Annotated in this window: 47 protein-coding genes (2 of these 47 only partly in view); 15 read left to right on the forward strand and 32 right to left on the reverse strand. The window is 66.9% G+C overall.

Features of this window, described 5'->3' with window-relative positions:
• The 10 genes from ABWO17_RS06190 to ABWO17_RS06235 all read left to right on the forward strand — a co-directional run.
• Nucleotides 1–337: the 3' portion of a succinate dehydrogenase/fumarate reductase transmembrane subunit gene (locus ABWO17_RS06190; protein ID WP_353116700.1), read on the forward strand. 317 nt of this gene lie to the left of the window's left edge; the window shows 337 of its 654 coding nt (coding positions 318–654); its start codon lies beyond the left edge, outside the window; its stop codon occupies nt 335–337.
• Between the two features lie 13 nt (nt 338–350).
• Nucleotides 351–2,174, forward strand: a complete 1,824-nt coding sequence (locus ABWO17_RS06195) for a fumarate reductase flavoprotein subunit (RefSeq protein ID WP_353116702.1) — start codon at nt 351–353, stop codon at nt 2,172–2,174.
• Nucleotides 2,175–2,188: 14 nt separating this feature from the next.
• The gene (locus tag ABWO17_RS06200; RefSeq protein ID WP_353116704.1) at nt 2,189–2,932 is read left to right on the forward strand and encodes a fumarate reductase iron-sulfur subunit; all 744 of its coding nucleotides are present in this window, start codon (nt 2,189–2,191) and stop codon (nt 2,930–2,932) included.
• Nucleotides 2,933–3,707: 775 nt separating this feature from the next.
• Nucleotides 3,708–4,547: a fumarate hydratase gene (locus ABWO17_RS06205; RefSeq protein ID WP_353116706.1), complete on the forward strand. Its 840-nt coding sequence runs from the start codon at nt 3,708–3,710 to the stop codon at nt 4,545–4,547.
• Between the two features lie 297 nt (nt 4,548–4,844).
• Entirely contained in the window at nt 4,845–5,372 is a 528-nt protein-coding gene (locus ABWO17_RS06210) for a Fe-S-containing hydro-lyase (protein WP_353116707.1), read from the forward strand.
• A 7-nt stretch (nt 5,373–5,379) separates the two neighbouring features.
• Nucleotides 5,380–6,705, forward strand: a complete 1,326-nt coding sequence (locus tag ABWO17_RS06215) for an AAA family ATPase (RefSeq protein ID WP_353116709.1) — start codon at nt 5,380–5,382, stop codon at nt 6,703–6,705.
• Between the two features lie 2 nt (nt 6,706–6,707).
• Nucleotides 6,708–7,607: a DUF4435 domain-containing protein gene (locus ABWO17_RS06220; protein ID WP_353116711.1), complete on the forward strand. Its 900-nt coding sequence runs from the start codon at nt 6,708–6,710 to the stop codon at nt 7,605–7,607.
• A gap of 17 nt (nt 7,608–7,624) precedes the next feature.
• The gene (locus ABWO17_RS06225; protein ID WP_353116713.1) at nt 7,625–8,860 is read left to right on the forward strand and encodes an ornithine cyclodeaminase family domain; all 1,236 of its coding nucleotides are present in this window, start codon (nt 7,625–7,627) and stop codon (nt 8,858–8,860) included.
• 325 nt (nt 8,861–9,185) lie between these two features.
• Nucleotides 9,186–9,728, forward strand: a complete 543-nt coding sequence (locus tag ABWO17_RS06230) for a FlxA-like family protein (RefSeq protein ID WP_353116715.1) — start codon at nt 9,186–9,188, stop codon at nt 9,726–9,728.
• Nucleotides 9,729–10,125: 397 nt separating this feature from the next.
• Nucleotides 10,126–10,611, forward strand: coding sequence for a FlxA-like family protein (locus ABWO17_RS06235; RefSeq protein WP_353116717.1), 486 nt, complete (start codon nt 10,126–10,128; stop codon nt 10,609–10,611).
• 202 nt (nt 10,612–10,813) lie between these two features.
• Here ABWO17_RS06235 and ABWO17_RS06240 read toward each other — a convergent pair whose 3' ends face one another.
• A complete protein-coding gene (locus tag ABWO17_RS06240) occupies nt 10,814–12,133 on the reverse strand; it encodes a LysR family transcriptional regulator (protein ID WP_353116719.1) in 1,320 nt (439 codons plus the stop codon).
• Between the two features lie 238 nt (nt 12,134–12,371).
• Here ABWO17_RS06240 and ABWO17_RS06245 point away from each other — a divergent pair, with 238 nt between their 5' ends.
• Nucleotides 12,372–13,817, forward strand: a complete 1,446-nt coding sequence (locus ABWO17_RS06245; RefSeq protein ID WP_353116721.1) for an APC family permease — start codon at nt 12,372–12,374, stop codon at nt 13,815–13,817.
• A 175-nt stretch (nt 13,818–13,992) separates the two neighbouring features.
• On the opposite strand, the gene cydB is transcribed toward ABWO17_RS06245, so the two are convergent.
• The 4 genes from cydB to tsaA form a co-directional block, all read right to left on the reverse strand.
• On the reverse strand, nt 13,993–15,018 hold the full coding sequence (gene cydB, locus ABWO17_RS06250; RefSeq protein ID WP_353116723.1) for a cytochrome d ubiquinol oxidase subunit II: 1,026 nt from the start codon (nt 15,016–15,018) through the stop codon (nt 13,993–13,995).
• Nucleotides 15,019–15,072: 54 nt separating this feature from the next.
• Entirely contained in the window at nt 15,073–16,374 is a 1,302-nt protein-coding gene (locus ABWO17_RS06255) for a cytochrome ubiquinol oxidase subunit I (RefSeq protein WP_353116725.1), read from the reverse strand.
• Between the two features lie 541 nt (nt 16,375–16,915).
• Complete coding sequence (gene modA / locus ABWO17_RS06260; RefSeq protein ID WP_353116727.1) at nt 16,916–17,713, reverse strand: molybdate ABC transporter substrate-binding protein; 798 nt, start codon at nt 17,711–17,713, stop codon at nt 16,916–16,918.
• Nucleotides 17,710–18,630, reverse strand: a complete 921-nt coding sequence (tsaA, locus tag ABWO17_RS06265) for a tRNA (N6-threonylcarbamoyladenosine(37)-N6)-methyltransferase TrmO (RefSeq protein WP_353116729.1) — start codon at nt 18,628–18,630, stop codon at nt 17,710–17,712. The genes modA and tsaA overlap by 4 nt, the downstream gene beginning before the upstream one ends.
• Nucleotides 18,631–18,948: 318 nt before the next feature.
• Here tsaA and ABWO17_RS06270 point away from each other — a divergent pair, with 318 nt between their 5' ends.
• On the forward strand, nt 18,949–20,334 hold the full coding sequence (locus tag ABWO17_RS06270) for a TOBE domain-containing protein (RefSeq protein ID WP_353116731.1): 1,386 nt from the start codon (nt 18,949–18,951) through the stop codon (nt 20,332–20,334).
• 282 nt (nt 20,335–20,616) lie between these two features.
• Here ABWO17_RS06270 and ABWO17_RS06275 read toward each other — a convergent pair whose 3' ends face one another.
• The 18 genes from ABWO17_RS06275 to ABWO17_RS06360 form a co-directional block, all read right to left on the reverse strand.
• A complete protein-coding gene (locus tag ABWO17_RS06275) occupies nt 20,617–21,390 on the reverse strand; it encodes a sulfate/molybdate ABC transporter ATP-binding protein (RefSeq protein WP_353116733.1) in 774 nt (257 codons plus the stop codon).
• On the reverse strand, nt 21,390–22,097 hold the full coding sequence (gene modB / locus ABWO17_RS06280; protein WP_353116735.1) for a molybdate ABC transporter permease subunit: 708 nt from the start codon (nt 22,095–22,097) through the stop codon (nt 21,390–21,392). Before modB ends, ABWO17_RS06275 begins: the two co-directional genes overlap by 1 nt.
• Nucleotides 22,098–22,340: 243 nt before the next feature.
• Nucleotides 22,341–23,549: an FprA family A-type flavoprotein gene (locus tag ABWO17_RS06285; protein ID WP_353116737.1), complete on the reverse strand. Its 1,209-nt coding sequence runs from the start codon at nt 23,547–23,549 to the stop codon at nt 22,341–22,343.
• A gap of 346 nt (nt 23,550–23,895) precedes the next feature.
• Entirely contained in the window at nt 23,896–24,054 is a 159-nt protein-coding gene (rd, locus tag ABWO17_RS06290; RefSeq protein WP_007526280.1) for a rubredoxin, read from the reverse strand.
• Between the two features lie 117 nt (nt 24,055–24,171).
• A complete protein-coding gene (locus tag ABWO17_RS06295; protein WP_353116740.1) occupies nt 24,172–24,546 on the reverse strand; it encodes a desulfoferrodoxin in 375 nt (124 codons plus the stop codon).
• Nucleotides 24,547–24,910: 364 nt separating this feature from the next.
• Nucleotides 24,911–26,932: a methyl-accepting chemotaxis protein gene (locus ABWO17_RS06300; RefSeq protein ID WP_353116742.1), complete on the reverse strand. Its 2,022-nt coding sequence runs from the start codon at nt 26,930–26,932 to the stop codon at nt 24,911–24,913.
• A gap of 361 nt (nt 26,933–27,293) precedes the next feature.
• Nucleotides 27,294–30,563, reverse strand: a complete 3,270-nt coding sequence (locus ABWO17_RS06305; RefSeq protein WP_353116744.1) for a response regulator — start codon at nt 30,561–30,563, stop codon at nt 27,294–27,296.
• A gap of 278 nt (nt 30,564–30,841) precedes the next feature.
• The gene (locus tag ABWO17_RS06310) at nt 30,842–33,856 is read right to left on the reverse strand and encodes an AIR synthase-related protein (protein ID WP_353116746.1); all 3,015 of its coding nucleotides are present in this window, start codon (nt 33,854–33,856) and stop codon (nt 30,842–30,844) included.
• Nucleotides 33,857–34,381: 525 nt separating this feature from the next.
• Nucleotides 34,382–35,248: a phosphate ABC transporter ATP-binding protein gene (locus ABWO17_RS06315; RefSeq protein WP_353116748.1), complete on the reverse strand. Its 867-nt coding sequence runs from the start codon at nt 35,246–35,248 to the stop codon at nt 34,382–34,384.
• Nucleotides 35,239–36,201, reverse strand: a complete 963-nt coding sequence (locus ABWO17_RS06320) for a PstA family ABC transporter permease (RefSeq protein WP_353116750.1) — start codon at nt 36,199–36,201, stop codon at nt 35,239–35,241. Before ABWO17_RS06320 ends, ABWO17_RS06315 begins: the two co-directional genes overlap by 10 nt.
• Nucleotides 36,198–37,067 (reverse strand): PstC family ABC transporter permease, encoded by an 870-nt coding sequence (locus ABWO17_RS06325; protein ID WP_353116752.1) that lies wholly within the window; start codon nt 37,065–37,067, stop codon nt 36,198–36,200. The genes ABWO17_RS06320 and ABWO17_RS06325 overlap by 4 nt, the downstream gene beginning before the upstream one ends.
• Before the next feature lie 9 nt (nt 37,068–37,076).
• Nucleotides 37,077–37,919 carry a phosphate ABC transporter substrate-binding protein gene (locus ABWO17_RS06330; protein ID WP_353116754.1) on the reverse strand — a complete coding sequence of 281 codons (843 nt, stop codon included), beginning with the start codon at nt 37,917–37,919 and terminating at the stop codon, nt 37,077–37,079.
• A gap of 160 nt (nt 37,920–38,079) precedes the next feature.
• Nucleotides 38,080–40,590: a sensor domain-containing diguanylate cyclase gene (locus ABWO17_RS06335; RefSeq protein WP_353116756.1), complete on the reverse strand. Its 2,511-nt coding sequence runs from the start codon at nt 40,588–40,590 to the stop codon at nt 38,080–38,082.
• A gap of 155 nt (nt 40,591–40,745) precedes the next feature.
• Nucleotides 40,746–41,750, reverse strand: a complete 1,005-nt coding sequence (locus tag ABWO17_RS06340) for a polyprenyl synthetase family protein (RefSeq protein ID WP_353116758.1) — start codon at nt 41,748–41,750, stop codon at nt 40,746–40,748.
• Nucleotides 41,751–41,869: 119 nt separating this feature from the next.
• Complete coding sequence (mqnB, locus tag ABWO17_RS06345; RefSeq protein ID WP_353116760.1) at nt 41,870–42,589, reverse strand: futalosine hydrolase; 720 nt, start codon at nt 42,587–42,589, stop codon at nt 41,870–41,872.
• 91 nt (nt 42,590–42,680) lie between these two features.
• Entirely contained in the window at nt 42,681–42,830 is a 150-nt protein-coding gene (locus ABWO17_RS06350) for a hypothetical protein (RefSeq protein WP_353116762.1), read from the reverse strand.
• A 36-nt stretch (nt 42,831–42,866) separates the two neighbouring features.
• Nucleotides 42,867–43,100 (reverse strand): hypothetical protein, encoded by a 234-nt coding sequence (locus tag ABWO17_RS06355; RefSeq protein ID WP_353116764.1) that lies wholly within the window; start codon nt 43,098–43,100, stop codon nt 42,867–42,869.
• A gap of 39 nt (nt 43,101–43,139) precedes the next feature.
• Entirely contained in the window at nt 43,140–44,456 is a 1,317-nt protein-coding gene (locus tag ABWO17_RS06360) for a nucleotide sugar dehydrogenase (RefSeq protein WP_353116766.1), read from the reverse strand.
• Between the two features lie 220 nt (nt 44,457–44,676).
• On the opposite strand from ABWO17_RS06360, the gene ABWO17_RS06365 reads away from it, so the two are divergent.
• Nucleotides 44,677–44,883: a DUF2065 domain-containing protein gene (locus ABWO17_RS06365; protein ID WP_353116768.1), complete on the forward strand. Its 207-nt coding sequence runs from the start codon at nt 44,677–44,679 to the stop codon at nt 44,881–44,883.
• A 79-nt stretch (nt 44,884–44,962) separates the two neighbouring features.
• Here the strand turns inward: ABWO17_RS06365 and ABWO17_RS06370 are convergent, their stop codons facing one another.
• The 8 genes from ABWO17_RS06370 to ahbB form a co-directional block, all read right to left on the reverse strand.
• Complete coding sequence (locus ABWO17_RS06370) at nt 44,963–46,021, reverse strand: ubiquinone/menaquinone biosynthesis methyltransferase (RefSeq protein WP_502914880.1); 1,059 nt, start codon at nt 46,019–46,021, stop codon at nt 44,963–44,965.
• A gap of 6 nt (nt 46,022–46,027) precedes the next feature.
• The gene (locus ABWO17_RS06375; RefSeq protein WP_353116770.1) at nt 46,028–46,231 is read right to left on the reverse strand and encodes a hypothetical protein; all 204 of its coding nucleotides are present in this window, start codon (nt 46,229–46,231) and stop codon (nt 46,028–46,030) included.
• A 505-nt stretch (nt 46,232–46,736) separates the two neighbouring features.
• Nucleotides 46,737–48,320, reverse strand: coding sequence for a hypothetical protein (locus ABWO17_RS06380; protein WP_353116772.1), 1,584 nt, complete (start codon nt 48,318–48,320; stop codon nt 46,737–46,739).
• 266 nt (nt 48,321–48,586) lie between these two features.
• Nucleotides 48,587–48,979 carry a cytochrome c3 family protein gene (locus tag ABWO17_RS06385; RefSeq protein ID WP_353116774.1) on the reverse strand — a complete coding sequence of 131 codons (393 nt, stop codon included), beginning with the start codon at nt 48,977–48,979 and terminating at the stop codon, nt 48,587–48,589.
• Nucleotides 48,980–49,278: 299 nt separating this feature from the next.
• Nucleotides 49,279–50,070, reverse strand: coding sequence for a precorrin-3B C(17)-methyltransferase (cobJ, locus tag ABWO17_RS06390; protein ID WP_353116776.1), 792 nt, complete (start codon nt 50,068–50,070; stop codon nt 49,279–49,281).
• A complete protein-coding gene (locus ABWO17_RS06395) occupies nt 50,067–51,401 on the reverse strand; it encodes a cobalt-precorrin 5A hydrolase (RefSeq protein WP_353116778.1) in 1,335 nt (444 codons plus the stop codon). Before ABWO17_RS06395 ends, cobJ begins: the two co-directional genes overlap by 4 nt.
• A gap of 237 nt (nt 51,402–51,638) precedes the next feature.
• Complete coding sequence (gene hemL, locus ABWO17_RS06400; RefSeq protein ID WP_353116780.1) at nt 51,639–52,916, reverse strand: glutamate-1-semialdehyde 2,1-aminomutase; 1,278 nt, start codon at nt 52,914–52,916, stop codon at nt 51,639–51,641.
• A gap of 424 nt (nt 52,917–53,340) precedes the next feature.
• Entirely contained in the window at nt 53,341–53,841 is a 501-nt protein-coding gene (ahbB, locus tag ABWO17_RS06405) for a siroheme decarboxylase subunit beta (RefSeq protein WP_353116782.1), read from the reverse strand.
• 429 nt (nt 53,842–54,270) lie between these two features.
• On the opposite strand from ahbB, the gene ABWO17_RS06410 reads away from it, so the two are divergent.
• On the forward strand, nt 54,271–55,263 hold the full coding sequence (locus tag ABWO17_RS06410; RefSeq protein WP_353117479.1) for an NAD(P)H-dependent glycerol-3-phosphate dehydrogenase: 993 nt from the start codon (nt 54,271–54,273) through the stop codon (nt 55,261–55,263).
• Nucleotides 55,264–55,290: 27 nt separating this feature from the next.
• Here ABWO17_RS06410 and ABWO17_RS06415 read toward each other — a convergent pair whose 3' ends face one another.
• Nucleotides 55,291–55,686 (reverse strand): secondary thiamine-phosphate synthase enzyme YjbQ, encoded by a 396-nt coding sequence (locus tag ABWO17_RS06415; RefSeq protein ID WP_353116784.1) that lies wholly within the window; start codon nt 55,684–55,686, stop codon nt 55,291–55,293.
• Between the two features lie 356 nt (nt 55,687–56,042).
• Between ABWO17_RS06415 and selB the strand changes: the two genes are divergently transcribed.
• A protein-coding gene (gene selB, locus ABWO17_RS06420) for a selenocysteine-specific translation elongation factor (RefSeq protein WP_353116785.1) crosses the window boundary here: on the forward strand, nt 56,043–57,475 show its 5' portion. It continues 529 nt past the right edge of the window; the window shows 1,433 of its 1,962 coding nt (coding positions 1–1,433); its start codon is at nt 56,043–56,045; its stop codon lies beyond the right edge, outside the window.

Consider the following 57,475-nt stretch of genomic DNA (forward strand, 5'->3'; position numbering starts at 1 on the left):
GGAAACCTGGGCCTGGGTCGCGCAGGTGGCCACCGCGTTCATCCTTGCGGTGTTCATCACCATCCACATCTGGACGGGGCTTACCGATCTGCCGGTGCAGGCGCTGAAAAGCGCCGTGCGCGTGCAGCATGGCGGCTGGTTTTGGGTGTTTCTGCTGGTGCTGCCCGCGCTGGCGCTGCATCTGGTCATCGGGGCGTGGCGCGCCGGGGTGAAGTGGGGCGTCATCACCCGCGAGAACCGCGCTGCCATCACCCGCAAGGGCCTGTACCTGATTGCCGGGTTCCTGTGCCTGTCGCTGCTCCCCCTGCTGCGTTTCCGGCTGCTGCCGCTGGAATAGGAGGCACGTACCCATGCAGATCATCCATACCGACCTTCTGACCATCGGCGCGGGCCTTGCCGGAGAGCGCTGCGCCATCGAAGTGGCGGGCGCGGGCTTTTCCGTGGTCTGTCTCTCCCTGGTGCCCGCGCGGCGTTCGCATTCCGTGGCGGCGCAGGGCGGCATGCAGGCGGCCCTTGGCAATGCCATCATGGGCGACGGCGACAGCCCCGACGTGCACTTTCTGGATACCGTGAAAGGCTCCGACTGGGGCGCGGACCAGGAAGTGGCCCGCATGTTCGTGGAAGCGGCCCCCATCGAAATGCGCCGCCTGGCCCACTGGGGGGTGCCGTGGAACCGCGTCGTCGCGGGCACGCACACCTACTGGAAGGGCGGCAAGCCCTTCGACGCCACCGAAAAGGCCGAAAACCACGGGCTGATCCACTCGCGCGCCTTCGGCGGCACGGCCAAGTGGCGCACCTGCTACGCATCGGACGGGGCAGGCCACGCGGTGCTGTACACCATGGACAACCGCGCCGCGCAGCTTGGCGTGACCGTGCATGACCGGTCGGAAGCCGTTTCCCTGATCCACGACGGCGAAACCTGCCACGGGGCCATCGTGCGCTGCCTGCGCACCGGCGAACTGCGCGCCTACCTCGCGCGGGCCACGCTGGTGGCATCCGGCGGGTACGGGCGCATCTACCGCGCCTCCACCAACGCCATCATCTGCGAAGGCACGGGCCTGTCGCTGGCGCTGGATACCGGCGTGGCCAAGCTGGGCAACATGGAGGCCGTGCAGTTTCACCCCACCGGCACCGTGCCCACCGACATCCTGGTCACCGAAGGCTGCCGGGGCGACGGCGGCACCCTGCTGGACCGCGACGACTACCGCTTCATGCCCGACTACGAGCCGGACAAGGCGGAACTGGCCTCTCGCGACGTGGTTTCGCGCCGCATGATCGAGCACATGCGCACCGGCAAGGGCGTGCAAAGCCCTTACGGCGAACACCTGTGGCTGGACATCCGGCATCTGGGCGAGCAGCACATCCGCACCAAGCTGCGCGAGGTGGACGAAATCTGCCAGAACTTCCTGGGCATCGATCCGCTGCACCAGCTCATCCCCGTGCGGCCCACCCAGCACTATTCCATGGGCGGCGTGCGCACCGACAAGACCGGCGCGGCCTATGGCCTGAAGGGCCTGTTCAGCGCGGGCGAATCCGCCTGCTGGGACCTGCACGGCTTCAACCGTCTGGGCGGCAACTCGCTGGCGGAAACCGTGGTGGCGGGCGGCATTGTGGGCCGCAACATTGCGGAATTCCTGCAAGGGTACGACACGGCCTTCTCCACCGCGCATGTGCGCGAGGCGGCGGCGCGGGATGATGCGCGCATCAAGCGCATCGTTTCCGGCGCAGATGGCAAGGAAAGCGTCTACGCCGTGCGCGAGGCCATGTACGACATCCTGGAACGGGCGGCCTACGTGTTCCGCAACGGCAAGGACCTGACCTGGGGCGTGCAGGCGTTGCAAGAGGTGCACGAACGGGCGCAGCACATCGGCCTTGCCTCCGACGGGGTGGGGGCCAACGCGGAACTGGCGCTGGCCATCCGCATGCCGGGCATGGTGCGGCTGGCGCTGTGCGTGTGCCATGGCGCGCTGATGCGCACCGAAAGCCGCGGCTCGCATACCCGCGAGGACTTCCCGGAACGCAACGACCGCGACTGGTTGAACCGCACGCTGGCTTCGTGGCGACCGGGGGCGGATTTGCCGCACCTGGAGTACGAACCGGCCACCAGTTATGTCGAGTTGCCTCCCGGTGATCGCGGGTATGGCGGCGGCAAGATCATTCCGGCAGCTTCCTGAGGGGGACCACGCACATGCAACGCTCGCTGACCTTCAACATCTTCCGCCACAACCCGCAGGACCCGGCGTCCGTGCCGCACATGGACACCTACAAGCTGGACGAGACGGACAGCATGACGCTGTTCATCGCCCTGCACCGCCTGCGCGAAGAACAGGACCCCTCGCTGAAGTTCGACTTCTGCTGCCGCGCCGGGGTGTGCGGCTCGTGCGCCATGGTCATCAACGGGCGGCCCGGTCTTGCCTGCCACACCAAGACGCGCGACCTGCCGGACACCATCACCCTGTTGCCCCTGCCGGTGTTCAAGCTGGTGGGCGACCTGGCGGTGGATACGGGCACGTGGTTCCGCGCCATGTACCAGCGCACCGAATCGTGGATTCACACCCGCGCGGAATTCGAGCCCGCCGCGCAGGAAGCGCGCATGGAAAACGAGGTGGCCAACGCCATCTATGAACTGGACCGGTGCATCGAATGCGGCTGCTGCGTGGCCGCCTGCGGCACCGCCAACCTGCGGCCCGACTTCCTGGCCCCGGCAGGGTTCATCCGCGTGGCGCGCTTTGCCGCCGACCCGCGCGACCAGCGCACCGACGCGGACTTCTACGAGATCATCGGTTCCGACGAGGGCATCTTTGGCTGCATGGGCCTGCTGGCCTGCGAGGATGTCTGTCCCAAGCATCTGCCGTTGCAGAACCAGTTGGGCTATCTGCGGCGCAAGATGGGCCTGACCGTGCTGAAAAAGCTGCTGCCGTTCGGGGGGTAGTGGGGCAGGGAAGGATAGGGAAAGGGCCGACGCATGGCCTGAAGCCCTTGGTAACTACGGAGCGTGCGGCTCGGCATAGTTGGGCCGCCTCCGGCGTGGGGTAGGGGGGCACGCGCTGCGGTCGCCATCCGTAAGGCGCGCAAGCGCGCCAACGGCTGCCGCTTAGCGAGGCCCCCCTACCAACCCCCGCGCTTCGGGGGCTGCGCCCGCGTTGCGATCTTCATCCGTAATGTCCGCGCGTTGCGCGTTCATAACGGCTGAAGTCCGATCCCCCGGCCTCATGCGCGCATTCCCTGTGCCGGGCAGCTTCCCTGCGGCGCAGGGCGCCTTCGGGTGATCTGCCCGGCGGGAATGCCATGCGCGCGGTGCTCCCGCCGCCTTGGCCCCACGCGTGCGCGTGCCCTGTCCGTAGCGTTGTTCCCGGTGCGCCCGCCACGCCGGAGCTTCCGCCGCATGCGCGGCGGCGATCTCCGGCGGCGGGCGCAATCCGTTCGGCGGTTGGCGCTGCCGGGTGAAGCGGGAAAGATCGTATGCCCTCATGGCTTGCGCTGTTGTGCGGTTGCGGTGTTGCGTTGCGGTTGCCCCGGCCCGTTCCGTGCGCGGGCATCCGGGCGATGCCCTGCCGTGTTGCGGTGGGCACTCAAGGCTTGCTAGGGTGGCGTTGCGGCAGCAGATCGGGCCGCACGGACGCTGCGTCCGCAACCGAATCGAAAGTATGGAGGAGCGGGGCCATCCCCCGGTTCTCCCCCGTTCATACCGGACAAAGGAGCCAGACATGCGCCGCATACCGGCGACACGAGTTGTGGAGGAAGTGGCGCGGCTGTGCGTGGAGTGCAACCGCTACCTGCCCAAGGATGTGCGGTGGGCCTTCTGCAAGGCGCAGGCGGCGGAGGACAGCGACGTCGCCAAAGAGGTGTTCCGGCAACTGCTGGAAAACGCCGACCTTGCGGCCACCACCGGCCTGCCGCTGTGTCAGGACACGGGGCTGGCCGTCTTTTTCGTGGAACTGGGCGAGGACTGTCGCGTGGACGGCATGACCCTGCGCGAGGCCATCACCGAGGGTGTGCGCATCGGCTATGCCGAGGGCTTTCTGCGCAAGTCCGCCTGCGACCCCCTGACCCGCAAGAACACCGGCGACAACACCCCGGCGGTCATCCACATGGACCTTGTGCCCGGCGATCGGCTGCGCATTGCCTTCATGGCCAAGGGCGGCGGCAGCGAGAACATGTCGCGCGTGACCATGCTGGCCCCCGCGCAGGGGTGGCAGGGCATCAAGGACTTTGTGGTGCAGCGCGTGCGCGAGGCGGGGCCGAACCCCTGCCCACCCACCATCATCGGCGTGGGCGTGGGCGGCACCTTCGACTATGCGCCCATCCTGGCAAAAAAGGCGCTGCTGCGCCCGCTGACGGACATCCACCCCGACCCGGACATGGCCGCCAAGGAAGCGGAACTGCTGGCCGCCATCAACGAACTGGGCATCGGCCCCATGGGCCTTGGCGGCAAGGCCACCTGTCTTGGCGTGAAGATGGCTTTTGCCCCGTGCCATCTGGCCAGCCTGCCGCTGGCCGTGAACGTGCAGTGTCATTCGGCCCGGCACGGCGAGATAGAACTGTAGGTAGGGCTGCGGGCCGGGCCGTGCGCCGGGCGGCGGGGAGGACCGTGCGGTGAGCGGACTAGCCGCAACCCTGCGGACGCTTTCCTGCAAGTGGTCGGCAAGCTGCGCAACCGTTGCGGGCCTGTTGTTGCTGCATGATGCTGGATTGCGAATCGCCCCGACGCGGGTGCCGCGCACGGTGCAGATGTCTGCGCATCGCTGACCGACGCGGGGTGCGGCAACGCAATCGCCCGCCATCCTCAATAGCCCCATTGCGGTCCCGCCTCGGGACATGTACGGAAATACAAGGAACCAGATATGGCTACCCACCACCTTACCACCCCCCTGACCGACGAGGCCGTGGCGCAACTGCGCAGCGGCGACGTGGTCTTTCTGTCCGGCACCATCTACACCGCGCGCGATGCGGCCCACCGCCGTCTGGCCGAATCGCTGGATCGGGGCGAAGACCTGCCCTTCGACCTGCGCGGCGCGGTGATCTACTACGTTGGCCCCAGCCCGGCCCCGCCCGGACGGCCCATCGGCTCTGCCGGTCCCACCACCAGCTACCGCATGGACAGCTACGCCCCGCGCCTGCACGCGCTGGGGCTGAAGGCAACCATAGGCAAAGGACGCCGCAACACCGAAGTGCGCGACGCCCTGAAAGAACATACTGCCGTCTACCTGGGGGCGACAGGCGGCGCGGGCGCGCTGCTTTCGCAGTGCATCACTGCCGCCACCGTCATCGCCTACGACGACCTTGGTCCGGAAGCCATCCGTGAATTGACCGTGAAGGATTTCCCCCTGCTGGTCATTAATGACTGTGTGGGTGGGGAGTTGTATGTGTGAGGGTAGTATGATGAATTCGAAATTTAAAATTCCAGTTCAGCATAGAATTGAGTCTGTTGATATAAATGGTCTATTTGGGAGAAGGAGTTACCGAATTATATTTGATGGAGGAATTAGAATTATTGTTGGTGAAAATGGATCTGGAAAAACAACAATACTAAATATTGTTCATGCAGCAATAACTGGAAATGTAAATAAGCTGCTACGATATGATTTTAAGAGTGTAAAAGTAAATTATGTAGATGGGGGAAAATACGATTTTGTACCAAAGGCTTATAAACGTAGCGGTAAGGATGTGTCGAATGTGAGTAAGATTTTTGAAAGTTTTAGGCACTTGCTGTCAACAGATGATTATTATGTGCTGTCAAGATTTATAGATCATGGGTTTGTTTCAGATATACACAAGAAAAGAATATATCACATGATGGATAAATACCCTCATATTGCTGGTGTTGTAATGGAGCATTTTGAATTGTTCTCTGGTGGTAAGGGGCAGAGTGTTCAAGGGAGAGGGGTGAAGTGTATTGACAAAAATAGTGTGTTGTATTTCCCGACGTATCGAAGGATCGAAGATGATTTGAGTAAAATAGGCGTCGAGGGAGGGGTGAAGGGTAAGTTTGCTTCGATCGAGTTTGGTATGGGTGACGTGGTTTCGATGATAGATGAGATGACTTCTAATATAAAGACCTCTTCCGTGGCTCAGTTTCATGACGTTTCGGGTGATATGCTTAATAACTTAGCTAGTGGCGAAGCGGAAATTGATAAAATTTCGTTTATGGCTGATGTAAAGAATATTGATGTTGTCATGGCACGGCTGGGGAAGAGAATTAATCATGACGCAATAAGTTTGATTAAAGAATCAATAAGCACAGGGGAAATATTTTCAGATAAATACTTCACGATAGCTTTTTTGCTCGGGAAATTGCTTTCTGCATATTCAAAGCAAAAGGATAAAGACGATTCAATTAACGGGTTTTGCAATTCGTGCAACAAGTTTTTGGTAAATAAGTATTTTGATTACAACTTGCATGACGTGGAAGTTGATATCAGAAGGACGGATAATGCTTCTAAAATATCCCTGGAGGATTTATCTTCTGGTGAGAAACAGGTGGTTTCTATGATGTCTAAAGTTTTTTTAGGTTCAGGTGCCCCATATGTGTTTATGATTGATGAGCCAGAGCTTTCATTGTCGATGAAATGGCAGAAGATGTTGCTAGAGGAGATTGTTAAATCTGGAAAGTGCTCTGATTTGTTTGTAATAACGCACTCGCCTTTTATTTTTGACAATGAGCTTGATTTCTACGCAAAAGATATTGAAGAGTTCGTGGTGTAGCTATGGGCTATGTCGAAGAACTTCGCGAAGGTCGTAGGCGCGGTGTTGCGGCTTTTCTGGAGTTTTCAACATCTTTCGATAGGGAAAGCATGCTGTTGCATTGTTTTTTTGAGGGGGACGATGAGCTATATTATGGCGTTAGAATTGATAGCGTGCGTAGAGAGCGTTATAGGGCTTATAGTTGCGCGGGTAAGGCGCAGGTGTTGCTGGTTAGGAAGTTAATACGTGAAAATGAAACTTTCAGCACAGCGAGAGTGTTTTTTTTTGTTGATAGAGACTATGATGAATTGAATATTGACGATGAATGTGTGTATTGTTTGCCATGCCACTCTATTGAAAATCTTTACGCTGATTATTTTTCTGTTGAAAAGATACTCTTAAGAGATTTTAATCTAAAAATAAAATCTAGCAGCTTTTTTAGTTGTTCTTCTTTGTTTATTGAATTGTTTGAGGAGTTTGTTGTCGCGATGGTTGAATTCACGTGTTGGTTGTCGATCCATTCGAAAAAAGAAAAATTGGCAGGCGTTAGAGCGTTAAATCTTAATAATTATGGTGCGCATAGATTTGTAGATATCTCTTTGGATGGTGTTAAGAAAAAGTACAATGTCGAAATAATAAAAGAATTGTTTAGCAACGCGCATGAAATATCACCTGATGAAATTAATGCTGAAAAGGCAACCAATAAGCGTAACCCATCTTGTTTTGTTAGGGGCAAATTTGTTGCAGAATTTTTAATGAAATTTTTCAATCTCTTAATCGAAGAGTCTTCATCTGATAGGTACAAAATATTTACGGATGGAAAAGTTCGGAAAAGGCCCTTGGTTCAAAATGTAATTTCAGAATTTTCACAGTATGCTAAGACACCACCATGCTTGGTTAAATTTTTGACACAACATATCTGATGAGTTGGAGAGCAGTTTTGCATGGAACGTTTACGAATGCCCCCGCCGACGGCGTAGCCCCCGACAACTACCACGCCACGTCCATCTATCCGGAGTTCGTGCAGGTGGAACCGGGGCGCTGGGTGTTGCTTACGGAATCGCGCATGGATTGCGTCATCCGCAAGAATCCGGATGGTTCGCTGGAGGTGGTGGAGTTCCGGCGGTTGAAAAAGGGCGATCTGGTGGCGGTGAGCCGGGGTGAAAACGGCGAGGACGGCATCTACGTGCATGCCGGACCGCTGGACCAGTTGCCGGACTTTCTGGCCGGGTGGACTCCGGCCAACGTGTCTGCCAGCACGGTTGGCCCCACGTCTGCCGCTTCGCAACCATCAACGTCCCATGCTGACAACCCACAGGCGGAAAGCCCCGCCGCCCCGTCCGACTCGTCCGTCCCGTCCGCCCATTCCGCCCCATCCGCATCATCCGCCCCGCTTTCCTCCGCCGCCCCTGCCGACAAGTTCGCCTTCCGTACCGGCGTCAGCCGCGAAACTTCCTTCTCGCTCGATTACGACACCCTGTATGACGTGCTGCGCCACGACAGGGACAACGGCCACATCGTGTGGGTGGCCGGTCCTGCCGTGGTGTTCGATGCCGACGCCCGCCGCGCCTTTGCCGGGCTGATCGACGCGGGTTACGTGCACGCCCTGCTGGCGGGCAACGCCCTTGCCACGCACGACCTGGAGGCCGCCCTGTACGGCACCGCGCTGGGGCAGGGCCTGTACGACAAGCGGCAGGCCCCGCGCGGGCACTACCACCATCTGGACGCCATCAACACCATCCGGGGCTGCGGGTCCATCCGCGCCGCTGTGCAGTCGGGCCGCGTGCGTGACGGGGTGATGCACGCGCTGGAAACGCGCTCCGTGCCCTACGTGCTGGCCGGGTCCATCCGCGACGACGGCCCCCTGCCGGAAGTCATTGCCGATGTGTACGCCGCACAGGACGCCATGCGCGCCCACGTGCGCCGCGCCACCACCGTGGTGGCACTGGCCACCGCGCTGCACACCATCGCCACCGGCAACATGACCCCTTCGTATCAGGCCGGGCCGGGGGGCAGCCTGCGCCCGGTGCATTTCTTCATTGCGGACATCTCGGAATTCGCAGCGGGCAAGCTGGCCGACCGCGGATCGCTGACCTCGCGCTCCATCCTCACCAACGTGCAGGACTTCGTGGTCAACGTGCACCGGGCGCTTACCGGTGCGTGCCGCACGGAATAGCCGGTCCACCCGCCCCGGCGCGTTGCTTCTCGCCCGTCTCGCCCGTTCGGCCCGTCCCGTCCCTCCTGCCGTCTGGTCTGATCTCCGACCTGACTTGCCTGCTCGTCCGGCACCAGCCCCCCTGCGCCACGCATTCACGCTCCCGCGTGTTTCCGGCGTGTTTCCGGTGCGTCAAGCCGCTTGCAAAGGTGGGGCACCGCTTTGCGTGCGGCTACGCTTCTTGATGTACATTCCACTATCATTACACGTAGTTATTTAAGCATATCCCGCGCCGCGCCGATAGGAAGGGTGCAACGCAACGCATTCCGCGTTGGAAGGAGGCACCATGATGGATGGCATCGGCACCGCGCAGGGACTGTTGGGCCTTGGCGGCTTCACGCAGGCAACGGGAACGGCGGGGACGGCGGCCACCGGCTCCACTTCTACTGGTTCCGCCATGTCCGGAACGGAAACAACCACCACCAGCAGCGGCGACACCGTGACCATCTCGGACGAGGCGCGCCGCAAGGCAGCCCTGCTTGGCGAGTCCGGCGGGTCGGGCAAGTCCGGCAGTTCGGATGCCGCCCAGGCCCTGCAGAGCGAGGTTTCGCAGTCGGACATCTCGTCGGCGGAATCCGAGGTATCGGACCTGCGCCAGAGCCTCAGCGAAGCGGAGGACGAACTGGCCGAATTGCAGGACGACACCGACATGGACGAGGAAACCAAGCAGGAACAGGTCCAGTTGATGCAGGCCAAGATTACCATGCTGGAAAGCCAGATTTCGCAGGCCCTGACCGAAAAGTCCGAGTTGGAGGAGCAGCAGCAGGAAGCCGAGCAGGGCGGCGACGACGCAACCGCCACGGCGGAGGCGGAAACCGGAGAAGAATAGCGGTTCTTGCGGCACCTGTCGGCGGTCCGCAGGCCCGGCGCGGGACGCATGGACCAGCGTGGGACGTTTGGCGCAGAACGGGACACATGTTTTCCGTGGCGGGGGCCACGGATGCACTGCGGCAACAGGGATCAGGCTCACGCACCCGCATGCACGCACAGCGCATGCGAAAGGACGCGGCCTTCGCTTCGGCGGGGCCGCGTCTGCGTTTACAGGGGCGGGCACGGCTGGCGGGGGGAATGGGGCAGCGGTCAGCCGCGCGAACTGCCGGAACACCATTCAGGAATCACAAGGTATGTTGTGTTATGCAATGAAATGTGAGCGGGTGCCGTAAACTCTTCATGTGCTGCGCCGATAGGTTGACTGAACGTCGCGCATTTGCGCGAAAGGAGGTCCCATGGTCGAAGCACTGGACGGAACCCAGGTCGGCACCGCCTACAGCACCTTGCAGGTGCAGGCGGGCACGGAACGCACGGGCACGTTGCGCACCGCGTCCACGGAGGACACGGAAAGCGGCGGCGACACCGTGAGCATTTCGGATGAAGGGCGCCAGAAGGCGGCAGGGATGGCCGGCAGCGGCGCGGGTGGTGCGCAGTCCACTGAAGAGTCGGACTCCAGCGACGAACTGGCATCGCTGAAGGAGCAAATCCAGAACCTGCGCGAACAGATCCAGGAAAAGCAGCAGGAATTGCAGGAAGTCCAGCAGGATGCCAGCCTGGACGACGAGCAGAAGCAGCAGCAGGTGGCCATGAAGATGTCGGAAATCACCATGCTTCAGAGCCAGCTGACGGAACTGCAATCGCAGAAGAGCAAACTGGAGACGACCAGCTCCAACGATTCCGGATCGTCCGGTGGGGCGGCGGGCGTCAGCATCAACGTGTAGCCGATGCTGGGCATGAAGGGGCGCGAGCACGGCGCGCCCCCGGATGTCCGGGCAGCATTGTGTTGTGCGCGGCTGTGGCCGCACGGAATGAACGCGGTTTCCGCCTTGGCGGGGGCCGCGTCCGTCGTTGCGGGGCGGGCGGGGTGCGCAGGCCGGAGAGTAGGGGCCGAAAAGCGTACGGCGGCGGATAACCGGCGGGCGGCTATCGCCACACGGCGCGGGCGGCCTCCACCAGGGCGCGCAGGGCCGGGTCGTCGCTGCGGTCGGTGCGGTGGGCGATGCACAGCGGCACCGCCAGCGGTTCGGGCCACACGTATACCCCGTGGTCGCGCACCATCTGGGCGGTTTCGTCCGCGCGCAGCACGGCCACACCCTTTCCGGTGGCCACCAGCTGCTTGACGATGGGTTCGTCGATGGCAACCGCCGCAGTGCGCGGGCGCAGGCCGTAGGGGGCCATGCGCGCGGCCACGGTGCGATGGAAGGGGCAGTCGCAGGTCGGCCAGATCCACGGCAGTTGCGATAGGGCATGCCAGGCGTTGGCGTCGTGCACGGGCAGGCGGGGCAGGTCGGAAGGGGCATAGTCCGGCCTGGGCGCGGGCATGCCGCCGTGGCGGGTCAGCAGGGCGGCCAGCAGCCCGGGGGCGGGGGCATCGGCGGCAGAGGTGCCGGAGCCACCATCCGGTGCCACGTCCTGTCCCGGCATGTGCGGGGCCGTGGCGTCGGCGGGCCGTGGCGCGTCTTCAGCGAACTGCTGCGCGTATTGGCCGAACTGCGGGGCGCTGTGGCGGCGCACGGCGTCGGACCATTCCGGGCGTTCCGGCGGCGGATGCGATTGCGCGCGGGCACGGCCCTTGCGGGGGGCGTTGGCGGGCGCGGCGGCAGCGGCCCCCGGCGAGACGGCGGTGGGGGATGCGGCGGGCAGCGCGGGCACCATGCTGGCGGGAATCACGATGCGTATTTCCACATCGCGCAGGGGGTGCTCCACGATGTCGGGCGAAAATTCCTGCCCGTAGCGGTAGCCTGCGTCAATGACCGATTCGCGCAGCAATTCCGGCGTGGTCATGGTCTGGGTCATGGTGAATTCCAGCGCCACGTCGGGGCAGGCCGCGCCCAGCGCCTCGTGCAGGGCCACCATGCGCAGGAACGAAGGGTCGGTGTTCAGGCCAAGGGTGATCCGCCCGGTGGGCTGGGCGCGCAGCCGTTCGGCCTTGCGGCGCAGGGCCGTGGCGGCATCCAGCGCCTTGCGTGCCAGGGGCAGCAGGTCGGCGCCAGCGTCGGTCAGGTCCATGCCGCGCGCGCGGCGGCGGAACAGGGTCACGCCCAGGGCGTCTTCCAGCGCGCGAATCTGCCCGCTGAGGGCCGACTGGCTGAGGTGCAGCTCTGCGGCGGCGCGGGTGAGCGTGCCGGATTCGGCCACGGTGGCGAAAGCGCGGAGCAGGTGCAGTTCCATACGGTGCGCGGGGTTGTGGAAGCAGGGGGAAAGGCCGGTGACGCCGAAAGCCGTGGGGGCGGAAGACGCCATGCGCGCCGCCGGGGTAACCCGTCAGGTTCTACCGGATACGCCGGACCCTGTCATATCCGGTCATGTCCGGCCAAGCTGGGCCATGTCCGGCCAGACTGGGCAGGCTGGGCCATATCCGCCAGACTGGGCAGGCTGGGCGGGCATTCGGCTGCACCGAACGCTGCCTTCGGGAAATACCGTTGGATTTCCGGGCGCTATGGGGCCAAGGATGGCACGGAAACAACAGGAGGGCAACCCCATGCGCAGCGCGCAACTTGGACCGTGGCTTCTGGCGGGGCTCATCGTGGGGCCGGTATTGGGTTCGGGCATCATCATCCTGCCGCCCGTGGTGCTGGGCGTGGCCGGGCCGTGGGCGCTGCCCGCGTGGCTGGTCATGATTGCAGTCGGGGTGGTGTTCGGGTTGGTGTTCGGAGAGCTTTCCGTGCTGTTCCCCGGCGATGGGGGTGTTTCCGTGGCGGTGGGGCACGCTTTTGGCCCCGAGGGGCGGCGGTTGGCCTCGCTGTATCTGGTGGTGGCGGTGCTGTTCGGCCCCGTGGCCGTGCTGCTGACGGGGGTGCGTTACCTGCCGCTGGGCGGGATGCCGCCGGTGGGCGTGGCCTACGGCCTGCTGCTGGTGTGCGCCGGGCTGATGCTGCGGCAGGTGGCCTCGCTGGGGCGGGTGGCCCTGGTGCTGTCGTCGGTATCGGCAGGGCTGCTGTTTGCCGGGGGCGTGGCCACGCTGGGCGATGCGGCGGGTACGCTGTGGAAGGGTACGGGGGGGGGAATGGTGGGCGGAATGGCTGCCTTCGCCCTGCCCGCGCCGGACTGGTCCATGCTGGGGCACGCGCTGTTGCTGCTGTTCTGGATCGTGGTGGGCTGGGAAGTGGTGGGCAACTACAGCGCGGAGGTGCGCAACCCGCGCCGCACCATCCGCAAGGCGGTCATCCGCGCGCTGGCCGCCGTCACGGCGGTGGATGTGGCCGTGGCCGGGGGCATGCAGTGGCTGGCGGTGCGCAACGCGGCACCGGCCCTGGGGAGCGCGCCGGGTGTGATCGGCGCGCCGGGTGCGGTAGACGCCGCTGGCGGCTTCACCGTGCCGCAGGACGGGGTGGCCGCGCTGCTGACGCCGCTGTTCGGCGCGTGGGGCGGCCCGGTACTGGGGGCGCTTGCGCTGGCCCTGTGCGCCACCACCTACCTGATGTTCGTGGGCGGGGTGGCGCGTCTGGCCGCATCGCTGGCGGCGGACGGCATCCTGCCCCGCGTGGTGGGGCTGCGGGCCGCTACCGGCGCGCCCGCCGGGGGCATCGGGATGCTGTGCGGCGCGCACATGGTGGTGCTGGCCGCCGTGGGCCGGGATGTCATCGACGTGACCGGGCTGGTGGCGCTGGCCGACGGCTTTCTGCTGGCCAACGCCCTGTGCGGCGTGCTGACCGCCGTACGTCTGCTGCGCGGCCCGCTGCGCTGGGGGGCCGCAGGGCTGGCGCTGGTGCTGGGCGCGGTGCTGGCCCATGCCGCGTGGTGGGTGCTGGGCGTGGTGGCGGGGCTGGCCGTGTGGATGTACCGCGCCCGCGTCCCGCGCATCGGGGGGTGCCTGCGCGCGCTGTGCACGGTGCGGGGGCTGCGCTGCGTGTGCGAATGGCTGCTGCCCGACCCGCGCCGCACGCCGCTGCATGACGCCCGTTCGGTGGAGCGCTCGCTGAAGTAGGCGGGGGACGAGGCGGGCGATGTTGCCCGATGTCCGGCGGTTTGCCACGCGAGAGCGAGGGAAACGAAAAAGGGGAGGCCCATGGGCCTCCCCTTTCGTTTGCAGTGCCTTGCGTCCTTTGCCCTGCCATTGGCTATCTGCCGCAGGCCAACGGACAAAAAGACCATGTAGAGCCTTAGTAGGCGTGCTCGTCTTCCAGATCCTCGTCGGTGATCTTGTGGGTGAACACGGAGTACACCCACGCCTGGTACGCCAGCACGATGGGCACGAAGATCACTACCACGGTGAGCATGATCTTGAGCGTCAGCGGGCTGGACGCGCCGTTGGCGATGGTGACGCTGAAGGCCGGGTCCATGCTCGACGGCAAGAGCGCCGGGTACATGCCGAACACCCCGAAGAAGGTCACGCACACGATGAACACCGCGTTGCACACCCAGGCCATGCCCACCGAGTTGGAGGCGATGAAGAACCGGGTGGTCAGCAGCGAGGCCACGGCCAGAATGGGGAACACCAGCAGCGGCGGCAGCTTCATGTAGTTGACGTACAGGTTGGTGTACACGGCGGTGGCCGCCAGAAAGGCCAGCGCGGCGCACAGCAGCAGCGGCCAGATGCCGCGCGCCAGGGCCACGGCCCGGTCGTGCAGCTCGCCGGTGGACTTGATGCCCATCCACAGCGCGCCGTGCAGGGCGAACATCAGCACGAAGAACACGCCGCCCAGCAGGCCATACGGGTTCAGCAGCTTCAGCAGGTTGCCGTGGTACACGCCGTTGCCGTCGATGGGGATGCCCATGAACAGGTTGGCGAAGGCCACGCCGAACAGCAGCGCGGGCACGAAGTTGCCCAGAAACTGGAACACGTCCCACACCTTGCGCCAGCGGGGGTTGTCGATCTTGTTGCGGAACTCGAAGGACACCGCGCGGAAGATCAGCGCGAAAAGCAGGATGAGCAGCGGCGCGTACAGCGCGCTGAACATCACCGCGTAGGCCTTGGGAAACGCGGCGAAGGTGACGCCACCGGCGGTGATCAGCCACACCTCGTTGCCGTCCCAGAACGGCCCCGCAGCGTTATAGATGGTACGGCGTTCGGTCTCGTTGCGTGCGGCGAAGGGCAGCAGGGTGCCCATGCCGAAGTCGAAACCGTCAAGGACGAAGTATACGGCCCACAACAGGCCCCACAGGACGAACCAGATTGTCTCCAACATGTTTCCGATCCTCTCGGTTAGCTGTTCATGCGGCTATGCGGCACGTCGTGCGGGCTAGGCAGCGGGGCCTTTGCGCGCGTACTTGCGAAGCAGGTAGATGTCGAGCACGCCGAGCAGGGTGTATACCGCCCCGAACGCCAGCAGCGATACGGCAACGGACGAGGCGGGCACCGGCGATACCGCGTCGGTGGTGCGCATCATGCCGTACACGATCCACGGCTGGCGGCCTATTTCGGCCACGGCCCACCCGGCCATGATGGCCACGTAGGGCAGCGGGATGGCCCAGGGCAGCGCCTTCAGCAGCCACTGCTTGTCCTGCAGGCGGTTGCGGAACAGGAAGGCGGCACCCGCCAGCAGCGGGAACAGCGTGCCAAGGCCCACCATCAGGCGGAAGTTCAGGAAGGTCAGCAGCACGGGCGGGCGGTCTTCCTTGGGGAAGTCCTTCAGGCCCTTCACTTCGGCCGAGGGATCGTTGAAGGCCAGCAGGCTGAGCACGCCGGGAATGCCGAAGGCCTGGATGGAATTGCCCTCCGCGCTTTCATTGGGCACGGCCAGCAGGTACATGGGCGCGGACTTCTGGGTTTCCCAGTGCGATTCCATGGCCGCCAGCTTGGCGGGTTGCAGCTCGGCCACGGTGTTGCCGTGGTTGTGCCCCTGCACCGCCACCAGAAGGGCCAGCACCAGGGTGAACCCGGCGGCCAGCCTGAACGAGCGATTGAAGAAATCCTCTTCGTTGCGGCGCAAGAGGTGCCAGGCAGAGATGCCCAGCACGAAGAAGCCCGCCAGCATCCACGAGGCGAACATGTTGTGGAAGAACTGGCCCCATGCGTAGGGGTTGCTGAGCACGGTGAAGAAGTTGTCCAGTTCCGCACGGTTGTTGCGGATCACGTAGCCCACGGGGTTCTGCATCCAGCCGTTGGCCAGGATGATCCACAGGCCGGACAGGTTGGAGGCAAACGCCACGGCCCAGATGGCGAACAGGTGCATCTTTTTGGACACGCGCTCCCACCCGAACACCCACACGGCCAGGAAGGTGGATTCCAGGAAGAAGGCCAGGGTGGCTTCTATGGCCAGCAGCGAACCGAAGATGTCACCCACGTATTCCGAGTAGCGGGACCAGTTGGTGCCGAACTGGAATTCCAGGGTGATGCCGGTGACAACGCCAAGGGTGAAGTTGATCAGGAACAACTTGCCCCAGAACTTGGCCATGCGTTTGTAGGTTTCGTTTCCGGTGCGGTAGTGGAGGGTCTGCATGACCGCGATGAGCACCGAAAGGCCCAGTGTCAGCGGCACGAAAATGAAATGGAAGAAAACGGCCACCGCGAACTGCAGCCGTGACAGCATGACGACATCCATGCTTTCCCCCTTTGCGGGTCCGGCGGTGTGACCGCCCGGAAGCCCGGCAAGGTTAAACGGTGAAATCGGCGCGCCGCCCGGTCTGCTTCCGCCGAAGGCCGGACGACGTGTGCGCATCAAGCGATAATGGTTGCTACTACCACTTTCCTGCCAATATGCAAGCATGGTGGAAGAATTTTTACACGCGCTGACGGAAGGGACTGTACGCAATCTAGCATGGTTGCGGAGAAACTGTCAGCAAAAAATGCATGGCGGCGGCAAGTTGGCGGTGCTGGCCGGTTTGCGGGGCGGGATGGCCGGTTTGCGGGGCGGGATGGCCGGTTTGCGGGGCGGGATGAGCGGTGCGGACGGGCAGGGGGAAGGGGCAGGCCGGGCGGGTGTGCGCAGGCACGGGGGCGAGTCGTGCGGATGTGCCCGCACTGCCCGTAGCAGGCAGGGAACATTTCGGGCATGCGCCATGCCCTCATGCGCAACGGGCGCCGACCGCATGGTCGACGCCCGTTGCTGTCGGCGGGGGAATTCGGGCAATCGGAATTACGGGCTACGGCTTGCCGAAGCCGTACTTGTCCAGCACGGCCATGCCTTCGGGGCCGGTGACGTACTTGATGAACGCGGCGGCGGTGGCCTTGTCCTTGGAGCCGGACAGGACGGCAATGGGGTAGGTGATGGGGGCGTGGCCCTTGACGGTGGCCACCACCTTCACCTTGTCGCCCGCGATCTTGGCGTCGGTCATGTACACGAAGCCCGCTTCGGCCTCGCCGCGCGCCACGTAGTCCAGGGCCTGGCGCACGCTTTCGGCCAGCACGGCCTTGCCGGAGATGGCGTCCCACGAACCGGCGGCGGTCAGCGCGGCCTTGGTGTAGCGGCCCACGGGCACGGAATCGGGGTTGCCCACGGCGATGCGGGTGACATTGGCCTTCTTCAGGTCGTCCACGCCCGCGATGGCCAACTTGGAATCGGCGGGCACGATGAGCACCAGGCTGTTGGACACGAAGTCGATGCGGGTGGCCACGTCGATGAGCTTGCTTTCCACGGCCTTGTCCATGGTGGCCTGGTCGGCGGAGGCAAAGATGTCCACCGGCGCCCCTTCCTGCATCTGCTTCAGCAGCGGGCCGGACGCGGCGAAGTTGGTCTGCACCTTGCTGCCGGGGGTGGCCTTTTCGAACATGCCCTTGATGTCGGTGAAGGCGTTGGTCAGGCTGGCGGCGGCGGACACGGTGATCTCGCCCGCCTGGGCGGCGAGGGGGGCGCAGACCAGTGCGGCGCAGACCAGTGCGGTGGGGATCAGTGCGGCAAGAACGCGGCGGCCGGTGCGAAGCGGACGGAAACCGGAAATCATGAGGCGCCTCCTGTCTGAGGTTGAGTGGTGTCTGCGGGGACGAAACGGTCGTCGGCCCTGCACTGCACGGCATTGTCCGCCACGGTGGCGAACCAGCCCGTCCTGTCGGCATCCCATACGTCAAAGGTGGGGACGTACGGCTTGATGTCCAGCACCGGGGTGCCATCCAGCATGTCCACGTTTTCCACGTGCAGCCGGTTACCGGTGATGCCGGTAAGCCGCAGGACGGAAATGCCGATGGGGTTGGGCCTGCGGGGCGAGCGGGTGGCGAACACGCCGTGCTCGTCGTTGTCCAGGAAGGGCTTCACGAGAAGGGTGAAGCCCTTGCATTCGTGCAGGTGGTAAATGACCAGAAGGTGCGAAAAGCCTTCGATGTCGGCGAGGCCGTCGGCGAATTCGGGCAGCACGTCGATGCTGCCCGCCACGCCCTGGGCGCCCACGGGCTGGATGGGCATGCCGCGCACGTTGGTGAACGGGGTGCGCATGTGGGCCACAGGCGCGTAGGAAATGTGTTGGGCGTGCGGATCGTCTGCGGGATCGTCTGCCCGAGTGTCTGCCCGAGTGTCTGCCCGAGTTTCTGGGGGACGGGGCGCGGCGTGGGCGGCCACCGGGCCGTGCAGCAGGTGCAGCGCCGTCGCCGTGGCCAGCAGGGCCACCCCGGCCTCCGGTTCCGGCCACAGCAGGGGCACGCCCAGCCCGGCCAGCATCAGGGCCAGCGGACCGCCGCACAGTTCGCGCAGGCGCAGGCGCATGGCAGCGCCGCGTCCCGTTGCCAACCCCAGTTCGCCGTCATGGGCGTTGCCGCGCGGCGAGCGGCCCCCCTCGAAGGCCAGCAGCACGGCCAGAGCGGCCAGCGCAAGCAACAGCAAGGACAGCACGGGAACAAGCACGGCGGGCAGGGAGGACGCGAAGGGCATGGGCATCTCGTCGATGGCGCAGGTAAGCCGGAGAAGCAGCCCGCCCTGCGGATGCCGGTGCAGCATTCCGGACGGGGCATGAAGGCGGCACGGAGGTGCCGGCCCGGTGCGCATTCCGGGCCGGACCTCGTCGGGGCACCGGTGCGGCAGGCACGTGCGACCGGGCTCCTTCCATCTTCCGGGTAGTCTTTGCCCGGGCAGCACGCAATACGGTCACCTGGGTTGTTTTTTTCGTGACTGTGTTCCCTTTCCGGCCAAAACCGACCAAGACTTCCGGCAGGGTAGCGGCGGCAACGACACCGCGGAGGCAGAACGACCATGCATGCTCCTTTGGCCGGTATCGTCGGCGCACTGGACGAGACACAACTGGAACTGATGCGGGCCTGCATCGAACGGGAACTGGAGGCGCGGCTTAACGGCGGCGTATCCGGCACACTCGCGGAATCCGGCGTATCTGGTGCGTCAGGCGTATCAGGCATGTCAGGCGCATCAGGCATGTCAGGCGCAGGCTGCGTGGGCGCGGACCCCCTGGGCGCGGCAACGCTGCACTCCATCGTCACCGCGTTGTCCGGCGTATCGGGCATGAGCGGCCCCACCGCCTGCCCGCACGGTGCCGCCCGGAACGGTGACGACGGCGCCCATCCCCGACCCGCACCGCAGGGGGGCAAGGATGTTCCCTGCCCTGCCCAGAGCTTCGAGGTGCCGGAAGGGGTCAAGCACCTTACGTCCGAACAGCTCGACGAGCTGACGGTAACCTTCCTTGCCTGGTTCGGCGCGGCCACCACGCCGGTGCAGCGCCGTTCGCGCGGGCGTCTGTGGGTGGCCTTTCTGATGATGCGCCACGGCGCGCTGCGGCTTGGCGAGGTGCTGGCCCTGGATGATGCCGCCGACCTTGACCCGGTGCGGCAGCAGGTTATCGTGCGCGGGCATGGCGGGCGCGAAATCCAGTTGCCCGGCCCGGTCATGCGCGAGGTGCAGCGGGTGCTGGACGACCCCATGATGTTCGGGCTGCGCGGGCGGGTATTCCGCATGGATCAGGGCTACGTGCGCCGCAAGTTCTACGAGCGTGCGGCGGAATGCTCCATTCCCAAGGAATACCTGAACCCGCGTGTCATCCGGCATTCGCGGGCAGTGGAGCTTTTGCGCGGCGGCGTGCCGCTGAAGATCGTGCAGGGCATCCTGGGCCACCAGAGCATGAACCAGACGGCCAACTACCTGCGTTTTTCGGACGATGACGTACGGCGCATCGTGCATCATTACCTGAACAAGGAGACCCGGATGAAGACCAGCGCACGCAACGCGTTCACCGGCAGGGTCACGTCCGTCGTCAAGGACGGGCTGCTGGTGGAGGTGGAACTGACCACCAACAGCGGGCTGAAGGTGGTTTCGGTTATTACCGAGGAAAGCGCCCAGAACCTTGGGGTGAGCACCGGCAAGGTGATGACCGCCACGGTGAAGGCGCCGTGGGTGATCCTGGCCCGTGAGGAAAACCGCCTGAAGACCAGCGCCCGCAACCGCTACGCGGGCAAGGTGGCGCGGGTGAACCTTTCCGAGATAGCCGCCGAGGTGGTGGTGGACCTGCCGGAAGGCACCACCGTGTGCGCCCTGCTGACCGTGGAAAGCGTGAAGGCGCTGGACCTTGCGCCGGGCATCGACATTCTGGTGATGTTCAAGGCGTTCTCGGTGATCCTGAACGTGGAATAGCCTGGCGAAACGCCCTGTGTGCGGGCATGCCGTGTGAGCATGACATGTAGGCATGGTCTGCGGGTGGCATGCCGCCCGCCTGCGGAAAGCGCTGCCGTCCCCGAGGGGGCGGCGGCGCTTTCACATGGAGGGGCGGACGGGGGGACAGATGGGCGAATGGTACCCGATGGCCCGTGACTGCCGGACGCGCGAGGCGGCGCGCCGGGTGAAACCCGCCAGGCCATGTTGACGCGCATGGCCTGGCGGGAAAGGTGGCGGAAAGAGCGGATGGCCTGGGTGCTGCTACCCCATCAGGGCCATGAGCAACCCCAACGCAGGCTTCCCCTCCGCCCGCAGTTCGCGGAAGTTCAGGCGGTGGCGAATGCGGCCGTCCTCGTACAGCACCAGGGTGTCGGCAAAGGCGTCCACATCGTCCGGGTCGTGGGTGATGATGATGGCCGGTATGTCGAAGTGGGCGAACAGCCTGCTGAATTCCTTGCGCATGCGCACCCGCAGCAGCGGGTCCAGGGCAGAGAACGGTTCGTCCAGCAAGAGCGCGCGCGGGTTGGTGGCCAGGGCGCGGGCCAGCGCGGTGCGCTGGCGCTGCCCGCCGGAAATGTTTCCCGGCAGGTTGTGGGCCACGTGGTCTATCTCGAACAGTTCCAGCAGTTCGTCCACGCGCCGTTTGCCGCCTGCGCCGTCGGCCATGGAGGCGTTTCCATTCCCGGCAACGCTGGCACGGTGCCCGGCGCCCAGGCCGAACTCCACGTTCTTGCGTACCGACAGGTGCGGGAACAGGGCGTAGTCTTGGAACACGTAGCCGATGCCCCGGTCGCGCGCGGGAATGTCGATGCCCGTCGCCGTGTCCAGCAGGGTGGTGCCGTTGATGACGATGCGCCCCTCGCGCGGGTGCATCAGTCCGGCAATGGCTTGCAGGGTCAGGGTCTTGCCCGAGCCGGAATGGCCGAACAGCACCAGGGTGCGGTCCTCCGTGGCGAAGGAAACGTCGATCTTGAAGCCCTTGCCGCCCGCGCCACGGGCCGGGGGCAGGCGGTGGGTGATGGAAACGTCTATCATCACGCCCCCCTGCCGAAGGAAAGCCCGCCCGTGGCCAGCTTGTCCGCCAGGATCAGCACGCCCATGCACAACAGCGAGGTGGCGATGACCAGCGCCAGCGCCTGCGCGTCGTCCCCGGCCTGAAAGGCGGAGTAGATGGCCAGTGACAGGGTTTGGGTGCGGCCCGGCAGGTTGCCCGCGATCATCAGCGTGGCGCCGAATTCGCCCATGCCCCGCGCGAAGGCCAGCATGACCCCGGCCAGAATGCCGCGCCACGCAAGGGGCAGCGACACCCGCAGGAACACCTTCCACTCGGATGCCCCCAGGGTGCGGGCCGCGTTTTCGAGGTTGTGATCCACGGCTTCCAGCGCGGCGCGGGCCGATTTGTAGATGAGCGGAAAGACCACCACCGTGGCCGCCACCACCGCGCCTTCCCACGAGAACATCAGGTTGATGCCGAATTCGGCCAGCCACGGCCCCAGCAGGCCGCGCCGCCCCACCAGCAGGATGAGGTAGTAGCCGATGACCGTGGGCGGCAGCACCAGCGGCAGGGCGCACAGGGCGTCCACCCAGGTGCGGCCCGGAAAGGGGCGGCGGGCGATGCACCACGCCGTCAGGATGCCGAGCACCGAGGACACCACCGTGGCGATGCCCGCCACCTTCAACGTGAGCAGGATGACGGACAGCTTCAGCGTGTCCGCCGCGAAGAGGGGGGAAAGGAAATCCATGGCCCGACTGTGGCGAAAAGGGCGGGGGGCCGCAACAGAGGCACGAAAAAATTTGTCTTGGTGACCGTGGCACGGGGCACTGACACGAGCCCGCGACATGCTGTCGGAAAAGGCCCCCGGCGCGATGCCTGCGGGCGTGGCACCCACAGGAATGTCCCGATTTGCCAAAGAAAAGGGGAAGGACCGTGCGGCCCTTCCCCTTGCGTTTTCCAGATGCGGCTCAGACTGCTGGCTGCGCGTCGCCTATGCTCCGCACTTGGCGGTCAGCGCGGCGGCCACGGCCTTGCCCAGTTCGAAGCACTTTGCGTAGGTGTCGTGGGTGGGCACGTGCTTCACCTTCACCGCTTCCGCGGGCAGTTCCATGCCCATGGATTCCAGCCATTCGGTGATGGCCTTCACCGATTCGCCGGACCAGCCGAACGAGCCGAACGCGGCGCCGATGCGGTTTTGCGGGCGCAGGCCCTTCATGTAGGTGAGCATCTTGGCCACTTCGGGCAGGATGCCGTTGTTGTGGGTGGGCGAACCCACGATCACCGCGCCGCAGTCGGCCAGTTCGGTCATCACCGCGCTGTGGTGGTTGGCCTTCAGCCACATGATGCGGGTGGGCACGCCGCCCGCCTCCAGCCCGTCGGCGATGGCATGGGCCATCTTTTCGGTGGAGTGCCACATGGTGTCGAACACGATGACGGCGCGCTTCTGCGGCTTCTGCTCGGCATAGCGGCGGTAGGTGTCGAAGGCGAACCGCACTTCGTCGTACCCACGGAAGATTAATCCGTGGTCGGGGGCCAGCATGTCGATGTCCAGCTTCAGCTCGGCGATGGCGTCCAGCGTCTTCAGCACGATGGGCGAGAAGGGCAGCACGATGTTGTGGTAGTACTCCTTCATGGCGTGCAGCAGCGCGGAGCGGCCTATTTCGTCGGCGTAGCGTTCGGTGCTGGCGATGTTCTGGCCGAAGGCGTCGTTGCAGATCAGCAGCTTGTCTTCCGGGATGTACGACACCATGCTGTCGGGCCAGTGCAGCATGCGCGTTTCCACAAAGGTCACGGTGCGCTTGCCGAGGCTGATGGAGTCGCCCGTCTTCACCACCTGCACGGGCCAGCCGGTGATGTCGAAGTGGGCTTCCATGGCCTTCAGGCCCATGGGCGAGCAGAAGATCTTTTCAGGCTTGCAGCGGGCCACCATGTCGGCCAGGGCACCGGCGTGGTCGGGCTCCAGATGGTTGCAGACGATGTAGTCGATCTTTTCGGGCTCCACCACCTGGGACAGGCGGCAGAGCAGGGTGGGCAGGAATTCGTGCTTCACCGTGTCGAACAGGGTGACCTTTTCGTCCATGACCACGTAGGCGTTGTACGTGGTGCCCTGCGGCGACAGCGAATAGCCGTGGAAGTCGCGGCTGTTGTGGTCGACAACGCCGACCCAGTGAATGTCCTTCTTTATTTCAAGGGCGTGCATGTTCTACCTCGCGGTGCGGGTGCGGTGGGTGTGCGCGGGGGGCGCGGCATGCCGGCGAGCATGCGCAAGAGGGCTGACCAAAGGAGTAAGTAAATTCCGTGGGTGGGGCAAGGGGGGCGATGCCTGATGTGCGGTGCGGGCTGGCGCGCGGTGCGAACCGGCGCGCAACGCGGCTTCGGGTGGCGGCTTCGACGTGCCCTGGGCCTCGGCACCCGGCGCATGCGGCGTACCGACCCTCCACCCCCCGGGGGGGGGGATGTGGCCCGAAACAGGGGCGGACGCAAAGGGGGGAGGCGCACCGCCATTGGCGGCGCGGCCTCCCCTGATGGTCATGAGTCGAAATGCCCTAGGCGGGTTCGAATTCGGACTTGGGCGCGCCGCAGATGGGGCACACCCAGTCGGCGGGCACGTCTTCAAAGGCGGTGCCGGGCTTCACGCCGTTGTCGGGGTCGCCTTCGGCGGGGTCGTATTCGTAGCCGCAAACGGTGCAGACGTACTTCTTCATGATTCGTTCCTCATTGTCGGGTGGTTGCGATGCGGGCACGCGCCGCGGCCTGTCACGGGACTGTCGGCCGCCGGGGCGGCGGGGACTGCTGTCCGCCGGGGCGGCGCGAGGGCGGGCTTACGCCTTCCAGTGTCCGTGCAGGTTGCAGTATTCGCGGGCGGAAACTTCGGTGGCCTGGATGCAGAACTCGGCCTCGGGGGCATCGCCGGGCTTCAGGAACTTCGTGTAGCTGCGACCGTCGGCGATGAGTTCGATCCACTCGATCCAGTGGGTTTCCTCCATGGGGTGGGCCACGGAGCCAACCTTCACCTTGTAGCCGGTGGCGGTCTTTTCGATGACCGGCACGTGCTTTTCCTTGGCGCCGTCGCTGGTGCCTTCCTTCATGAGCTTCATGGGTTCGCCACAGCAGACGAGGTCGCCGCCGCCAGCGTGCATGACTTCAACGATGTTGCCACAGTGAACGCACTTGTAGACTTCGAGCATGTTCGGCACGGGATGTCTCCTTGAAGGATCTTTGGGGCCTGTATCGGCCGTGTGATGTTCGTGCGGTGCTGGGCGCCCGCTTTGTGCGTGCGGTCCGTCCGGTCCCTCCGGTCCGGGGGGGGCCGGGGTGTCTCGTTGCTTCCGCGTGTCCTGCGATCCGGGGGGGGCGAAGGTTCCGGTGGCGGCCCGTGCGGTGTACGCCGCGTGGGGCGTGCCGCTGGACGGAACGGAGGGCACATGCGGTACTGCCACCTATACATCAGGTCGGTGGACTGTTCAATCATTCTCCGCGAACTGGCGGAAAGATTGCGCGAAATTCCGGATGCACCCGGATCGCAGGCGCGGTGGGGCAAGGCGCGGACGCGGCCTGGCCCTACTGGCGGAACCGTTCCACAAGTTCGCCCAGCCGCCGGGCCATGCCGGACACTTCGGTGATGGAGGCTTCCGCCGTGTGGATGCGGCCCGCGATGTCGCGCGACAGGTCGTTGATGCGCGTGACGTTGCGATTGATCTCGTCGCTGGTGGCCGATTGCTGCTCCGACGCGGTGGCGATGTTGCGCACCATGTCGGCGATGTTCACGGCCCGCCGCACAATGCGCCCCAGGGTTTCGCCGGTGCCTTCGGCCTTGTCCGCCGTGGCTTCCACCTGGCCGCGCGTGCGGGTCATCTCGTCCACGGCCTGGGCCGTGCCCGTCTGGATGTCCTTGACGGCGTGCTCGACTTCCTTGGTGGCGGTCATGGTCTTTTCGGCCAGCTTGCGCACCTCGTCGGCCACCACGGCGAACCCGCGTCCCGCGTCACCGGCGCGGGCCGCCTCGATGGCGGCGTTCAGCGCCAGCAGGTTGGTCTGGTCCGCGATTTCGTTGATCACGTCGATGACCCGGCCGATGTTGTCGGCCCGCGCCGCCAGGTCGTGGAGCGAGGCGGCAAGCCCGGCGGCCCGTTCGGCAACCTGGCGCGTTTCGGCCACGGTGGACTGCATCTCGCTGCCGCCCTGCTGCGCCTCGCGGTTGGCAAGGTCGGCGGCCTCTGCCGTGGCCGATGCGTTGCGGGTCACTTCCACCACCGTGGCGTTCATCTCGTCCATGGCCGTGGCCACCTGGGCCGTCTCGTCGGTGGATTCCACGACGTTGCGGGCCAGCTCGCCCATGCGCACGGAAAGTTCCCCGGCGGCGTCGGACAGGGCGCGGGCCACCCCGGTCACTTCCTCGGCCACTTCCAGCAGGTTGCGGCGCTGGGTCTCTATGCGGACCTTGTCCTCTTCCTCCTGGGTCAGGTCGATCATCACGGTGATGACCCCCACGGCCATGCCGGCGGTGTCGCGCAGGGGTGACGCCTCGTAGTGCAGGGGAAAGGCCACCCCGTCCCGCCGCACGTAGCGCAGCATGCCGCTGGTGCTGGTGCCGGTGGACAGCACCTGGGTCACCGGGTCGCATTGCAGGGTACAGTCCTGTCCGCCCTTTTCCAGTACCTCGCGCAGCGAAAGCCCCATCAGGTCCTTGCACGCGGACCCGAGGATGGCGCACATGGGCTGGTTGGCGAATTCGATGCGCCCCGCCTTGTCCATGACCGCCAGCGGCACGATGATGCCGCCAAGCACGGATTTGTTGTATTCCAGCTGGTTGCGGATGGTGGAAACCATGGCCGCCAGGTTCGCGGACAGCACGCCCAGTTCGTCGCGGGAATCGTCGGTGAAGGACACGGCGTAGTTGCCGCGCTCGATTTCGCTGCTCACCCGGGCGATGGTACGCACCCGGCCCACCACGGCCCGGCGCATGAACAGCGAGAGCACGGCGGTAAGGGCCAGCATGCCCGCCAGCGAAAGAGCCCCGCCCTGCCACTGGCGGGTGCGCAGCAGCGCCGCGTCGGCGGAAATGTCCTGCAGCATGACCATGGCCCCCAGGATGGGCTGGCTGGCGCCGTGGCAGTGATGGCATTCCGGCGCATTGGGGATGGTCTTGAGTTCGGTGTAGTACGGCACGCCGCCCAGTTCCAGCAGCTGCCCATCGTCCACCGGCTTTTGCAGCGCGGTGTCGAACAACGTGGCGAAGCGCGGGTCGCGCACCACGTCCTTCATGGGCTTGCGGATGACCTCGTGCCGGGTGGAATAGGTGATGGAACCCCGAAAGTCGGCAAGATGCACGCTGACGGTAGGATAGCGCGCGGCGATGGCGTTGAATTTTTCCTCGGTGCCTTCGTCGTTGCCCTTGGACATGGGGTCGTTGATGGCCTCGAGCAGGATCTGGGCGGTGCGGGCGGAGGAATCGTGGATGAGATGGAGGGTGGTTTCCCGTTGCCAGTAGGAGTTGGTGAGGAACAACGCCGCGAAGACGATGACTGCGGTGCCCACGACCAGCATTTGCACCTTGGCGCCCAGCGAACGGGTGAACAGCATGCGACCCCCCGGTTTGTCCTGCGGCGCGAGCTCGCAGGGTGCCCGCCCCGGTGTTCCGGGGCGATGTGCCAATGGGTGGTCGGCGCGCGTGGTTGCGGCGGACGCATGGTGCAGCGCGCCGCGCATGGGGGCAGACACTGCCCGACTTCAGGTCGTCCCCCGCCGCGTGCCGACAAGACCCGGTATAGCGCCGTTCTCGTTTGCTATCGCTGTACTCAAGGGGCGGGGTTGCGTCAAGCAGGGGTGGAAAAAAACACAGGTTGTGCGTGCAGTTGGAATATGCTTGGTGCGACATGTTGCACCGGGCGTGGTGTGTTGCACAAGGGGGGAACGGTACGCCCGGCGGCGGCCCGAAGCCGGGTCAGCGGTCGCCAGACCCGGTGCCGGTGGGCTGGGCGGGTTCCGGGCGGGTCTGCGATTGTGCCTGCGGCCGGCTGCGCAATTGGGCCCGCAAGCGGGCATCCAACTGGTCGAGTTCTATGGGTTTGGCCAGGTAGTCGTTCATGCCCGCCGCCAGAAACCGCTCGCGGTCGCCCAGCATGGCGTGGGCGGTCAGGGCCACCACCGGCACCCACGGCGGGGTGGTGCCGGGGCTCACGGGCTCGCGCATGCGGATGAGCCGGGTAACGTCCATCCCGTCCATGTCGGGCATCTGGATGTCCATGAGTACCGCGTCGTAGCGGTTGCGGCCCAGCATTTCCAGAGCCTGCCGCCCTGAGGCGGCGCGGTCTGCCGCGTAGCCCAGCCGGGTCAGCAACCGTTGCGCGGTTATCAGGTTCACCTCGTCGTCATCCACCACCAGAATGCGCGGGGTATCCCCGGCGGCGTCCGGGGCATGGTCCCCCGCAGCACCCTTTCCCCCTGCCGTTTCGCCCTCTTTTGCTGGTTTTGCCGCCGCGTGGGGGGGCGGTGATGCGTTCGGGGTGGCGCCCTGGGTGCTGGCGGCTTCCGGAGCAGAGCCCGTTGCGTCCGGCGCTGCGGGCCGTCGGGGTGCGCGGCTCGCCTTGGGGGGGGCTTCTTCGGTACGCAGGGGCAGGGTGATGTGGAATTCGGTGCCCTCGCCGGGGGCGGTGTCCACGCAGATGCTGCCGCCCATGAGCCGGGTGAGCCGCCGCACGATGGCCAGTCCCAGGCCCGTGCCGCCGGGGCGCGCCGTGGCCGCGCTGCCCGTGGCGTAGTTGTCGAACAGGGTGCGCAGCCGCTCCGGCGCGAAGCCGACGCCCGTGTCGATGACCGCCATGTGGATGCAGGTCCGCTCTGCCGGGCCGCACCGCGGCAACGGGTATATTTCCACCCGCACTCCGCCCGTGTCGGTGCATTTGACCGCATTGGACACCAGGTTCACCAGCACCTGGCGAATGCGCCCGGCATCGCCCATGAGCGTGGCGGGCAGGTCCGGGGCGGTCAGCACCTCGAAGGTCAGCCCCTTGGCCTGGGTCTGGTGGGCCAGCATGGCGTGCACGGGTTCTGTCACCTGGGCCATGCTGAACGGTTCTTCCACCAGCGGCAGCGCGCCCGCCTCCATGCGCGAGATGTCCAGGATGTCGTCGAGGATGCGCAGCAGGTTGCGGCTGGCGCCCAGGGCCGTGTCCACGCAGTCTTCCTGGTCGTCGGAAAGCCGAGTGCCGCGCAGCAGTTGCAGCATGCCCATGATGCCGTTGATGGGGGTGCGCACCTCGTGGCTCATGACCGCGATGAATTCCGACTTGGAACGGTTGGCCTTCTCCGCCGTATCCCTGGCCTGGCGCAGTTCGTCCTCGGCGCGGGTGCGCCGGGTGACGTCCGCGAACATCACCGCGATCTGGCGGCTGCCGGTGCGGAATACCCACAGGTCCACAAAGGCCCACCCGGCGGGCAGCCACCCGGCGCTGGCATGGGCCGAGACGCTGAACGTCCCGCCCTTGATGGCGATGGAGCCGAAGATGGTGGGCAGGTTGGTGGCGGCGATGCCGGGCAGGGCCTCGGTCAGCCGCCGCCCCAGCATGCTCCGGCCGGTGATGTGCAGGGCCGTGTCGGCAGTGGGATTCACCGCCTCTATGCGCAGGTGTTCGGCCTGGTCCAGGGTGAGCAGCAAGAGACCCAGCGGGGCGCCTTCGACGATGGAGCGGAATCGGGCCTCCACTTCGCGCAGTTGCTGTTCCGACTGCCTGCGCTCGGTGATGTCGTGGAACATGCCCACGACCACGTCGCGATTGCCCACGCGCAGCACCCTGGCCTTGACCAGCATGTCGCGTTCTATGCCAGCCTTGGTGCGCATGGGCATTTCCGCGGGCATTTCCATGGGGTGTTCGCGCAGGGTGTTGAAGCGCCCGCCAAAGCCGTTGCGGTGCGCCCTGTCCGGGTGCAGTTGACGCTGGTGCATGCCCACCAGTTCATCGCGGGTGTAGCCGAACACCTGCTGGGCAGCCCGGTTGGCGTCCAGAATGAGGCCGGTATCCGCGTCGGCCAGCAGAATGGCGTCCATGGCGTTGTCGAATACGGCGCGGTAGCGGGCCTCGTTGTCGTGCAGTTCGGCGGTGAAGGCTTCGCGTTCGCGCAGGCGGCTGGCGAGGATGGCGGCCATGGTGTCCACGCTGAAGGCCAACTGGCCGATTTCGCCCATGTCGTGGCGAATGCCGGTACGCGTGCCCAACTGGCCTTCGCCGATGCGGGTGGCTGTGGCGGCGATGTGCGACAGGGGCCGGGCCACCAGCCTGCCGCCGATGCTCCAGGCCACGGCCAGGGTCACGGCCATGGCGCCGCCGAGCAGCAGCAGGGCACGGTTGCGCGCGGCCCGCACCGGAGCCAGCACGGCATCTTCGGGCAGGCCCACGATGATGTTCATGTACGCGGCCGCTTCCGGATACAGGCGCAGGCGGGTGAACCCGTACAGCCGTCTGGTTCCGTCCAGCCCCACGCGGGTAGCCTGACCGTTGTCCATCGAACTGCGCACCATGTCCCACGCCTCGCGCCGGATGGGAGCGCCGGGCGGATTCATGCCCATGGCGGGGCGATAGGCCAGGCGGATGCCCCGGTGGTCGGACAGGCTGAGGATGGAACCCTGCGGCAGGAGCAGCTTGTCGAAGAACGAGTCGTAATGGTCGAGGCGGATGGGGGCCGCCAGCACCCCGTACACATGCCCTTCGCCGTCGATGAGGGGCAACGCGAAGTGAAAGGTGGCTTCCCGCAGGGTACGGGCAACCACGTATTCGCCGCTGGAAAAGCGTTTTTCGCGCACGGCGCTGCGAAAGTACATGCGGTCGGAAAAATTCAGGGGGGCTTCGTCGGAGGGGGAGGCGAGGGGGCGTCCCGAGGCCACGAGGTCGCCGTTGATGTCGATGGCGAGCAGGTTCAGCAGGGTGTTGTCGCCGGAGAGCGTGTCGCGGAAGATGCTTTCGCAGGCGGCGGGGTCCAGCCGCCGCACGTCGGACAGGGCGGCAAGGGTGGTCAGTATCTGGCGGGCGCTGTCGGTCACGCGTTCCTGCAACACCGCGATGCTGTTGGTGGTGCGCATGATCGAGGCATCTGCCTCTGCCTGTAGCTGCGAGGCGTAGCGGTGGGAATCGTACAGGATGACCCCGAACGAGGGCAGGGCCGCCAGAAGGGCTACCCAGACCAGGGTGACGCGGATGGAGAACATGTGCGACCGCATGGCGACTCCTGGCGCGGACGGCTTTACGACCGGGCTGCGGCCGTTGGAAGCTGCCAGTATCATGGCACGCTTTTTTGCCGTGCGCCACAGCAAATCATGCCGTGAGCGCAAGGTGACACCGCGGGGCAAAGAAACGGGCGTATCGGGTGACCGGGATCGGGCAAACCGGAAAGGACAAACGGGGCAGGCCGCAAGGCCCGCCCCGTGAGGTGATGTAGGTGTGTTGCCGTGTCGCGCAGCCGTCCTGGCCCGCGCCAACGGTCAAAAGGGCACGCTGGCTACCAGTTGAAGGTGGCCTTGAACGAGCGGGCCAGCCCTTCCACGCCTTCCGCCAGCAGGGGGGCGCCCTGCGCGGTGACGGCAAGGACGGCATCCGCCGTCACCTCGCCGATGCAGGCGCAGGCGGACCCGGCAAAGTGCGCCTCAAAGGCGGCGGCGTTGCCCGGCTTCACGGTGACCAGCAGTCGGCTGGCGGATTCGGCATACAGCAGTTCCGTGGCGGTCATGTCGTCTGCAACAGGCGCGGCGGCAATGTCGCACCGCGCGCCCAGCCGCCCGCCCACGGCCATTTCGGCCAGGGCCACGGCAAGGCCGCCGTCGGACAGGTCGTGGCAGGCGGTGACGAGGCCCGCGTTGATGGCCGCGTGCAGGGCGCGGTAGCGGGCCATGGCGGCCAGCGCGTCCACCTGGGGCACCTGGGCGCCCACGGTGTTCAACTGGTCGGCGATTTCGCTGCCGCCCAGTTCGCGGAAGGTGTCGCCCAGCAGGTACACCTTGTCGCCGGGCTGCTTGAAGTCGGAGGTGACGGCCCGGTTCACGTCATCCATGACGCCCAGCACCGAGTACAGCACCGTGGGCGGGATGGAGATTTTCACCCCGCCGCCGAAGTAGTCGTTCTTCATGGAGTCCTTGCCGGAGATGCAGGGCACCCCGTAGGCAAGGCAGAAGTGGGCCAGGGCCTGGTTGGCGCGCACCAGTTGGGCCAGCTTGTACTGGCCGTCGGGGGTCTTTTCCGACTGCACCGGGTCGCACCAGCAGAAGTTGTCGGTGCCGGCCATGCGGTCGGGGTCGCCGCCCACGGCCACGGCGTTGCGCACCGCCTCGTCGATGGCATTGGCCATCATCCAGTAGGTGTCGTAATCGCTGAACTTGGGGCAGATGCCGTGCGAAAGCACGATGCCCGCCTCGCTGTCCAGCAGGGGGCGCACCACGGCGGCGTCCGCCGGGCCGTCGCGCTTGACGCCGACGAGGGGCTTCACCACGCTGCCGCCCTTCACCTCGTGGTCGTACTGGCGGATCAGGTATTCCTTGCTGCAGATGTTCAGGCGGCCCAGCATGGCGTGCAGCAGCGGGCCCTGCTCGGCAGGGGCCGGGTTCAGCCTGCACTCGCATTCGGGGGCGACGGACGGGCGTTCCCACACGGCGGAAAGTTGCATCTGGGGCACGCCGTCATGCAGGAAGTCCATGTCCAGGCAGGCCACCTGCCTGTCGCCGTACACCACGTGGAAGCGCCCCGATTCGGTGAACTCGCCCAGCGGGGTAAGCTCCACGTCCATTTCCTTGGCCAGGGCCAGGAAGGCGTCCAGCTTTTGCGGCGGCACGGCCAGGGTCATGCGTTCCTGCGCTTCCGACAGCAGGATTTCCCACGGGCGCAGGCCGTCGTACTTCAGCGGGGCGCGCGAAAGGTCCAGACGGCAGCCGCCGGTATCCTGGGCCATTTCGCCCACGGACGAGGAAAGGCCGCCCGCGCCGTTGTCGGTGATGGCGTTGTACAGGCCCATGTCGCGGGCGCGCATGATGCAGTCGTACATCTTGCGCTGGGTGATGGGGTCGCCGATCTGCACTGCCGTGGCCGGGGAGCCTTCGTGCAGTTCTTCGGACGAGAAGGTGGCCCCGTGGATGCCGTCCTTGCCGATGCGCCCACCCGCCATGACGATGATGTCGCCGGGCAGGGCCTTCTTGTACCAGCCGGGGCGGCCATGAATTTCCTTGGGCAGCATGCCCACGGTGCCGCAGTACACCAGCGGCTTGCCGAGGTAGCGTTCGTCGAACACGATGGAGCCGTTGACGGTGGGAATGCCCGACTTGTTGCCGCCGTGCTCAACGCCCTCGCGCACGCCTTCCATGACCCGGCGGGGGTGCAGCAGGCGGGGGGGCAGTTCGCCTTCGTGGAAGGGCGAGGCAAAGCAGAACACGTCGGTGTTGCACAAGAGTTCCGCGCCAAGGCCGGTGCCCATGGGGTCGCGGTTCACGCCCACGATGCCGGTCAGCGCGCCGCCGTAGGGGTCCAGCGCCGAGGGGCTGTTGTGGGTTTCCACCTTGATGCACACGTCGTGGGTGTCGTTGAAGGCGATGACCCCGGCGTTATCCTTGAACACCGAACGGCAGAAGTCGCGATCGCCGAGGCGCTGGCGGATGGTTTTGGTGGAACCCTGAATGTACGTCTTGTACAGGCTGTCCACCACCTCGCGGCGGCCCGTTTCGCGGTTCTCGTAGTCGATGCGGGCAGAAAATATCTTGTGCTTGCAGTGCTCGGACCAGGTCTGGGCCAGCACTTCGATTTCCGCGTCGGTGGGGTCGGCAGGCAGGCCCATGACGGCGCGGCCTTGGCGCACGGCGGGGTCCGCGTAGTAGGCGCGGATGGCGTGCAACTCTTCCAGACTGAGGGCCAGGGTATTCTCGCGGCTGAAGGCCATCATGGCCGCGTCGTCCATGGTGGACAGCGGGATTATGGCAACTTCGTCGCTCGATGCCCCGGTCACCTGCGCGGCCTGCGGGACAAAGCCGGGTTCGGCTGCCCATTCGTCGCGGCTTTTCAGGACAAAGCGCTGGATGAGCTCGTTGGCCAGCAGGTCGCGGGCGATGTGCTCCATGTCCGCGCGGGACAGGGGCGTGTCCCTGGCGCAGGTCACGTGGAACTGGGCCGAGGTGTACACGGCGATGGCGCGGCGGTCGGCACCCAGCACCAGAGCCAGGGTGTCGCGCGCGGTGCGGCCCTCGTTGTCGGTGACGCCGGGGCGAAAGCCCACTTCCAGCACCCAGTCCGCCGGGGCCGCGCCCTGCGGGGCGGGCAGCAGGTCCAGCGCGGCGTCCTGCAATACGGGGTCGTGCAGCACGCCCTTAGCCACCATGCGGGCCAGTGCGCCTTCCGAAAGGCCATCCACGGTGAACACCCTGACGAGGCGCACGGATTCCACGTTCAGGCCCAGCGAGGCCCGGATCTTGGCGGCGACGTTGCGGCCCACGGTATCGGTGACCTGCGGCCGAAGGCCAACTTCTATGCGCCGAAGCATGACTGACTCCTGAGGGTGTTTGGGGGTGCGAGCGGTTGGCTCTCCATAAAGGCAAACGCCGCGCTTTGCAAATACGTGAAGGGGGTGGGCGGCGAGGCTGGCGGAGCGGGGGGAGGGAAGGTAGCGGCTTGATTGAAGGCGTTTTCTACGGAAAATCTCCAGTACGTTCGGAGGCGCTCGATTTCGTTATGCCTCCGGCGGGCAGGGGGCCGCTGAGCGGCAGCCCCCTGCACCCCCGCGCTCCAGGGGGGCTTCGCCACCCCTGGACCCCCGGCGTTTCTGGCGCCGCATTCCTAATGCCGGGCAGCTTCCCTTCGGCGCAAGGCGCCTTCGGGTGATCTGCCCGGCGGAATGCGCATGCGCACGCGGCTCCCGTAGTTTTGGCGGTAGCGGCCTTTGGCGCGCTGGTCGTGAGGACTTCAGCGCCATTCTCATGGGGATCAGGCGTGTGCACGGTTGGCCGCAGCTCGCCGCAGGCCATGACGTGGCAGAAAATCAAAACCGGAGCAATGTTCCCAAGGGGGGCTACAACAACGCCTGCATCAGGGCCTCGCGGCCCGCATCGCCGGCGAGGTCGGCGGGGGTGAATTCCCGTTGCGGCCTGCCGTCGGCAAAGATGACCACCCGGTCGGCCAGGCGCATGGCCTGGCCCAGGCTGTGCGACACCATCAGCACCGGGCGGTGGGCGGCCAGGCGGCGCACCAGTTGTTCCACGTCGCGGGTGGTGGCCGCGTCCAGCGAGGCGGTGGGCTCGTCCAGCAGCAGGATGTCCGGTTGCAGGATCAGCATGCGGGCCAGACACAGCCGCTGCTGCTGCCCGCCGGAAAGCTGGGCGGCGGGGCGGTCCAGCCGCTGGCGCACGTCGTCCCACAGGCCCACGTCGGTCAGCACGGCCTGCATGCGGGCCGGGGCGTCGGGCAGTTGCCCGCGCACCAGTTCCAGCGGCAGCAGCAGGTTGCGACGGATGCTCATGGGCAGCACGTTGGGCGTCTGGAAGACCATGCCCACCCGGCGGCGCAGTTCGGTCAGGGCCGGGCCGTTCGGCCCCAGTATGTCACACGGTTCGTCAGGCCCCAGCAGGTCACATGGACCGGCAGGCCCCGGCACGTCACATGGGGTGCCGGGTTCGCCGTCGGCATGCCCCGTGCCATCGGCTTTGCCGGGGTACAACACGATGGAGCCGGTGGTCTCGCAACCGGGAAAGCATTCGTTCAGGCGGTTCAGGGCGCGCAGGAAGGTGGTCTTGCCCGAGCCGGACCGTCCCAGCAGCACGGTGACCCCGGCGCGGGGCAGGTCCAGCGAGGCGTCTTTCACCGCCGGGCGGCCATGGAAGGACACGCACAACCCGGTTACCCGCAGGCCCGGCTCGGGGACGCGTAGGTTCAGTTCCATGCATCCTCTCCCTTGTGGCGGCGTTCCATCACCCTCTGCAACGCCCCGGCACCCAGCATCATGGAGCCGGACAGGACCAGCAGCACCAGCGCCGCGCCAAAGCCGCGCGCCAGTTCGTCCTCGGTCTGGTACTGGGCGGCGGTGTAATAGATGGTGAAGGGCAGGGCCTCGAACTTGGCCAGCAGCCCGGCGGGCAGCCCGGCGTTGGCCACCACCCCGGTGAGCAGGATCACCGCCGTGTCTTCCGCTGCGCGGCCCATGGCCAGCATGACCCCGCCCAGCATGCCGCGCCCGGCCTCCGGCAGCAGCACCCGGAACACGGTCTGCGCGCGGGTCAGGCCAAGGGCCGCCCCGGTCAGCCGCAATCCGTGGGGCAGCGATTCCAGCGCGGCGCGCGTGGACACCACCAGCGGGGGCAGCACCAGCAGGGCCAGGCACCCCGCCGCCAGCAGCAGGCAGGTGTTGGCCTGCGGCACGAAGGTGCGGCGCAGTACGAGGATGAGCGTGAACCCGAACAGCCCCATGACGATGGACGGCACCCCGGCCAGCAGTTCCACGGCCAGCCCCAGGTGGCGGCGGGCGCGCGGCCCCGCGTACTCGGCAAGGTAGATGCCGCAGCCCACGCCCGGCCCCAGCACCAGCAGGGTGGCCAGCCCGACAAGGTACAGGCTGCCCGCGCAGGCGGGCCAGATGCCGTCCCACACCGGGCGCAGCCCGGCCATGGCCAGCAGGGGGGGCGTGTCGCCGAAGAAGAGCGCGCGGCCAAGGGTAGGCACCCCGCGCCACAGCAGATAGCCGCAGCCGATGGCGGCCACGGATGCCACCAGCAAGGCCGACAGCCAGGCCAGCGCGGTGAGCAACCGCTCGCGCGTCCGTTCACGAGGCCGGGCCTGTGGCGGGACTCGCCTGCCCAGCAACTGCCGGGGGGGCGGCGAAACCGGGTGTCCGGTCATGGCCGCCACCCTGCGTCTGTCAGGGAATCCTGCCCCGTGCCGCGCAGGCGGCGCACGGCCAGGCTGACGCCCGCGCTCACCGCCAGCAGCAGGATGCCCGCCGCGAACAGCGAGTGATAGGCGGTGCTGCCCGCGTCGGTGGACATGACCAGCGCCATGTGCGCGGTGAGGGTGCGCAGGGCGTCGAAGGGTGACGCAGGCACGCCGGGTGCGTTGCCCGCCAGCATCAGCGGAATCAGGGTGTCGCCCATGGCTCGGCCAAAGCCGAACACCCCCGCCGTGACCAGCCAGCGTCGCGCCCCCGGCAGCATGACGTGGGCAAAGACCTGCGTGGGCGAAAGGCCCAGCGCCGCCCCAGTGAGCCGCAACGACCGGCCCTGTTCGCGCAGGGCGGCATCCATGATCACCACCATGGTGGGCAGCACCAGCAGGGCCAGCACCAGCGCGGCGGTCAGCCAGCACAGGCCGGACCCCTGCCCGGCCCGCCGTACCAGCGGCACCAGCAGGAACACCGAGACGAAGCCGTAGACCACCGTGGGCACCGCTGCCATGCCGTGCACCAGTTGGCGCAGGGCGCGGGCGGGCCGGGCGGGGCCAAGCCCGTGCAGCCAGCCGCACAGGCCGAGGGCCAGCGGCCAGCCCAGCAGCAGGGCAGAGCACGAAAGCAGCACCGAGCCGCAGACCATGGGCAGGATGCCGAACTGCCCTGCAGCGGGCAGCCAGCGCCAGGACAGCACGGCAAGGCCCTGCCCGCTCAGCAGCACGGGCAGGGCATATACGGTGACGAAACCGAACACGGCGGCAATGCCCAGCACCGTGACGGCGGCGGCGCACCGCAGCGCGGAGGGCACGTTTCCGTCACGCATGGGCGGGGCTTACCTGTCGAGCGGGATGTAGCCGCTGGCCTTGGTGATTTCCTGTCCTTCGGCGCTGAAGATGTAGTCGATGAATGCCTTGGCCAGGCCCTGCGGCGCGCCCTTGGTGTTCATGTACAGCTTGCGGGTGACGGTGTAGGCACCGCTGGCCGCGTTGTCCTGCGTGGGAACCATGCCGTCGAAGTGCAGCCCCTTGATGGTTTCGCCAAGGTGCCCGATGCCCACGTAGCCGATGGCGTTGGGGTCCTGGGCGACGGCGGTCTTCATGGCGCCGTTGGAGTTCACCACGTTGGCCGTGGCGGCTTGCGGCCCCTTCTTCAGGGCCTTTTCCACGAACACCTCGCGGGTGCCGCTACCGTCCTCGCGGGAGTACAGGGTGATGGGGGCGTCCTTGCCGCCCACGTCCTTCCAGTTGGTGACGGTGCCCGCGAAGATGTCGCCCACCTGCTTGCCGGTAAGACCGGTGACCGGGTTGGCCGGGCTGACCACCACGGCCACGCCGTCGATGGCGAAGGGGAAGGATTGCAGGCCGTACTTCTGCACTTCCGCCTCGGTGAGGGGGCGGCCGGTGTTGCCGATGGCCACGAGGCCCTCGCCCACCTGCTGCACGCCCACGCCGGAGCCGCCACCCGCCACGGAAATGCGCAGGGCCGGGTTCACGGTCATGATGCGCTTGGCGGCCTCCTTCATGACCGGGATGTGCGCGGTGCCCCCGGCGATGTCGAGGGAGCCGGTGAGGCCGGATTGGGGCGCGAAGGCATCCAGCGGCGCGGCGGCGGAAACGGTGGCAAGGCCCAGAGCCAGAACCATGACCAGGGACAGGACGGCACGAAGATGGCGCATACACCCTCCTTGCGGTGACGGGATGAAATGATGTGTGAGCGGATGCTAACAGCGCGAGGAGGTTACGCGAAATCGACAGTTCAAATGGAATAAGGCCGCATGCATAGCCTAAATCTATGCACGCGGCCTTGAATGGTCGCGGGATGTGCTGCTGCAAGCCCTACTCGGCCCAGCGCGCCTTGACCCCCTCCATCTTCTTGGCGGCATAGCTGGCCCGGTCGGCCCGCTGGACCAGGCTTTCACCCGTGTCCGCAGGCGTCAACAGGGCAAGGCCCATGCTCAGGTCCACGGCGCCCTTGCAACTGGTCACCACCCCTTCGCGGATGCGCCGGGCAAGGCCCTCCATGATTTCGGGGGTCACCTCGGTGACCACCACGGCAAACTCGTCGCCGCCGTAACGGCAGGGAAAGTCCATTCCCTTGCGCACCACCGCGCTGATGCCCGCCGCCACGCGGCGCAGCACCGTGTCGCCCGCCTGGTGCCCGTAGGTGTCGTTGATGGCCTTGAACCGGTCTAGGTCGAAGAAGATCAGCCCCAACTGGCGGTTGGTGCGGCGGCTGCGTTCCATTTCGCGTTCCAGGATCATGTGGAACTGCGAATGGTTGAACAGCCCGGTCAGGCCATCGTACATGGCCTGCTGCTTCACCTTTTCTTCCAGGCGGCGGATGCTGGTCAGGTCGCGCCCCACCACCAGAAAGGCCGGGCCTTCGTGTTCGCGCGTGTCCAGCGCGGAAAAGAGCAGTTCGAACAGGCCCATGCTGCCGTCGCCCAGTTCCAGCACCGCTTCCACCGGGGCCGCCGGTGACGCTCCGGACAGGTAGGCCGCGTCCCAGGTGTCGGTAAAGGTGGCCGTGGGGCGCGACGAGGCGAACAGGTTCTTGCCCCGCAGCCCGGCGCATCGGCGCGAGGCCCACGAGATATGGCCCGTGCGGTCCACCGTAAGCACGATTTCCTGCATGGAATCGAGCAGCCGTTCCAGAAAGTCGCGCTGGCGCAGGTTCTGCACGTCCACGTCGGAAATTTCCGTCACGTCCTCGATGAGCAGCAGCACGTCATCGTGCGAGGCATCGCGGCGGCGGTGCAGCGAAACATAGGCGCACGGGGCGCCCATGCGCCTGCCCGCCGCATCGGTGGGGCAGAACAGGCGGCTGATGAACGCCGGGCCTCCCTCGTCGGTGAAGGCCTGCCATTCCGGGCCGAAGTCCAGCCCCAGCGCTTCGGACAGCAAGGGGCGCACCGGGGTGCGGGGGGCCAGTTCGTCACGGCCCACATAGTCCAGAAAGCGCCGGTTGGCTTCCACCAGCAACCCTTCGCGGTCCAACCGGGCCACGCCCAGGGGCAGGGCGTCCAGGGTTTCGGCCTTGGCCTCCAGCACGGCCTGCTGGCGGTAGTAGTTTTCCAGCGCCATGGCCATGAAGTGGCAGTACACCAGCAGGGCGGACTTGCGGGCAGGGGCCAGGGCGTCCTTGGGCAGGCGCAGTTGGCCCCAGTCGATGCCCGAGGCGGACAGGGGCACCCGTTCCTGCCCGGACTGCCAGGGCAGCCGGGCGAAGGGGGCGGGACCGGCCTGGCGGGGCACCGGGGTGGTCTCGTCGCCGCTGAACAGCAGGTACTCTTCGCCGCCGGGCATGCGCAGGGCCACCTCCCAGCGCTGCACGTTCCAGTACCAGCGCAGCTGCCGCCCCAGGGTGGCCGCCAGCGAAGGCAGCCCGCCGGCCACGTGCGACAGTTCCGCCCCCAGGAAGTAGAAGGATTGCAGGGTTTCCAGCGACTGTTCGTACAGCCGGGTGCCCGCCGGGCGGTCCTGAATGGCCAGTTGGGCCAGCATGGACTTGAAGCGCTGGGCGCAGGCCTCGCGCAGGTTTTCCAGCCCCTGGTCATCCAGCGAAAGGCGGGTGCGCAGCAGCATCTCGAACTGGATGATCAGCGCGGGGTGGGTGGCCTGTCCGTGCAGCAGGTCGGCCCACTGCGTGCCCAAAATCACCGCCTGGGTCAGGGGCGGGTGGTGGGGCACGCCGTCCAGGTCGTGGTGGCTGGCGATGGCGTCGGCGATGGCTTCGGGCAGGCCCCAGTGGTGGATGATGTTGCGGGCCATGGCCGCGTGGTCGGCACCCCAGCAGGTGTTTTCCAGCGACAGCTGGTCGCGTTCCAGGCTGGTGATGCAGGCCTTGCCGCGCAGCACCGGGTCTTCATCGGCCGAGCACAGGTGCATGAACAGGGCAAGGTCTTTCAGCAGCGAGGCAAGGTAGGCCAGGTGGGCCGTGTCGGGCTGCACCCGCAGGGCGATCTGTTCCGCCGCGATGGACGACCAGACCACCAGCCGCCAGTCCTGGTACATGGCCTGCTGCGGGCGCTTCAGCTCGTTGCTCACCCGCTTCTGGAACGACAGCGACAGGGCCAGTTTGAGGATTTCTCGGGTGCCCAGCACCGTGGCGGCCCGTTGCAGGTCGGAAACCTTGGTGCCCAGCCCGTAGTAGGGCGAGTTGACCAGGTTCAGCACGGCGGCGGCCAGCATGGGGTCCATGGCCAGGATGCGGGCGATGGTGGAAAATTCGGGAAACGGCGCCACCAGTGCCTGCACCAGTTGCACCATGACCGGGGGAAAGGTGAGTTGCAGGCAGCGATTGATGGCGTCTTCGTCGGCCATGTGCCGACCCTGCGGAACAGTCATGCGCCCCTCCGGTGTGGGGGATTGCGTGGTGCATCGCGTTGCGGCAACCCCTTCGGCGAAGGGGGGCGCGCGTTTTCGGATGTCTTCGGGGCGTATTCCGGTGCGTTTCAGGGCGGCATGGCCGTCCGTGTGGTGCGGTGAACCGCGTCCCGGAACTACGTGCCGCGATTGAGGACGTAGTCGATGCTTTGGCGCAGGATACGACGTTCCGACGTATCGGGCAATGCATCAAGGCAGGCCGATGCCTTGTCCAGATAGCTGGCGGCCAGTTCGCGCGTCTTGGCGTCGCAGCCGCGCGCCCGCAGGTCGGCCGCGACCTCGGCCACCGCTGCATCATCGAAGGAGCCTTGCCGGAACCGCGTTACGAACGCATCGCGTTCGGGCTGCGCCAGTGTTTCAAGGTAGTAGATCAGCGGCGGGGTCAGCTTGCCCTCGCGCAGGTCGCCGCCCACGGGCTTGCCGGTGTCCTTGGACGAGGCCGCGAAGTCCAGCGCGTCGTCCACGATCTGGAAGGCGATGCCGAGGTTCAGGCCGAACCCGGCGGCGGCCTGCACGGCCTCGTCCGGGGCCTGCGCCGCAAGGGCGCCCAACTCGCACGAGGCGCGCAGCATCCACGCGGTCTTGCCGGTGATGATGTCGATGTAGGTATCGTGCCCGTGGTCGGTGGAGCGCTGGTGGGCGATCTCCACGATTTCGCCGGTGGCCGTCTGCACGATGGCTTCGGCGATGGTCTCGGTAAGCCGGGTGTCGCCGTAGCGGGCCACGATGCGGTTGGCCAGGGCCAGCAGGGCGTCTCCGGCCAGTACGGTTTCCGTCTGGCCGAACACGGTGTGCGCGGCGGGCAGGCCGCGCCGCAGGTCGGCGCCGTCCAGAATGTCGTCGTGCAGCAGGGTGGCCGAGTGCAGCAACTCCACGGAACACGCCAGCGGGTACAGGTCCGGGCCGGAGCCCGTGCGGAACAGGCCGCCGCCTTCCGCGCCCCCCGTTCGCAAGGTCCGTGCGGTCAGCAGGGTCAGCAGGGGACGCAGCCGCTTGCCGCCCGCGCGCAGCACGTGTTCGGCCACGGGGCGCACCAGCGGGTGGAGCACGGCCACCTCGGCGTCGAGCGTCTTGTTGATGCGCGGCAGTTCCGTGGCCAGATAGGCTTTGAGCTTCAGCATGGGAATGTCCGTAGGGCTTGCGGCCGGGCATGTCCAGAACTGGCGCGTCTGGACCGGCGTGTATGGGCTGCGTGTATGGGCGCGCGGGTTCGGGGAGGCCGCGCACCGGAATGGGGTCGTCAGTCGGTCAGGAAAAGTTCGCGGGCCAGGGTGCCCAGGGCGTCCAGCGCCCCTTCCAGCGCCCAGTCCTCTGCCGCGCGCGAGCCCACGATGTTGGACATGGTGCGCAGTTCGGCAAAGGGCAGGGCGTGGCGCAGGCAGGCCAGGGCCAGGGCGAAGCCCTCCATGTTCTCCATCAGCGGGGCGTGGCGATGGCGCATGGCCTCTGCCCGCGCCGGGGTGCCGGAAACTCCGGCCACGGTCAGCGAAACGCCGTTGCGCACGGTAGCGGGCATGGCAAGGTGCCATTGTTCGAACAGTACCTCCGGCGCAAGGTCCACGCGGTCCCACACCGGGCCCGCCGGGCCTTCGGCCAGGGGAAAGGCGATGCCTTGCGGGTCCACGCCGTCGTCGCCCGCCAGGCCGTATTCCGGCCACACCTCGGCGGACGCGAGCACGGCGCTGCCCAGCGGAGCGCGCAGCACGTCGAAGGTGCCCGCCACGCCAAGGTTGAGCACGCCGCGCACGCCACGGTGCGCGCCAAGCACCCGGCCCAGCGACAGGGCCGCGTTGACCGGCCCCACGCCGGTGACCAGCAGCAGGCAGTTGCGCCCGTTGACGGGCGAAGGGCAGGCCTCGCCCGGTCCGGGCAGGGCGCAGCCCACGCGGCCCCGCCCGTTGAAGCCGGTGAGCACGGCCTTCATTTCACGGGTGGTGGCGGTGGCGATGACAAGACTCATGCGTGAAGGCTGTCCATGAACGGCGCGGGTGCGCCGGGTGTATCGTTGTTTCGCGGCGGATTTTACCGGTGTAAAACCGCTGTGTTGGGCCTTACCGCTTGCGCAGCAGCAGTCGCAAATGCCCCTCGGCGGTGGCGCAGGGCATGCCCACCACGTCGGCCTGCCGGATGCGGGCGATGTGCCGCGCGCTGCCCATCTGGTTGGGCGCCATGTCCAGCAGCAGTTGCCCGCCCGCAGGCATGGAACGCAGAAGCGAACTCGCTTCCTGCAGGCCTCGTCAGCAGTCGTCCCAGCACAGCACCACCGGCACGTCGCGCGGGGGCAGTTCGCACAGCAGGGTGCCGCGCGGAATGCCCGGCATCAGCGCGCAGGCGGGACCCGGGGGGGACGCGTCCGCGCTTTCCTGGTCGCCGCCGCCTTTCCCTTTTTCCTCGGTGCGGCGCAGGGCCGCGCGCAGCGTGGCGTCGTCGGGGGCCGGGGGCAGGCGTTTGCGTCGTTGGCTGGCGAGCATGGCGTTCACGTCCTTTGGGCCGAGGGCGCGCTGGGCCCGTTACAGACGCCAGTAAGCGAAAAATCCGGCCTCTTCCGCTGCCTGCGCGTTGTGCAGGCCCTTCAGGTCCAGCAGCAGGGCGCGGTCGGGCGTGGCGAACCAGCCGCGCATGGCGGACAGGGGAAGTGCACGGTAGGCCTTGTGGCCCACGGCCAGGATCAGCGCGTCGAGCTGCGTGAAATCATCCAGTGACGCAAGGTCCAGTCCGTACTCGTGCCGGGCTTCCGCAGCTTCGGCCATGGGGTCGTGCACCAGTGTCGTCACCCCGTATTCGCGCAGTTCGGCCACCACGTCCACCACGCGGGTGTTGCGCAGGTCGGGCACGTCCTCCTTGAAGGTCAGCCCCAGAATGCCCACCCGTGCGCCGTCCACGCGACAGCCCGCCCTGATCATCTGCTTGACGGCGGTTTCGGCCACGTGCTTGCCCATGCCGTCGTTGATGCGGCGGCCCGCCAGGATGACCTGCGGGTGGTAGCCCAGTTCCTCTGCCTTGAAGGTGAGGTAGTACGGGTCCACGCCGATGCAGTGGCCGCCTACCAGACCGGGCCGGAAGGGCAGGAAGTTCCATTTGGTTCCCGCTGCCTCCAGCACTTCCAGGGTGTCGATGCCCAGACGGTCGAAGATAAGCGAAAGCTCGTTCATCAGCGCGATGTTCAGGTCGCGCTGGGTGTTCTCGATGACCTTGGCGGCCTCTGCCACCTTGATGCTGGCGGCGCGGTGCACCCCGGCGGTGACCACGCTGCCGTACAGCCCGGCCAGCAGGTCCAGGGTGGGGGCATCGCTGCCGGAGACCACCTTCATGATGGTTTCCAGGGTGTGCACCTTGTCGCCGGGGTTGATGCGTTCCGGCGAGTAGCCCACGGTGAAGTCGCGCCCGAAGACCAGGCCCGATTCGCGCTCCAGGATGGGCACGCAGACGTCTTCGGTGACGCCGGGGTACACGGTGGATTCGTACACCACCACGCAGCCGCGCGACATGTGGCGGCCCACGGTGGCGGAGGCCCTTTCCACGGGGGTCAGGTCGGGGTTGCGATGGCTGTCGATGGGCGTGGGCACGGCCACGATGATCACCCCGGCGGCGGCCAGGGCGGCGCCATCGCAGGTGAAGCGGGCGGAGGTGGCGGCAAGGTCCGCGTCGGCCACTTCGCCGGTGCGGTCGTGTCCGGCGGTCAGTTCGTCCACGCGGCCCTGCGCAATGTCGAAGCCGATGACGTCGAAGCGGCGGGCCAGTGACACCGCCAGGGGCAGGCCCACATAGCCCAGGCCCACCACAGCCACGGGAGATTCGCGGCGCGCGATTGCATCAAAAGTGGTCATGTCGTTCACTCTGTTGGCTATCCTGTGTCCGGCCCTGCGGGCCGATTGCTGCCGATTGTGGCCGGTCGCCTTCCGTTGCCTGCCGATCATTTTCGGATGGGCCGGAGTTGCCCTGCTGCGGAGTTCGCCCGGACCGGGCATGCCGACGTGGCTGTCGGCGGAAAGCTGTGTTGGCGGCAGGGGGTTGCCACGGGCGGTGCCACCGTGTGAGAAGGCTTCCATGCATATCGACTGGAATACCCTGCTCTGCGCCGTGGGCCTTGCCTTCGTCATCGAAAGCATTCCGTACGTCCTGTTTGCCGAACGGATGCGCCCCGTGTTGCGGTCGCTGTCCGACCAGCCCCCGGCCATGCTGCGGGGCATGGGCATTGCGGCCATGTGCGTGGGCGTGCTGGTGGTCTGGCTGGCCCGGCGCATGCTGGCCTGACGCATGCCTGTCCGGCGCATGCCAGTCCGGCGCATGCCGACCTGACGTCTCCTGTCCCCGGCCTTCGCCCTTCGTGCGGCTAGCGCGCCTTCTTCCCCGCCTTGGCGCCGCTGGCGCCGCGTTTCCTTTTTGCCGTTTGCTGCGTGGCCGCGCCGGGCAGGGTGGCCTGCTCCGTGCCGCGCGCGCCCTGTCCGTCGGGCGTCGTGCCGGTTTTTACCGACGTGCCGCCCTTTGCCGCGCTGTCGGCCTTGGCTGCCGCGTCCTGACCCGGTGCTTTCGCCATGGCGGACGTAGCTGGTGCTGCCTTGCGCGCCCTGGCTGCGGGCCGTTCCTGCGTGGCTGTTTCCGCCTGCCGGGGTACGGTCGCCGGGGCAAGGGGCTTTTCGGCCACGTGCAACCGCACGATACCCGAGGTCAGCGGCAGGTGGAACACCCGGCCAAAGCCCGCTTCCGTCATTTCCCCGGCCAGTTCGTCGGCGGTGGGAAAGGCCATGATGGTATCGGCCAGGTAGCGGTAGGCGCCGGAATCGCCGGAAACGGCCTTGCCCACCATGGGCAGCACCCGGTTGAGGTAGAAATTGTACAGGCCGCGCCACACCGGGGTCTTGCCGGTGCCGAATTCCAGCACGCACAGCCGCCCGCCGGGCACCAGCACCCGCAGAATCTCGGCAAAGGCTTCCGACCGGGGCAGGATGTTGCGGATGCCGAAGGCGATGGTCACGCAGTCCACGCTGGCGTCGGCCAGGGGCAGGCGGCGACCGTCGGCGGTGGCGGGCCAGATGGCGCGCGCCGTTTCACCGAACAGCTTGCCCCGCCCGCGTTGCAGCATGGGGCGGCAGAAGTCCAGGGCGGGCACGCGGGTACCGGGGTGCTGGCGCACGATTTCCAGCGAAACGTCCAGGGTGCCCGCCGCCAGGTCCAGCACGCGGCCCGTGGGGCCGGGCACCACGTGGCGCACCAGGCGGTAGCGCCAGTACTTGTCCAGCCCGCCGCTGAGCACGCGGTTCAGCAGGTCGTACCAGTCGGCGATGCGCCCGAACATGCCGGAAACGTTGCGGGCATGCCCGCACGGATCGGGCTGGCGGTTGCTGTCCTTGGGCGCCGGGGCGGCATGCGGGCAGGTGGCGGTACGGTCCATGCGCGGCTACTCCCGCTCGGTGCCGGTGGAGGCCGTGGGGAGCGGGGACTGGCCGTCGCGCGCGCCGTCGGTGGCTATGGATTCCAGCACCACGCGGTAGATGGAGGGAAACACCTCGCCCAGGCTCGCCGGGGAAACCCGTTGGGTTTCGATGAACTTGACCACGATTTCCTTGGTCACCTGCAGGGCTTCCTTGCGAATCTTGTCCATGTGCAATCCTTTGGGGTGCGGTCCCTTGGGTGCTGTCTGCCGGGCGCCCGGCGAGAGTGCGGTGTCGAAGCGGCTCCGCGATGGGGCCGTGCCCGGTGGCCGGGGCGGTTGCCCGCGCTTGCGTCTGGTGCTTTGGCCAGCGTGCCGACCGGGGCCGGGACCGAGGTGTCCGGCTGGGAACCAGGGCGGCCACGCCGCCGAAAAAAAGAAAAACCCGCCCGTGGGGGAATGGTCTCGACCACAGCGGACGAAGACCGGACGGGTGAAAGAGGAATAACCGGCGAGCCATCCCTCTTTTTTCAGGCGTCTATAGCATTGCGTCCCGCGCCCGTCGAGGCCCGGCAGGGCAGGCTTTGCGGCGGGCTTCCCGCGCAGGTCCCGGCACCGCACGCGAAAGGGCGGGACCGGATGTTCCGGCCCCGCCCTTCATGATGTGGTGCGTGCTGCGTCGCGTGCTGCCCCGCTGTCCATTGGGGGCGCGTCCGTGCGTTGGCACGGCGGGCGGTTACAGGGCTTCGGCCAGCGCGGCGATTTCCTCGCGGATGATCCGTGCGGCGGCGGCAGCGGCGGCCTTGTCCGTCTCGGCCTGCAACGTGGCGCGCAGGTCGGCGGCCAGCATGTCCAGGTCCGCCTGGGTGATGCCTTCCACACCGGTTCCTTCGGCACCGCCCGTCTCGCTGGTGCCTTCAAGACGCTCGCGCAGGGGCGCCAGGCGTTCCTCGATGCGGGCGTCCAGGTCTTCGGCCAGGGCGGTGCGCACGTGGTCCACCAACGGGGCGAACGGACCGTCTTCGTTCAGGGAGCGAGCCAGCAGTGGTTCCAGCAGTTCGGTCAGCGTGTCTTCAGAAAGTGCGGGGGCGGCGTCGGCCAGCGATTCCATGGCCGTAAGGCGCGTTTCCAGCGCCTCGCGGGCGGCGCGCTCTTCGGCACGCTGTTCGGCCAGGCTGGCCAGCGAGGCTTCCAGCGCCTCGATGCGGGCGGCATACCCTGCGGGGCTGTCCCCTGCCTCGGGTTCCGCAGGCGCATCGGGCATCTCCGCATGCATGGGAATGTCGGCCATATCGGCAGGAGCCTGCGCAGGCTGGGCTTTGGGCGCGGGCCGGGGCGGCTCTGGCGCGGCCATGGCGGCGGCCGTGGCGGCAGCGGCCAGGGCGGCTTCAAAGGGGTCGCCGTCTGCCGGGGGCTCGTCGGGCGGGGCAACGGAAGGCTGCGCCGCGCTGGCCGCCAGGGCGGCCTCGAAGGGGTCCATTTCTTCCTGCTGTCCAGGCGCGGCGGGGGCCGGTTCGGGCTCGGGCGCGGGTGTCGCGGCCTTGCCGCTGGCTCCCAGCATGTCCTCCAGCAGGGCGTCCAGGTCCGCCACGTCCACCAGATCGGCCCTGTCGGGCTGGCTGGCGGGCTTCTGCGGCGCGGCTGACGGGGCGGCGGGTGCCGGGGGCGCGGAGGGCGCCTTGGCGTCCATCCCGGAAATGAGCGCGTCGATGTCGTCGTCGCCCATGGTCGAGCCGGAATCGCCCGACGTCAGGTCGGCGGCGGTGGGTGCGCCCAGGTCGCCGAGCAGGGCGTCCACGTCGGTCATGTCGGGCATGGACAGTTTCTCGTCCGGGTCGACGGGGCGGCCGGTGATGGCCGATGGCGTGGACGAGACGGGCTTGGCGGCCATGGAGGGAGCCTCCTCTGCGTCGTGGTGGGCGGCGGGGGCCTTGGGGGCGGCTGGCGCCTGGGCCGGAATTGGCTCCGGGGTATCCGGCAGGTCGCCGATGCTGTTCAGCAGGGCATCGATGTCGGCGTCCATGCTGGCGTCCATTCCGGCGTCCGGTCCGGCATCGCCGTCGCGGGCATAGTCGTCCGGCGTCATGGAGGCTGCCGGGGACGCGGCGGGAGGCGGAGGCGCGATGTCGGCATCAAGGGCATCGTACCCCGTCAGCGATTCCAGGCCGCCGCCGTCTGAGAACAGGTCTTCGAGTTCCTTCTCGAAGCTCGCGACATCGGAGCCGGGCTGCGCCAGCGGCGCGTTGCCCTTCTCGATGATGTCGGTAAGCTCGATGATGTCCTCGTCGGCCGTCAGGTGGGCATCGTCGGTGCGAGACATGACAGACCCTTGGGCAAACCTTCGGTAACGGTTGCGGCGCTCGCGCACCTGTCCGGCAAAGTGCCGCCCTGAAGCGGCGGATGCTTTGCGTGTTTCAAGGCATCAATACTACACACAGGAGCGGGCATGGCGCAAGCGCGTGCGGCATGCCACATGGCGGCGCCCCGCCACTGCCACCAGAGTGCGGTCCGCCCCGCGCGACCCGGAAACGCAAAGGGCCGCCCCCGAAGGGACGGCCCACGAAGCCGGAAGAATGACGGCAGTGCCTAGCTGTGGCACTTCGAGCCCTTGCAGCCCGTCAGTTCCTTTTTCTTGGCGGCGTCGGCGCCAGCGGTTTCGGTGTGACAGGCCACGCAGGTCTTGAACTTGGTGCCCTTGTCATGCATGGCGTGGTAGTAGCCCTTGGCGGACTTGTCCTTCTTGTCCATGCTGTCGTGGCAACCGGCGGTGGAGCACTTCTGGTAGTCTTCCTTGCCGTTGACCGGGTGGTGACATTCGCCACACTTCAGGGCCTTGTGGGTCGAGTGGTTGAAGACCACGGGCTGCTTGGTCTTGTCCATCTTCAGACCGTCGGCGGGGGCCTTCGGGGCGGCGGCAAGGGCGGGCATGGCGAAGGCAACGGCCAGCGCGAGCACACCAGTGAGGAACATCTTCTTCATCACAGAAATACCTCCTTCACAAGGCATGTTAAGGATTTCCCAAGCGCCATGGTAGTAGGTCGCGTTCACGGTGTCAAGACGGGCCGGGAAAATGCGGCGAACTCTGGTGGGTTAGGGGAAATCGCTGCCCCATTCCGAAGGCGCCGCGTGTGCCGTGCGGCACAAGGTGGCGCGGGCGTCCATTAGAAAGCGCGAAGGCGGCGGGTGATGCCGTGACGCGGGCCTGTCCCCTGATTGTGGCATTATCCGGGGGTGATGGGCAGGCGGGAGCGTTTGCAGGCGGACGGGCCGCCGGATGACTATTCGCCGTCGCCCCGCTTGCGGGTGCCGTCGGGGGCGTACTTGTCCATGTATCCGCGCGGGGTGACCATGCGTCCCCCCACCATGGTGGTGGCCGCGTTGCCGATGATGACGATGGACAGCATGTCCACGGTTGCCGGGTCGAAGGCGGCAAGGGGCGTGACCGATATCTGCTGGTCGGGCCGGTAGGCCTGGCGCACCAGGCCGATGGGGGTATCCGGCCCCCGGTGGCGGGCGGCGATGGCCAGGGCCTTTTCCAGGTGGTCGGCCCGGCGGCGCGAGCGGGGGTTGTAGATCACCACCACGAAATCGGCCCCTAGGGCGGCGTCCAGGCGGCGTTCGATGACCGGCCACGGGGTCAGCAGGTCGCTCAGGCTTACCGAGGCAAAGTCGTGCATCAGCGGCGCGCCCAGCAGGGCGGCGGCCCCGCACAGGGCGGGCACGCCGGGCACCACCTCCACCGCGTGGGCAAGGCGGGCAAGGCCGCGCTGGTCCAGCAGCTCGAACACCAGCCCGGCCATGGCGTACACGCCGGGGTCGCCGGAGCAGACCACGCAGGTGACCCGGCCCGCCAGAGCGGCGTCGATGGCGGCGTTGCAGCGTTCCATTTCGGCCATCATGCCGGTGGCCAGCACCTCGCGGCCATGGCGCAGCTCTTGCGGCACCAGTTCCACGTACAGGGTGTAGCCGACGATGCAGTCGGACGCGGCAATGGCGGCGCGGGCCTGCGGGGTGAGCAGGGCGGCGTCGCCGGGGCCGAGCCCGATGACGCGCAGGGGGGCGATGGTCATGGTGTGGTCTCGCCAGCGGGAAGGGTTGGGGAGGTTGCAGAACATGCCGCAAGTGCGCAGGGGGCGTAGTCCGGAGCGGCCACGGCCACGGTGACGCCCAGCCCGGCGGACTTGGGCGTCAGCAGGACGGCGGCATCGCTTGCCTGCCGGGCAGACAGCAGGGCGGCGGCCTCGGCCACGCCCACCTCCGCCACGCCCAGCACCTCTGCGGCCTTGGGGGACGGGTGCGGCACGGGCACGGCGGCCAGGCTGGCCGCGTCGAAAAAGCGCAGTTCCGCGCCCAGCGCGGCGGCGGCGTGGTGCAGGCCCGGTTCGTCGGCCTTGATGCTCACGGAAGCCAGCGCAACGATGGACGCCGGGGCAAGATGGGCGGCGGCCAGCGCCTCGCGGATGCGGGCTTCGATGATGCCGCCACCCACCCCGCGCTTGCAGCCCGTGCCCACGTGCAGCACGCGCGGGTGCAGCACCAGGCGGCGCGGCGCGGCCAGGTGATCGTGCGGAGTGACCAGCACCGACGGGACATCGGGCGGAAGGTCGGCGGGGTCAGCGACGAACCGGAAAAGGTGCGCGGGGTGGGGAAGTCCGTCAGGCCCGTCGCCGGATGCCCCCGGAGCGCCGTGCGCGCCGGTGTGGTCCGCCCCTGCTTCGGCAGCCGAGACGCATGCGGCGTGCAGCCCCAACCGGTTGCCGGGGTCGCAGATCCACACCGGTTCCCCGGCCAGCAGCGCGCCGCCCACGTGGCGGACCATGGCGATGTCGGCCATGGCCAGCCCGGCCCGCGCGGCCAGCAGGTCGAACGAGGGCAACCCCTCGGTGTCCGTGGCGGTGGTGATGACCGGCACGCCCCCGGTGACGGCGGCCACTTGCCGGGCCAGGTCATTGCCGCCGCCCAGATGCCCGGACAACAGGCTGATGGCAAAGGCCCCGCGCTGGTCGCAGGCCACCACGCAGGGATCCTGCGTCTTTGATGCGATATGCGGGGCGATGCAGCGCACCACGATGCCCGTGGCCGCCACGAAGACATGGCCGGGATGCAGGCGGAAGGTGCGCGCCACCAGTTCCGCCAGCGAGGCGAAGGGGTGGATGGCCACCGTGCCCGATATACCCGATGCGCCGTCCGCCCCTGCATCCGTCACGCCCCCGTCGGCCCCGTCGGCCCCGTCCGCGCCCGTCCCATCCATATCAGGCCCGCACAGCCGTTCCGGCAGGTACAGCACCCCGCCCAGCGTTGCGGCAATGCGCCGCGCCAGCGCGGCCCCGCCGGGAGTCAGCGCGTACACGGCCATGGGAGGCGCGGGTGGATGTGGGGGCGTGTGGGACATGGCGATCATGACGGGGTTGCGTGGTGTCCGGGGCTGCGCTTTCGGGATGCGCCGGGTGCTGCCGGGTAGCTCGGGTCGTCCGGATGCGTCTGGACGCTTCCGACACTCCGGACATGTCGGTGAGCGTTGGGGCGCGTTGGGGCGCATCGGGTGCGACGCCGCAACGCGGGCGGGGGCGGGGCCGTACCGGCATCCGCCCCCGTGGTCGTTGCAATGGCCCGGAACAGGGCTCCGGCGCGTGGTGCGTTACGCCGTAAGGGTAATGGCCCTGGCGGCGTCCAGCAGCGCGGCGAAGTCCGCGTCGGTATGGGCGAACGAGACCATGGCCGCCTCGAACGGCGACGGCGCAAGGTAGATGCCCTTGTCGCGCATCTGCTTGTAATAGCTGGTGTACAGGGCCGCGTTGGCGGTCTTGGCGCTGGCGAAATCGGTGACGGGCTGGTCGGTGAAGAACACCGTGAACATGGAGGCGATGGTGTTCACCCGCACCGGCACGCCCTTGCCCGCCAGAATGGCTTGCAGTTCTGCCGCCAACGCGGCCACGCGGGCTTCCAGCGCGTCGTAGTCGGACTTCTTCAGTTCCGTCAGGGTGGCGATGCCCGCCGCCATGGCCAGCGGGTTACCGGACAGGGTGCCCGCCTGGTACACCTCGCCGCAGGGGGCGATGCGGCGCATCAGGTCGGCCCGGCCACCGTACGCGCCCACGGGCAGGCCGCCGCCGATGATCTTGCCGAGGGTGGTCAGGTCGGGCGTGATGCCGAAGCGCTTCTGTGCCCCGCCGTAATTCACGCGAAAGCCGGTGATCACCTCGTCGAAGATCAGCAGCGCGCCGTGTTCGGTGCACAGGTCGCGCAGGCCCTGCAGAAAGCCGTCCACCGGCAGGACCAGGCCCATGTTGCCCGCCACCGGTTCCACGATGATGGCGGCGATGTCCTTGCCGTGCAGGGCGAACAGTTCGGCCACGGCGGTCAGGTCGTTGTAGGGGGCCAGCAGGGTGTCGCGCACCGTGGCCTCGGGCACGCCGGGGGTGCCGGGAATGGACAGGGTGGCCACTCCCGATCCGGCGCTGGCCAGAAAGGCGTCGGCATGGCCGTGGTAACAGCCCACGAACTTGACCACCTTGTTGCGACCGGTGACGCCGCGCGCAAGGCGCAGGGCGCTCATGGTGGCCTCTGTGCCGGAATTGACCATGCGCACCATTTCCACGGCGGGCAGGGCGTCGATGACGGCTTCGGCCAGGACCACCTCGTCCTCGCAGGGGGCGCCGTAGCTGGTGCCCCGGTCCACGGCGGCGTGGATGGCGCTGGCCACCACGGGGTGGGCGTGGCCGAGCAGCATGGGACCCCAGGACTGCACGTAGTCGACAAAGGTTTCGCCGTCCACGGTGGTCAGCTGGCTGCCCTTGGCGTTGGCCACGAACAGGGGGTCGCTGTCCACGCCCAGACAGGCGCGCACGGGGCTGTTGACCCCGCCGGGGATGAGGTGCTGGGCGCGTTCGAAAAGTTCCTTGGAGCGATGGTCCATGCTGCGTTCTCCGTGGCGTGCGTGAGGTTCCGGCAAAAACCCGCGCGGGGCGGGTATGTTTCGGCGTTGGCGGGGCCGGGTGGTGGCGGCCTGGGGGTAGCGCGAACGCGTTGCCGACGGAATCCGTATTTTGTCGCCGGGCGGCGTTGGCTCGGCATTTTTGATGCTCACGTACAAGAGTACAGCGTTGCTTTCGCCATCCGTAAGATTCGCGCGTTGCGCTCACCTAACGGCTGCCGATCTGCGCTCAAAAATGCCGATCCGCCTTGCCCGGCGGACAAAACCCGTAATTCCTCGCATCGCGTCCGCACCAGCCACCCGCGACGGAAGACCGTCGCGGGTATAAGGAAGAAAGGCAGTTTCCGGATGAAAAAATGGGTGCCTGAAAGGCGCGGCGCAGGGGGCGCGTCTTCCGGTAGCGCGCCTATTCCGGAAAATAGACCATGGAGGTCTTTTTCAGCTCGCGCAGCGATTCGAGCACGGCATACTCGTCGAGCACGGTTTCGCGGCGCAGCTGTTCGATGACTTCCAGGTGTTCCGTGGCGTGGCGGCCATGGATCATGGTGTACAGTTCGTACGGCCAGTCGGGCGCGGACGAGGGCCGGTAGTAGGCGTGCGAGATCAGCGGGTGTTCGGCGGCCTGCTTGCCCGCTTCTTCGGCCTGCTGTTCGGTGACGCGCCAGGCTACCATGGCGTTGTGGGTCCATCCGGCGCGCTGGTGCTTGATGCTGGCGCCGAAGCGGCGGATGGAACCGTCTTCCTTCATGCGGCGCAGCAGGTCGAGCACGGTGGCCTCGTCGGTGCCCACGGCGGCGGCGATGTCTGCGTACGGGGTGGCGCTGTCGGGCAGGTTCTTCTGCACGATGGCCAGGATGCGGCGCTCGGTTTCGGTGAATCGGGGCGCGGTGTCGTCGGGACGGCTCATGCGGGGTCCTCGTGCGGTTGCGGTTCGACACACGCTGATACCCCGTCCCATCCGACGACGCAACCCGCAGGCGGGGTGAGGGGGGACAGGTATGCGCAGGGACTGGGGCGCGGGGTAAGGGATGGCGCAGGGCGGCGCTGGCTGCGCGCCGCGCCCAGGGGTGACCGGACAGCGAGGCAGCGGGCGGCGCGGGGTACCGGTCCGGGCAGGGTGCATCCCCGTCCGTCATCCGCCTGTCACCGGGGTGCCGTATGAGGTCGCGGCGCGCCTGCCTTGTGGCGCGCCGCGCTTTGCCATATCCTTTCGGACCATTGGCATGCTGGCAAGATCGACTGGCATGACACATCAGGCACATCAGGCACATCAGGCACATCTGAAACACCATGGGCCGCTTGCGGCCACGGAGTATACGACATGACCAGCAACGCCATGCGCATCGCCATCATCGGGGGCGGCAGCTGGGGCACGGCCCTGGCCCACCTGCTGGCGGGCAAGGGCTACGATGCGCGCCTGCTGCTGCGCGACGCCGATGTGGCGCAGGCCATCAACACCCGGCACGAAAACCCGCGCTATCTGGCGGGGCTGGCCCTGCATCCCGGCGTACGTGCGCACGTGGCCGCCGATGAGGCGCTGGACGGCGCGGAGGTGGTGCTTTCCGTGGTGCCCTGCCAGCAGGTGCGCGGGGTGTTGCGCGGGTTGCGGCCCCTGCTGGCGCGCGAGGTGGTGTTCGTCAGCGCCAGCAAGGGCGTGGAGACGGGCAGCATGCGCACCATCGCCGAGATGGTGGCGGAGGAACTGGACGGGCTGGACCCGCGCTATGCGGTGCTTTCCGGGCCGTCCTTCGCGGCGGAGGTGGTGCGCAACCTGCCCACCGCCGTGGTGCTGGGCTGCACGGACGCGGACCTTGGGGCGCGGCTGCGCGAGGTGTTTTCCACCCCCGGCTTCCGCACCTATTCCAGCACCGATGTGCGCGGGGTGGAGCTTGGCGGCGCGGTGAAGAACGTCATCGCCATTGCCGCCGGGCTGTCCGACGGCCTCGGCTTCGGCAGCAACGCGCGGGCCGGGCTGATCACGCGCGGGCTGGCGGAAATGTCCCGCCTGGGCGAGGCGCTGGGCGCGCGGGCATCCACCTTCATGGGGCTTTCCGGGCTTGGCGATCTGGTGCTGACCTGCACCGGCGACCTTTCGCGCAACCGGCAGGTGGGGCTGCGCCTTGCCGAGGGGCGGGCGCTGGCCGACATTGTCACCGAGATGCGCATGGTGGCCGAAGGGGTGAAGACCACGGAGGCCGTGCACGACCTTGCCGCCGCCATGGGCGTGGCCATGCCCATCACCGACGCCATGTACAGCGTACTGCACGACGGCGCCAACCCGCACGACGCGGTGCGCGAGTTGATGACGCGGGAGCTGAAGGAAGAGTAAGCGGCCCGGCTGTCCCGTTCGTCTTGTCTACCCCGGCAGCCACTGCACCCACAGCCTCCTGTCGCGCGGGCCGTCGAATTCGCAGAAGTACACCCCCTGCCATGTGCCAAGGCGCAGCCGCCCGCCATCCACGATGAGCAGCAGGGACGGTCCGAACAGGCTGGTCTTGATGTGCGCGTCGCTGTTGCCTTCGGCGTGGCGGTAGTCGCCGCGCCGGGGAACGATGGTGCCCATGTTCACGGCAATGTCGCGGGCAACGTCCGGGTCGGCGGCCTCGTTCACGGTCACCGCGCCGGTGGTGTGCGGGCAGAACAGCACCAGCGCGCCGTTGGTCCAGCACTTGCGGGTTACCAGTTCCTGAAGTTCTTCGGTCACATCCAGCAATTGTTCGCGCGCGGTGGTGCGCAGGGACAGCGTTTCCATGGGGTCTCCTTTGGGGGAATATGGACGCGTTTTCGCTGTTTCGTCAGTGCACACGGCGTGTTGCGGGTGTGCTTGCCGTCCTGCCAGCTTGAGTCCGTGCTGCTTTTTGCCTACAACCACATGACGATGCGAGGCAAGTGAGGTTCATGCCGGGGGGTGTCCCCGTGTCTGCCTGCCCGTGTCCGCGCTGTTCCCCTGTAGCCCTGCGTACTTCATTCCACCAGGAACATTGAAGGGGGGTGCAGGGGGCGAAGCCCCTTGCCCGCCGGAGGCGCAAGAGAAATCTCCGGCATCACCCGCCCACCGCAGGCGTACAAGAACTGCCTGCCGGGGCGTTACCACCCGGGAGTACACGCATGCCTGTCGTCATGGGCACCGCAGGACATATCGACCACGGCAAGACCTCGCTGGTCCGCGCGCTGACCGGCATCGACTGCGACCGGCTGGAAGAGGAAAAGCGAAGGGGCATCACCATCGAGCTCGGCTTTGCGTTCTGCGACCTGCCGGGCGCCGGGGCTGAAGTCGGGCGGCTGGGCATCGTGGACGTGCCGGGGCACGAGCGCTTCGTCAAGAACATGGTGGCCGGGGCCTCGGGCATCGACTTCGTCATGCTGGTCATTGCGGCGGACGAAGGGGTGATGCCCCAGACCCGCGAGCATCTGGAAATCTGCTCGCTGCTGGGCATCCGGCACGGGCTGGTGGCCCTGACCAAGGTGGACATGGTGGACCCGGAATGGCTGGACCTGGCGCAGGAAGACGTGGCCGGGTTCCTGGCCGGGACGTTTCTTGAGGGGGCGCCCATCTTTCCGGTGTCGTCGACCACCGGGCAGGGACTGGATGCACTGCGCGAGCATCTGGCCATGCTGGAGCGCGAACTGCGCCCGGTGCGCCGCAGCGACCTGTTCCGGCTGCCCGTGGACCGCGTGTTCACCATGAAGGGGCACGGCACGGTGGTTACCGGCACCATGGTGTCCGGCAGCGTGAAGGTGGGCGACGAGGTGGTGCTGTACCCCGGCGGCGCGCAAACCAAGGTGCGCAGCCTGCAAAGCCATGGCGGCCCGGTGGACGTGGCCCCTGCCGGGCGGCGCACCGCCGTCAACGTGCTGGGACTGGACGTGGAAGAGGTGCAGCGCGGTGACGTGCTGGCCCACCCCGGCACGCTGTTTCCGTCCCTGCGCTGGATGACCCGGCTGACCTGCCTGTCGTCCGCGCCCACGCCGCTGAAGAACCGCACCGAGGTGCACTTTCACCACGGCGCGCGCGAGGTGCTGGCGCGGCTGTACTTCCCCGACCGGGACAAGCTGGCCCCCGGAGAAACCGCCCTGTGCGAGGTACGCTTTACCGAGCCCATGGTGGGCGTGGCGGGCGACCGCTGCGTGGTGCGTTCGTTCTCGCCGTTGCGCACGGTGGCCGGGGGCGCGGTGCTGCATCCGCTGGGGCTGGACCTGCGCCGCAAGGACGCCGAATTTGCCGACAGGCTGGCCCTGCTGGAGGGGCTGCCCGATGTGCCCGGTGCGCATGACACGGGCGACGCCGCCACGCAGGAAACGGCCACCCAGTCCCTGCTGCGGCTGGCCGGTTCCGCCGGGGCGCGGTTTGCCCAGCTTTCGGTGCTGACCAACCTGGAATCCAAGCGGCTGGACAAGGCCCTGCAAGCCTTGGGCGCCAAGGGGCAGGTGTTCTGCTTCGACCGGGACGAGCGCGCCTACGTGGATGCGGAAACGGTGCGCCGTCTTGCGGCGGGCTGCCTGACCCGTGCGGCGGAATACCACGCCCGCGAACCGCTGAA

Source organism: Nitratidesulfovibrio sp. (assembly GCF_040373385.1).
In the GTDB taxonomy this organism is placed as follows: domain Bacteria; phylum Desulfobacterota; class Desulfovibrionia; order Desulfovibrionales; family Desulfovibrionaceae; genus Cupidesulfovibrio.

What these genes read in the sequence shown, in the direction of transcription:
- ABWO17_RS06355 (WP_353116764.1), bottom strand. Translation starts at nt 43,100, where the DNA reads ATGCTCGCCAGCCAACGACGCAAACGCCTGCCCCCGGCCCCCGACGAC.
- ABWO17_RS06275 (WP_353116733.1), bottom strand. Translation starts at nt 21,390, where the DNA reads ATGATAGACGTTTCCATCACCCACCGCCTGCCCCCGGCCCGTGGCGCG.
- ABWO17_RS06315 (WP_353116748.1), bottom strand. Translation starts at nt 35,248, where the DNA reads ATGGAACTGAACCTACGCGTCCCCGAGCCGGGCCTGCGGGTAACCGGG.
- ahbB (WP_353116782.1), bottom strand. Translation starts at nt 53,841, where the DNA reads ATGAGCCGTCCCGACGACACCGCGCCCCGATTCACCGAAACCGAGCGC.
- ABWO17_RS06195 (WP_353116702.1), top strand. Translation starts at nt 351, where the DNA reads ATGCAGATCATCCATACCGACCTTCTGACCATCGGCGCGGGCCTTGCC.
- modA (WP_353116727.1), bottom strand. Translation starts at nt 17,713, where the DNA reads ATGATTTCCGGTTTCCGTCCGCTTCGCACCGGCCGCCGCGTTCTTGCC.
- ABWO17_RS06240 (WP_353116719.1), bottom strand. Translation starts at nt 12,133, where the DNA reads ATGGCGTCTTCCGCCCCCACGGCTTTCGGCGTCACCGGCCTTTCCCCC.
- ABWO17_RS06300 (WP_353116742.1), bottom strand. Translation starts at nt 26,932, where the DNA reads ATGCTGTTCACCCGTTCGCTGGGCGCCAAGGTGCAAATGCTGGTCGTG.
- ABWO17_RS06350 (WP_353116762.1), bottom strand. Translation starts at nt 42,830, where the DNA reads ATGCCTGCGGGCGGGCAACTGCTGCTGGACATGGCGCCCAACCAGATG.
- ABWO17_RS06255 (WP_353116725.1), bottom strand. Translation starts at nt 16,374, where the DNA reads ATGGATGTCGTCATGCTGTCACGGCTGCAGTTCGCGGTGGCCGTTTTC.
- ABWO17_RS06305 (WP_353116744.1), bottom strand. Translation starts at nt 30,563, where the DNA reads ATGCGGTCGCACATGTTCTCCATCCGCGTCACCCTGGTCTGGGTAGCC.
- ABWO17_RS06220 (WP_353116711.1), top strand. Translation starts at nt 6,708, where the DNA reads ATGGGCTATGTCGAAGAACTTCGCGAAGGTCGTAGGCGCGGTGTTGCG.
- ABWO17_RS06270 (WP_353116731.1), top strand. Translation starts at nt 18,949, where the DNA reads ATGCATGCTCCTTTGGCCGGTATCGTCGGCGCACTGGACGAGACACAA.
- ABWO17_RS06365 (WP_353116768.1), top strand. Translation starts at nt 44,677, where the DNA reads ATGCATATCGACTGGAATACCCTGCTCTGCGCCGTGGGCCTTGCCTTC.
- ABWO17_RS06210 (WP_353116707.1), top strand. Translation starts at nt 4,845, where the DNA reads ATGGCTACCCACCACCTTACCACCCCCCTGACCGACGAGGCCGTGGCG.
- ABWO17_RS06375 (WP_353116770.1), bottom strand. Translation starts at nt 46,231, where the DNA reads ATGGACAAGATTCGCAAGGAAGCCCTGCAGGTGACCAAGGAAATCGTG.
- ABWO17_RS06200 (WP_353116704.1), top strand. Translation starts at nt 2,189, where the DNA reads ATGCAACGCTCGCTGACCTTCAACATCTTCCGCCACAACCCGCAGGAC.
- cobJ (WP_353116776.1), bottom strand. Translation starts at nt 50,070, where the DNA reads ATGACCATCGCCCCCCTGCGCGTCATCGGGCTCGGCCCCGGCGACGCC.
- ABWO17_RS06380 (WP_353116772.1), bottom strand. Translation starts at nt 48,320, where the DNA reads ATGTCTCGCACCGACGATGCCCACCTGACGGCCGACGAGGACATCATC.
- ABWO17_RS06370 (WP_502914880.1), bottom strand. Translation starts at nt 46,021, where the DNA reads ATGGACCGTACCGCCACCTGCCCGCATGCCGCCCCGGCGCCCAAGGAC.
- ABWO17_RS06310 (WP_353116746.1), bottom strand. Translation starts at nt 33,856, where the DNA reads ATGCTTCGGCGCATAGAAGTTGGCCTTCGGCCGCAGGTCACCGATACC.
- ABWO17_RS06385 (WP_353116774.1), bottom strand. Translation starts at nt 48,979, where the DNA reads ATGAAGAAGATGTTCCTCACTGGTGTGCTCGCGCTGGCCGTTGCCTTC.
- modB (WP_353116735.1), bottom strand. Translation starts at nt 22,097, where the DNA reads ATGGATTTCCTTTCCCCCCTCTTCGCGGCGGACACGCTGAAGCTGTCC.
- hemL (WP_353116780.1), bottom strand. Translation starts at nt 52,916, where the DNA reads ATGGACCATCGCTCCAAGGAACTTTTCGAACGCGCCCAGCACCTCATC.
- tsaA (WP_353116729.1), bottom strand. Translation starts at nt 18,630, where the DNA reads ATGCCCTTCGCGTCCTCCCTGCCCGCCGTGCTTGTTCCCGTGCTGTCC.
- ABWO17_RS06340 (WP_353116758.1), bottom strand. Translation starts at nt 41,750, where the DNA reads ATGCTGAAGCTCAAAGCCTATCTGGCCACGGAACTGCCGCGCATCAAC.
- ABWO17_RS06205 (WP_353116706.1), top strand. Translation starts at nt 3,708, where the DNA reads ATGCGCCGCATACCGGCGACACGAGTTGTGGAGGAAGTGGCGCGGCTG.
- rd (WP_007526280.1), bottom strand. Translation starts at nt 24,054, where the DNA reads ATGAAGAAGTACGTCTGCACCGTTTGCGGCTACGAATACGACCCCGCC.
- ABWO17_RS06410 (WP_353117479.1), top strand. Translation starts at nt 54,271, where the DNA reads ATGCGCATCGCCATCATCGGGGGCGGCAGCTGGGGCACGGCCCTGGCC.
- ABWO17_RS06325 (WP_353116752.1), bottom strand. Translation starts at nt 37,067, where the DNA reads ATGCGTGACGGAAACGTGCCCTCCGCGCTGCGGTGCGCCGCCGCCGTC.
- ABWO17_RS06360 (WP_353116766.1), bottom strand. Translation starts at nt 44,456, where the DNA reads ATGACCACTTTTGATGCAATCGCGCGCCGCGAATCTCCCGTGGCTGTG.
- ABWO17_RS06285 (WP_353116737.1), bottom strand. Translation starts at nt 23,549, where the DNA reads ATGCACGCCCTTGAAATAAAGAAGGACATTCACTGGGTCGGCGTTGTC.
- mqnB (WP_353116760.1), bottom strand. Translation starts at nt 42,589, where the DNA reads ATGAGTCTTGTCATCGCCACCGCCACCACCCGTGAAATGAAGGCCGTG.
- ABWO17_RS06320 (WP_353116750.1), bottom strand. Translation starts at nt 36,201, where the DNA reads ATGACCGGACACCCGGTTTCGCCGCCCCCCCGGCAGTTGCTGGGCAGG.
- ABWO17_RS06415 (WP_353116784.1), bottom strand. Translation starts at nt 55,686, where the DNA reads ATGGAAACGCTGTCCCTGCGCACCACCGCGCGCGAACAATTGCTGGAT.
- ABWO17_RS06395 (WP_353116778.1), bottom strand. Translation starts at nt 51,401, where the DNA reads ATGATCGCCATGTCCCACACGCCCCCACATCCACCCGCGCCTCCCATG.
- ABWO17_RS06235 (WP_353116717.1), top strand. Translation starts at nt 10,126, where the DNA reads ATGGTCGAAGCACTGGACGGAACCCAGGTCGGCACCGCCTACAGCACC.
- cydB (WP_353116723.1), bottom strand. Translation starts at nt 15,018, where the DNA reads ATGTTGGAGACAATCTGGTTCGTCCTGTGGGGCCTGTTGTGGGCCGTA.
- ABWO17_RS06245 (WP_353116721.1), top strand. Translation starts at nt 12,372, where the DNA reads ATGCGCAGCGCGCAACTTGGACCGTGGCTTCTGGCGGGGCTCATCGTG.
- ABWO17_RS06215 (WP_353116709.1), top strand. Translation starts at nt 5,380, where the DNA reads ATGATGAATTCGAAATTTAAAATTCCAGTTCAGCATAGAATTGAGTCT.
- ABWO17_RS06230 (WP_353116715.1), top strand. Translation starts at nt 9,186, where the DNA reads ATGATGGATGGCATCGGCACCGCGCAGGGACTGTTGGGCCTTGGCGGC.
- ABWO17_RS06335 (WP_353116756.1), bottom strand. Translation starts at nt 40,590, where the DNA reads ATGACTGTTCCGCAGGGTCGGCACATGGCCGACGAAGACGCCATCAAT.
- ABWO17_RS06330 (WP_353116754.1), bottom strand. Translation starts at nt 37,919, where the DNA reads ATGCGCCATCTTCGTGCCGTCCTGTCCCTGGTCATGGTTCTGGCTCTG.